The following is a 57,671-nucleotide window of genomic DNA, read 5'->3' on the forward strand; positions in this document are numbered from 1 at the left end:
CCTTGTGTGGGGTTGGGTGCTGCGGCCCACTTTTTGTTACCCACGAGTAAACAACATTCAACGACGGTTGTTGTGGTAAGGCGTGGCTCTATACCAGATACTTCTGGCGCAATTGGTTGATGTCAGCGTCGGAAAGCCCGATGCCTTGTCGGACGAAGTTGTCGAAAGTACCGTAGTTCTCTTCGATAGCGTCCCACGACATCTTGAGCCACTTTTTGTCTACCGCGTCTTCACGATTGAGGTAAGCGTTGCTGGCAAGGAAGTCCTGCTCGATTGCTTCGTAACTAACTCCCAAGATGGCCAAGAGGAACGCGGCACCGAGGCCGGTTCGGTCTTTGCCAGCACTGCAGTGGAAAACGACGGCGCCGTCTTCATATGCGAGTGCTTGGAGAAGATCCTTCCAAGCGGTTCGCGGTGCTTCTCCGGTAATCATCAATTCATAGCCGAGCAGTTGGCCGAAGTATTTCACTTCATCGTCGAAAATCTCTGCATCACGCGCTTTGATGCTGTCTCCCGCTGCTTCGTAGAACTCGGGCGCGTGGCCGTAAAGCTGCTCGCCAGTAGTTGCGACAGGACTCTTCACGAAGCCTAAGCCATTGCGAACATCGATGATGTCCGCTACCTGGTAAGTCACGCCGTCGGGCAAGACGTCTGGGCCTTCGCTGCGCTCTTTAATGTTTCGCAAATCGACGACGCGTGTCACGCCTGCCTGCGTCATGCGGGCAAGATCTTCGTCGCTTGGCTCCCGTAAGGCGTTTGACCTGTATGCGAGGCCTTGGCGGATGCGGCGACCGTCCTCGGTCGTGATTAGGTTGGCGCTACTGCCCGCTACATCGCGGAAGTTGCTGAGTGAGGATAGTGAGCCGGACTCGATAGGGGTTGGAGATCCGGTTGGTGCCGTGGCGGTAGTAGTCTGGCCGGCGTCCTGTGTTTCGGTCGCGCTAATCCCTGGTGTGACTGCATTAAACAACGCGGTGTTAGGGCTAGCTAACGCGGGTGATGGGGCAATAGTGCCGAGTGGTAGAAGAAGGGCCGCGGTTAGGGCAGAGACTTTAGCGCGATGATTCGCGCGGCTTAGGTTAGTTGGATTCACGGGTATTGAGGTTAGTGTGCTTCAGGTTTTCGGCAACTTATAAGAAAAGCTCTTTCTCGCATAGCCCCGCCGGCGCAATAAGGTCCTTTGGAACGCGGTAAGAACGTAACGGGGGTACCTGGCTGCACTACTCGGAAAATGCCCGCTACCAGCACAAATTAGCCAACGCTAAGCCAAGTTCGAAATATGCCCTAAATATTGCGTAATTTCATAACGTATTTACTTGTTAAATAGGGAACCCTAAGCTAATGTTTCACAGGTAATGATTACCTAAGTAAGTGATTGGGTAACGGCGTCTAAGTGGCGTTTGTTTAACAATCCTACTGTGACCGAAGGGATGCCTTTAAGTGGCGCGTTCTAACTCCGGCCGTATTCGCAATATCGTAGTTGCATCTGTTGCGAGCCTTGGACTTGTTCTTGGTGCTTGTTCTACTGATGCCGGTAACGAGGATAAGTATGCAGCTGCAGGCAACGAGTCTACTATTACCGTTACTGATAATCATGGTGAGCAGACCGTACCTGCCGAGATTGACTCTGTTGTGGCCACGGATAACCGTTCCTTCGAGATGCTCGATCAGTGGGGTATTAAGCTGGCTGCAGCTCCTAAACCGATTATCCCGTTCACGGTTTCCGACTACAAGGACAATCCTGACGTTCAGGACATCGGCAATCACCGCGAGCCGAATCTCGAAATTGTTGCTGCTGCTGACCCGGACCTGATTGTGAACGGTCAGCGTTTCGGCAAGTACTACGATGACCTGAAGAAGCTCGCTCCGAACTCCGCGATTGTGGAGTTTGAGCCGCGCGAGGGCAAGCCGCTGGACGAGGAGCTCAAGCGGCACGCTAAGGGCCTGGGCGCCATCTTCGGTAAGGAGAAGGAAGCCGATCAGCTCATCGCAGACTTTGACAAGGCTCTGGAGCGCGCTCGCAAGGCTTACAACCCGGACGTGAAGGTCATGGCGCTGAACTCGTCGGGCGGCACCCTCGGTTACATTGCTCCGACTGTTGGTCGTACCTTCGGCCCGCTGTTCGACCTGATTGGCATGAAGCCGGCGCTGGAGGTCGACAAGGCCAGCGATGACCACCAGGGTGATGAGATTTCCGCCGAGTCCATCGCTGAGGCAAACCCGGACTTCATCATGGTGCTTGACCGCGATGCTGGCACCTCTGTCCGCGGTACCGATGAGTACCGTTCGGCACAGTCTGTGGTCGAGGAAGCCGCTCCGCTGAAGAACGTGAAGGCAGTCAAGGAGGGCAAGATCTACTACGCCCCAGAGGACACTTACACCAACGAGTCCATCATCACGTACACGGAGATTCTGAACGGGCTTGCCGACGCCTTCGAGCAGGCCTAATAGTTCCCTGACCAGTCACAGGAGTACCTCACCAACTCTATGCAGAAGTTACTGGATTCCCGACTAGCCATCGGGATTGCCTTTGTGGCAGTCCTGGTGGCTATGTCGCTGTTTGTAGGCCAATACGACATCCTGGGCGCCGACGACGGCTGGGAGATGTTCGCCACTACGCGTATACCGCGCACCATTGCACTAGTGCTCTCGGGTGCCGCGATGGCGATGTGTGGCTTGGTCATGCAGCTACTTACGCGCAACAAGTTTGTCGAACCCACCACCACGGGAACCACGGAGTGGGCTGGTCTCGGCCTGATTTTCGTGATGTATTTCTTTCCTTCGGCCTCGATGCTTGGCCGGATGGGCGGGGCAATCATCTTCGCTTTCATCGGCACGGCAGTGTTCTTCCTGTTCTTGCGCCGTGTCGCTTTGAAGTCAAGTCTGGTTGTGCCCATCGTGGGCATCATGTTGGGTGCGGTAGTCAGTTCGATTTCGACTTTCTTTGCGTTGCAGACGGACATGCTGCAGTCGCTAGGCGTGTGGTTCGCAGGCTCTTTTACTGCCATTTATAAAGGGCAGTACGAATTCCTGTGGCTGGTCGTCATCGTGGTTGCAATCGTCTTCGTATTCAGCGATCGGTTAACGGTTGCGGGGCTTGGTGAGGACATTGCCACCAACGTCGGTCTGAACTACAAGCGAATCGTGTTCCTGGGAACGGGGCTGATCGCAATCGCAACAGGTTTGGTCACCGTCGTGGTGGGCAACCTGCCGTTCCTGGGTCTCATCGTCCCGAATATCGTCTCCATGTTCCGTGGCGATGATCTGCGCTCTAATCTGCCATGGGTGTGCCTGGTGGGAATTGGCACCGTGACGATTGCGGACCTGATTGGCCGCGTCATTATCGCCCCGTTCGAGATTCCGGTATCGGTGATTCTCGGCATCCTGGGTGCTGCCATCTTCGTCTATCTGATTGTGGAGCGGCGTCGTGCTTAATCTCAGTTCAACTCACACGGTGGCCGACCAGGCCGGGCCGCAAACGACGTCGTTTAGCACGGCCGCCGCGGCGCGCAGGTACTGGATTATCATTGCTGCGCTGGCGGGCCTGGCGGTGTTGTTTACGGCGGGCCTGCTTGCGTGGGACAACCCGTTGCCGTTCGGTACGGATGGTTTTTGGCTGATTGCGCGCCGGCGTCTTGATGCCGTAATTGCCATGATCGTGGTTGCCTGCTGCCATGCCGTCGCGACAGTGGCGTTCCAGTCGATTGCGAATAACCGAATTATTACGCCGTCGATTATGGGGTTTGAAGCGCTGTACGTGGCTATCAGTACCGCTGCGGTGTACTTCTTCGGGGCGACGGGTCTGATGAATGCCGGCTCGGTTGGGGCGTTTGTGCTGCAGCTCGTGCTGATGGTGGGGCTGTCGCTGGTGCTGTATGCGTGGCTGTTGACTGGGCAGGGCGCGGATATGCACAGCATGCTGCTGGTGGGCATTGTTATCGGTGGCGGGCTGGGCTCGGTATCGACATTTATGCAGCGCATGCTGACGCCTTCGGATTTTGACCTGCTGACGGCGCGGCTGTTCGGCTCTGTCAACAACGCGGACCCGGAGTTTTTCCCGGTGGCGATCCCGCTGGTGATCGCGGCAATCGTGGTGATTGCGCTGCATTCGCGGGCCCTCAATGTCATGTCGTTGGGGCGTGAAGTCGCGACGAATCTGGGCGTGAATTACCAGGTTCGGTCCATCACCGTGCTGGTTGCGGTGTCCGTGCTGATGGCAGTATCGACGGCTATGGTCGGCCCGATGACATTCCTCGGCTTCCTGGTCGCGACCATTGCGTACCAGGCTGCGGATACCTATGACCATCGTTTTGTGCTGCCGATGGCGGCGCTAATCGGCTACGTCACGCTGGCCAGTGCGTATTTCATCCTCAATCACGTTTTCTATGCCCAGGGCGTGGTGTCCATCATCATCGAGCTGGTTGGCGGTTCGATCTTCCTCTACGTCGTTTTGAAGAAGGGACGGCTATGATTCTCCTCGACAGTGTAAGCAAGAGCTATACCAGCGAGGTGTCAATTGGCCCCGTTGACCTGGAAATTCCAACCAACGCAATCACAGCGCTGATTGGTCCGAACGGTGCGGGCAAGTCCACGCTCTTGACTATGATTGGCCGCCTCCTTGCCGTCGATTCTGGTGACATCAACGTCGGTCCATACAACGTGGGCAAGACCAAGTCGAAGGATCTGGCGAAGGTGCTGTCGATTCTGCGCCAGGACAACCACTTCGTCACGCGTCTCACCGTGCGCCAGCTGGTCAGTTTCGGCCGCTTCCCGTACAGCCAGGGGCGCCTGACCGCTGAGGACGAGCGCATCATCTCCCAGTACATCGAGTTCCTCAATCTTGAGGCGCTCCAGGGCCGCTACCTCGACGAGCTCTCCGGTGGGCAGCGTCAGCGCGCGTATGTCGCAATGGTGCTCTGTCAGGAGACGGATTACGTGCTTCTCGACGAGCCGTTGAACAATCTGGATATTTCTCACTCGGTCGACATCATGTCGTACCTGCGCACTGCAGTGCGCGAGTTGGGTCGCACCATGGTGGTGGTGTTGCATGACATCAATTTCGCGGCTCGCTACGCCGATTACATCTGTGCGGTCAAAGACGGCCAGATTGTAGAGCACGGCCCAACCGCAGAGCTGATGCGTTCGGAGGTTCTGAGCCCGATCTTCAACACTCAGATTGACATCGTCCAGGGCCCGCACGGCCCGGTCGCCTGCTACGGCTCTTAAGGCAATTCCTGGCCGGCCCCACGCAGCCGATACAATCTAGCCTCATGACTATTACTGCTGCCGTTGACGGTTCCGCCCTGCACAACCCCGGACCTGCCGGGTGGTGCTGGTATATCGACGACAGCTGCTGGGCCGCCGGCGGATGGAAAGAGGGAACCAATAACCGCGGGGAGCTCACCGCTCTTGCCGAGCTGCTCCGCGCCACCGCGCACATCCCTGACGAGCCGCTTTTCGTACTGTGTGATTCGCAGTATGTGATTAACTCCGTCACTAAGTGGATGCCGGGATGGAAGCGCAAGGGGTGGAAGAAGTGCGACGGGAAACCTGTCCTCAACGTCGACATTTTGCAGGACATCGACCAGCTGCTCGTTGGCCGCAATATTCACCTCGAGTGGGTTAAGGGGCACTCCGGCCACGACATGAACGAGGCCGCTGATCAGCGCGCCCGCGCCGCCGCCACCGCGTATCAGAAGGGCACCGCCGTACCCGAGGGGCCAGGGTTCGCTGGCGCGGGTAGTCGCGCGCAGACGAATGCAGCGCCGACAAAAACTACGTCCGCCGCGCCTAGTTCCGAGCCCAAGACGCCCAAGGCCGCAACCTTCGAGCAGGAAGGCCTCTTTGACCTCGCCGTCGACACCACCGTGACGCCGGAGGACGCCGCCAAGGAAGCGCTCACCGTTTTCCGCCGCGCCGCACATCGCGCTGAGCAGGGTAATACCCGCGCACTCAAGGCATTGCTTAACGACGCCCTGGGCGCCAACCTCGCCGTGCCAGACGGGCTTTCGGATGCCGAGTATGAGCTCCGCGTCGAGGGAACCACCGCCACCGCGCAGTTCACCACCGACGACTGGGTTGGCCTAGCTGTCTGGGATTTGTCCCAGGCAGTGGGGAAGGCCACAGGCTCCGCACGTTTGCTGGGCTGGAATGTGGGCAGGTCTTAGCAGTAGTATGAAAGTTTGGTCTTTTAGGTAGACCACCAGGCAATCCGGGGTTACTGGTAGCCTGAAAACACATAAATTCTTTTACTCATTACATATAAGGAGCTCCGACTTCATGGCTGAGCACGAAGGTCCTCGTTCCGGCGAAGGCCGAGGAAATCGCGGAAACCGCGGGTCTAACCGTTCCCATGGTCGTGGCGAGGGCGGCTTTAACGGGCGCAACCGCAACGATCGTCGTGGACAGGGTGGTGGCCCAGGTGGTCGTGGCCGTGGTGGTCACGGTGGTCATGGCGGTAACCGCGATTCCCGTGGTTCGCGGGGCTTCCGTCGTGATGATCGCGATGATCGTGACTTTAACCGCGGCGACCACAATGAGCGCGGTGGCCGTGGCGGTCGTGGTTACAATCGCGATGACCGCAATGATCGTCGCGGCCCGGGCGGGCGCGGTGGCCAGGGAGGTCGCAACTTCGACCGTCGTGGTGGCAAGCCACGTCGCTCCAACCGTGGTGGCCGCTTCCAGGATGAGAAGCGTACGCACCGCACCGGCCCGCAGCGCCCAGGCTTCCGCGAGGAGCGCATTGAGGCCCGTAAGAACGAGCCGAAGCTGCCAGATGACATTCGCGCAGACGAGCTCGACCCGAGCGTGCGCCAGGATCTGAAGAGCCTGGCTAAGGACAACGCCGACAAGGTTGCTCGTCACATGATTATGTCCGCAATCCTGATGGCTGAAGACCCGCAGCGTGCCCTGGAGCACGCCCGCGCAGCGAAGGACCGCGCTGGTCGCGTCGGTGTCGTTCGTGAGACCGCTGGTGTTGCCGCTTACCACGCAGGTGAGTGGAAGGAAGCTTTGGCGGAGCTGCGTGCGGCTCGCCGCATCTCCGGTGGCCCGGGCATGCTCGCGGTCATGGCGGACTGTGAGCGCGGCCTCGGCCGCCCAGAGAAGGCCATCGAGCTGGCTCGCTCCGAGGAAGCCAAGCAGCTGGACAACGAGTCCAAGACTGAGCTGGCTATCGTCGCCGCCGGTGCTCGCCGAGATATGGGCCAGATCGATGAGGCTCTGGTTGAGCTGGAGACCCAGGATCTGAACCCGGACCGCGAGGACTTCGAAGCAGCTCGTCTGTTCTACGCCTACGCTGATGCGCTGGTGGAGGCCGGTCGTAAAGATGATGCCAAGGTGTGGTTTACCCGCTGCGCCAAGATCGATGTGGACCAGATGCTCGATGCTCGTGAGCGCATCGAAGAGCTGAGCAAGTAATCAGCCCAGCTGCCGGCTCGCAACATCAGCCACCGCTAACGCACCGCTGGCGCAATCGGGCTGCGCATCTACAATTCGTCGTAAAGCGTTCCTATTTCGTAAAAGGAGAAATGAACCCCCATGGCTTCTGTCGCTTCTTCCTATGATGCCGCTCTGCTGGATCTGGATGGCACGATTTACGAGGGTGGCGCGGCGATTCCGAACGCGCTGGAGGGGCTGACTGAGGCGGCGCTGCCGATGGTGTTTATTACCAACAATGCCTCGCGCGCGCCGCAGACGGTGGCGGATCAGCTCAATGGGCTGGGCTATGACGTTCACGCGGACGATGTGATGACGTCGGCGCAGGCGGCCATTGAGATGGCGGCGGAGGTCATTGAGCCGGGCTCGAACGTTTTTGTGTTGGGTGCGGAGTCGTTTAAGCAGTTGGCTCGTGAGGCGGGGTACAACCTCGTGGATTCCGCTGATGACAACCCTGCGGCGGTGTTCCAGGGGCTCAACCGTGAGATGACGTGGAAGCAGATGTCGGAGGCGGCGCTGGCGGTGTCGCGAGGTGCGCGCTTCCTGGTGTCGAATTTGGATACGACGCTGCCGTCGGAGCGCGGTTTCCTGGTTGGTAATGGTTCGGTCGCTGCGGCGATTTCTACGACCACGGGCGTGGCGCCGCTGTCGGCGGGTAAGCCGAAGCCGCCGATGTTTATTAAGGCTGCGGAGCGTATGGGCGCGAAGAGTCCGCTGGCGATTGGGGATCGTCTGGATACCGACATCGCGGGTGGAAATGCTGCGAAGATGGACACGTTTATGGTGGTCACGGGCGTTTCCACGCATATGGATGTCGTCGCAGCGCCGCCCGAGCACCGTCCGACGCTCATCGGTGCTGACATGACCGCGCTGAACCGTGAGCTGGATCAGGCACGCCCGGCTCCGCAGGCTGGTTTCACCGCGCGTTACGACGACGCGGAGGCCGGTGTCATCGTTCTTTCTGGCGGTGACACGGAGGATCCTCGGTTGGCGAACCCAGCGGAGGCCGCGGTGGCGGCTCTGCTGACGGTCGTGGATATGGTGTGGAACTCTGAGGCTGGTCGTGCTGGCACAGTCGAGGTCACGCAGGTCCGCGCAGAGGGCCCGGCTGCTGCGGCGGCGCTGGCTGCCTGGCGGATGTGATAGCCGATGAGTGAGGTCGCACCGAAGCCAGGGCAGGGGCAGGAGTCTGGTCCCGTGCCGGGGCCGAAACCCGGCCCTGTACCTAGCCCGGCGGCAATGCCCGGTGCGCGCGAGGTAACTCCGGAGGATGTCCGCGAGCAGGTTGCGGCCGCACTGTCCGCACCTGCGCCGACGCCGCAGGAGAGAGTCGCGCAGTTCGAGCGGGCGCATGAGATTTTGTATGAGGCCCTGGGCTCGTCACGCAGGGAAGGAAAGTGAACGCGGTGGCAAAGAAAGCTCCTAAGCGCAGGCTCGATGCGGAGCTGGTGCGAAGGAAGATTGCTCGCTCCCGTGAGGCGGCAGTGGACATGATTAAGGCCGGCCGAGTGGAGGTCGGTGGATTTGTCGCCTCCAAGCCTGCGACTGCGGTGACAGGCGATGTGTCCATTCGCGTCAGTGGTCTGGAAGAAGACGAGAACTGGGCTTCGCGCGGTGCACACAAGCTGCTCGGCGCGCTGGAAGCTTTCGAGCCGCAGGGCCTGGACTTGAAGGGCCGGAAGGTGCTGGATGCCGGCGCCTCCACAGGCGGTTTCACCGATGTGTGCCTGCGCCGCGATGTCGATACCGTCTACGCCGTCGATGTCGGCTACGGTCAGCTGATTTGGCGCCTGCAGGATGACCCACGGGTGGTTGTGCTCGACCGAACCAACGTCCGCACGCTGACCCCGGAGATCCTCGGGGGCACGGCCGATGTCATGGTCGGCGACCTGTCGTTTATTTCTTTGAAGCTGGTCCTGCCCGCAATTGTCTCCTGCCTCGACGAAGGCGCTGACCTGTTACCAATGGTCAAGCCGCAGTTCGAGGTTGGCAAGGAGCGCCTTGGCTCCGGTGGTGTCGTGCGCAGCGATGCGCTGCGCCAGGAAGTTGTCCAGGAAGTCGCCGAATACGCCCGCACTCTGGGGCTGTCCTTCCGTGCGGCGGTGGCCAGCCCGCTGCCGGGTCCGAGTGGCAACGTGGAGTTCTTCCTGTGGCTGGTGAAAGACGGCGGCGCCAGCGATATTGGTGATGAGGCTATGGCTGCGGCCATCGCTAAGGCTGTTGAGGAGGGACCGCACAATGACTAGCTCACGGACTAGCTCAACGACCAGCTCACCGACCAGCGCGAAGACTCACTCACGGGATAGCAAGCCCAAGACCAGCGCCGGCAAGCGCGAGATTCTGCTGGTCCCGCACACCGGCCGTAGCGCCAACCTGGAAATGGCCGCTGAGGCTGCCGAGCTGCTTGAGGCCGCGGGTATCGACATCCGCGTGCTGGCTGGTAAGAACCCGGAGGCACTGGCCGCGCACCCAACGCTCGGTAAGTACCCGCGCTACTGGCATTCCCCGCAGGCGGCGTCGGGATGCGAACTCGTCCTCGTCCTCGGCGGCGACGGTACCTTCCTGCGTGCCGCTGACATTGCGCACTCGGCTGACCTGCCGGTGCTCGGTATCAACATGGGGCACGTGGGTTTTCTCGCCGAGTGGGAACAGGAGTCGATGACGGAGGCGATTAGTCGCGTCATCAAGCGTTCCTGGCGTATCGAAGACCGCATGACCATCCGCGCCACCGTCCGTGACACCACCGGCCGCGTAATCGGCTCTGGTTGGGCGCTGAACGAAGTCAGTATCGAAAACGTCAACCGCCGTGGCGTGCTGGATGTCATCTTGGAAGTCGATGGCCGTCCGGTGAGTTCCTACGGCTGCGATGGTGTACTGATTTCCACGCCGACCGGCTCCACCGCGTACGCCTTTTCCGCAGGAGGCCCCGTACTCTGGCCAGAGCTCGACGCCATGCTGGTCGTGCCCAACAACGCCCACGCGTTGTTCTCTCGCCCGCTGGTGATCTCCCCGCATTCGACCATTGCCATTGAGACCAACCACGACACCGCCGAGGCGGTCGCGGTGCTCGACGGCTTCCGCAACATCACCATGCCGCCGGGCAGCCGCATCGAAATCGAGCGCGGCGCGCAACCGGTGCGCTGGGTGCGTCTGGACGATCAGCCGTTCGCCGATCGTCTGGTGCACAAGTTCCGCTTGCCGACGTCCGGGTGGCGCGGCCCCGCCGAAGCCCAATAGCCCCTAAACACGGCAAACGAGACCCCAACTTCCAAGGGAAGGACTGATTGCAGGCGCCATGCTGACTGAGATTTCCATCCGCGACCTCGGCGTTATCCCGGACGCGACGCTTGAATTCAGCCCAGGCCTGACCGTACTGACAGGTGAAACCGGTGCGGGTAAGACCATGGTGGTCACCAGCCTCAAGTTGCTCTGTGGTGCGCGTGCCGACGCCGGCCGCGTGCGCACCGGCGCCGACAAAGCCTTGGTGGAAGGCCGCGTTTCCACCGAACACCTCTCGGAGGAAGAGTCAGCCACCATCGATGCTGTGGTTTCTGAGCTCGGCGGCGAGCGCGATGAGAATGACGAGTACCTGCTTGCTCGACAGGTCTCCGCGAAGGGCCGCTCCCGGGCGTGGGTTGGTGGCCGGAGTGCGTCGGCTGCTGCACTGGCGGATGTCTCCACCCGCCTGATTGCCATTCATGGCCAGAACGATCAGCTGCGTCTGCAAAGCGCCGATGAGCAGCGTGCGGCCATCGACCGCATGGATGCCGACACCATCGCACCAACGCTGGAAACTTACCGTCAGCAGCGCGCTCACTGGCGCTCCCTGGTCAAAGAACTGGAAGAGAAGACCTCCAAGCGCCGTGAGTTGGCCATGCGTGCCGACCAACTCAGCTTCGCCATCGAAGAAATCGACGCAGTCTCACCCGAGCCGGACGAAGACCAAGACCTGGCCTCGCAGATCCGCCGCATGCAGGACCTGGACGGCCTCCGCGATGCAGCAGCCGTGGCGCTGGCCGCCATCGACGGTGCCGCTGCCGTGAGCACGACTGGCACGGATGCCGCCACTGAGGACTCCGGTGCAGCTGAGCTCCTCGGCGCCGCCGCGAACGAGCTCGCCGCCGCAGACGACGAGGAACTCACCGAGTTTTCCAATCAGCTCAATGAGCTGACCAGCCAGCTCTCTGAGATCTCCGCTGGTCTCGGTGCGTTTCTCTCCGGCCTGCCGGAGGAAACCGAGTCCCTGGACAAGCTCATGCAGCGCCAGCAGGAGATCAAGAACCTGACCCGCAAGTACGCCCCGGACATCGCAGGTGTCTTGGCCTGGAGGGATAAGGCGGAGCGCAAGCTCGCCACGCTGGATGTCTCCGGCGAAGCCCTGGACAAACTCACAGCGGAGATCAAAACCGCAAAGAAGAAACTCGGCACCACCGCGCGGAAGCTCTCCAAGGCTCGTGCAAAAGCCGCAAAGCACCTGGAAGAGGCCGTGACCAAGGAACTCAAGGGCTTGGCCATGCCACATACCTCGCTGGTGGTGGAGATCACCAAGGCCGACACCTTTGGCCCCGCTGGTGTGGACAACATCGAGTTCAAGCTCCGCGCCCACGAAGGTGCCGAGCCGCGTCCACTGGCTTCTTCCGCATCCGGCGGTGAGCTTTCCCGTATCATGCTGGCATTGGAAGTTGTCCTCGCCGAAGGACAGGCCGGACACACGATGGTTTTCGATGAGGTCGATGCCGGTGTTGGTGGGCGCGCGGCTGTGGAGATTGGTAAGCGCCTGAAGCAGTTGGCGGTGAATAACCAGGTGATCGTCGTCACGCACTTGCCTCAGGTGGCGGCGTTTGCGGATACCCACTTGGTGGTCAGTAAGGATGCGCGCTCGGGTGCGGTGTCGTCGAAGGTGACGAGCCTGGGGGACGAGGAGCGGATTGACGAGCTCGCGCGGATGATGGCGGGCTTGGACGATTCGGACTCCGGACGTGCGCACGCGCAAGATCTTCTGGATCAAGCTCGGCGCGCCTTCGCGGCCAAGTAGCTGCACTTATGTTTCACTAAGTGCCATGAGTCTGTTCTCTCGGAACGAAAAAGATCTTCCTGGCATTTCGGGGACCGTGCGGGACGGTTCCCGCCTGGATCGTGCGCTGAAGCGTATGGGCGAAGGTGACATCGTGGTGATCGATGCGCCGGATATCTCGCGTCCACTGGCACAGCAGTTGATTGATGCCAAGGTCGCCGCAGTGGTGAACACCGGCGCGTTTACCACGGGTTTTGTGCCGAATTACGGCCCGCAGATGATGCGCGATGCCGACATTGCGATGGTGCAGAACGCCGGCGCCGAGGTCTTCGAGAAGCTCAAGGACGGCAAGAACGCAAGGCTTCACGACGGCAAGCTCTACCACGGTGACCGCCTGATTGGACAGGGCGACGAGGTCGACCAGGACGAGCTCGAGCGCGCCTTCGACGAGGGCCGCACCAGCATGGTCGACCGCCTGGAGGCGCTCTCCGGCAACTTGGTGGAGTTCGCCAAGACCGAGTCTCCGCTCTACATCGATGGCTTGGGCATTCCGGACGAGACAGAGCCACTGCACGGCCGCAAGGTCGTTGTGGTCAGCCCCGGTGAGGGACACCGCAAGACGCTGGAAGACTTGAAGAACTTCATTCGCGAGTACGAGCCGCTGCTCATCGGCGTCGATGCAGGTGCCGACACGCTCTTCGACCTGAAGTACGAGCCGGACTACATCATCGGCGACCCGGAGAACATCAACTCCGAGGCGCTGCGGTCCGCTGGTTGCGTGATTCTGCCTGCCGACCCGGATGGTCACGCGGTAGGCCTTGAGCGCATTCAGGACCTCGGCATTGGCGCCATGACATTCCCGGCGCTGTCCGATTCCGCCACTGACTTGGCGCTGGTCTTCGCCGCGCATCACGACGCCGACATGGTCGTCTCCGTCGGCGCCCCGCAGAACATCGACAGCATTTACCACGCTGAGAATCAAAGCGGTGTGCCGTCGGCGTTGCTGTCGCGTTTGAAGGTCGGCGAGAAGCTTGTCGACGGTCGCATGGTCGCCGACCTCTACCAGGTCAATAGCCGTGGTTTCGGTGTGGCCTGGGCAATCCTCGCTATCTTTGTCGCCGTTGCGGTGATCTTTGCTATCGCTGGTACCTCCGGTGATGGCTCTGTCAGCGAGAATCTGATTGATACCTGGAACTCCATTGCACTGTGGTTCCAGGGGCTTTTTAAGTAGTTTTAGCGGTATTCGAGCACTATGAGCGCCTAAAAGTTTTCGGCTGTCAGAGCTGATTGAGGCGTCGGCGAAAGGAAAAAGGGACGGGCGATGGCGAAGAAGCGCAGGAGCGGGAAGTTTACAGCCGGTGTGACAGGCGCTGCCCTCGGTGTTGCGGCAGGTGCTGCGCTGGGTGCTTATGTGCTGAACCCCGCTGGTGCTGGTATTGATTTCGGCACCGGTGCCGCCTCTGAGCGCGATGCCGCCGTCGCGCGTGCCGATGCACAGCAAGCGCGTGCCGATGAAGCCAACCGCATCATCGAGCCCATCGTCGGGGAGATTGTCAAGGACTCTTTGAAGGATGTACCGGTCATTGTTGTCGCCACGCCGGATGCCACGGATGAGCAGCTTGCAGGGGTTTCCGAGACCCTGCGCGCTGCTGGCGCTCCCGATGCGGGCGTGCTGAAACTGACCGATAAGTTCCTCTCTTCCGCTGGTGCGGATGAGTTGAAGGACACGGTTTCTACCTCGCTGCCGGCCGATGTGCAGCTGGATGCGGAGCGCCGTGAGCCGGGCCGCCAGGCTGGTCAGGCGTTGGCTCCGGTGTTGGAGCTGGATAAGGATGGGGGAGAGCGGGCTTCCGCTGCGGACAGAAAGCTGTTGCTGGAGGCCTTGAAGGGCGGCGGCTTCGTTGAGTATGACGAGGGGACTCTGCGTCCGGCTGCTGGCATTGTGATTGTTGGTAATCACGGCACTGTGTCACGCGCTGCGATTGATAAGGGCGAGGACCCGGAGTTCGGGGCTGGCCTGGTTGCCGATCTCGCTGTGGCACTGGCTGAGGGCTTCGGTGCTGGTGACGACGTGGCCGGTCATGTCGTGGTGGGGACTGACGGCTTCGGTAAGCGGGGCATCAGTGCCTTGCCTGATGAGCGCTGGGGCGCCGACCCTGCCGTGAAGCGTGTGGACGCTGTGTCGGATGCGGCGGGGCAGGTTGGGGTTGCGAGGGATCTTAAGGGGTAGAAGGGGCATGTCGAATCGAGCGGCAAGTGGCCCTAATCGACCTGCTTCATTTAGCGGAAGCATGAAGTCGCCAGGGATAAGCTTTGGCGAAAGTCTTTCCAACCATCAGGCAAAGTACTTCGCTCACGAGTTGGAGCGGAGCTACGCCAACGACCATGTTGGTAAGCTCGCTGGTTTGCTTTTCGACGCTCAGGTGGAGCCTAAGCCCCACCAGATTGAAGCAGCGTTGTTCGCGTTGAAGGGGAACACGACAAGAGGCGTCATACTGGCTGATGAAGTCGGCCTCGGTAAGACGATCGAGGCGGGTATTGTTATTACGCAGTATTGGGCAGAGCGTAAACGCCGAATCCTTATTATCGCACCCGCGAGTCTTCGCCAACAGTGGAAACAGGAGCTTTACGAGAAGTTTCTAATCCAATCCGAGTTGCTTGACTCGAAGTCCAAGGCCTCACTTTTGGCTAACAAGGAGCCTGGTCAAGTCCTGATTGCTTCCTACGAATTTGTTCAGCAGAACAAAGCTGACCTGATGCGCACTTGGGACTTGGTGGTTGCCGACGAAGCGCATCGTCTGCGCAATTTTTATAAAGGTAAGCAGCACGCCAAAGTAGCGCATTCGGTCGGTGAGGTTTTTGATGGCGCGAGCAAAGTAGTGCTGCTCACAGCAACCCCACTGCAGAATCGTCTTGAAGAGATCTACGGCCTTGTCTCGATTTTCGATCCGGAATACTTCAGGTCCATCGATGTCTTCCGCGAACGGTATGTGAAAACCGGAAGCACCGAATTTAGCCCCGATGACTTGGCGGAGCGCGTCGGCCAGTTGACCAAGCGCACCCTGCGCCGAGATGCGGAGAAGTACATCCGGTTCACCAAGCGCGACCCATTGACGGTGAAGTTCCAGCCTTCGCAGGCGGAACTGGATCTTTACGATTTGGTCAGTTCCTACCTACAGCGCGACACCCTGTATGCGTTCAATGATTCGCAGCGTGCACTGTCCTCGCAGGTGATGCGCAAGCGACTGGGGTCCTCGACGTACGCAGTAGGGATTACTCTTCGCAGAACCGCGAACCGGTTGGCGGAGGAACTGGCAGCTGGCCAACTCCAAAGTAAACGTAGGCCGCTGTTTGATTTCGACAGCGAAATGCTTGATGAAGAACAAGCAGCATATGAGGCCTTCGGAGACCTCGTTGAGCGGAACGAGGACTGGTCGGATCCAGCGGTCCGCAAGCAAGTACAACTGGAGATTGATGAGCTCAACGAATATGCATCACTAGCAGAATCCATTCACCAGAATCAGAAGTCGCTGAAACTAGGGGAGGCCATTGAGCGTGGTTTCTCACGCCTCCGCGAAATTGGGGCACCTGAAAAAGCCATCATCTTTACTGAGTACAGCGATACCCAAAGCTTCATCGCCGAGACGCTGCGACAAGCAGGCTACGGTGACGGGCTGGTGCTGTTCAACGGCCAAAACGACTCTCCTGAGGCGACTGCGATTTATCAAGAGTGGCTTGCAAAGAATGACGGTAGCGACGTCATTACCGGCAACCCGTCAGCGGATCGTCGAAAAGCTCTTGTTGATTACTTCCGCGATTCCGGCTCAATTATGATCGCTACGGAAGCAGCATCCGAAGGTATCAACCTGCAGTTTTGCTCGATGCTGATCAACTACGATTTGCCATGGAATCCGCAGCGAGTAGAACAACGTATCGGTCGCATTCACCGTTATGGCCAAAAGCACGACGTTGTAATCGTTAACTTCTTCAATGAGGGCAATGCCGCTGAGGCGCGCATTCTGGAGCTGCTGGAAAATAAGTTCCATCTCTTCGACAGCGTCTTTGGAGCAAGTGACGAAGTGCTGGGCCGCATTGAAAGCGGGTTCGATTTCGCTCAAGAGGTTGCAAAGATCTACGACAGCTACCGCACTGCTGAAGAGATCAATCAGGCGTTCAAAGAGCTGGAAGAAAAGTATGCGGACACGGTCAGTAAGGACATGGCCGAGGCAAAAGCTAAAGTTTTCGATAACTTTGACCCATCGGTTCGCGACCGCTTGAAGTCTTACGATGAGCAATCTGGTGAGGTACTCAACAAATTTGAGCAGCTGCTCCTACTGTTGACAATCAATCGCCTGCAGGACCTGGCTGCTTTCGAAGGTGATGGTCGTAACTTTGTTCTGAGAATGGCGCCATCGGTAGGTATTGCGACTGGCCGTTACCACTTCAAGTCCTCGCCGAGCGGTAATTCTAAGCAGTATCGCTATCACAGTGACCTGGCGAAGTACGTTATTGATAGTGCTATGACGGCAGCTACCCCGCGGCAGACGCTTGTCTTCGACATCAGTAAGTCTGACCGAGTCAGCTCTCGCATGAAGGAACTAGCTGGGCAGTCCGGTTCGCTGAGCGTTCGGGGTCTGACATTCAAGATGAGAGCAAACGACAGCGATATTTCCGAGAGCTACTTGCTCGCTGCAGGAATAACTGATTCCGACGAGGTACTGAACCAAGAAGATGCAGCAGAGATGATGGATCTGCGCGTCGTCGACTCATTGAATATAGCTGAGCCGCTGAATACCGATTTGTTTGCGGCAGTGATCGAGCGGCAGCGGGAGACTCTGGAAAAGGAAGTCCAACACCGCAACTCGAGCTACTACAACCAGCAAGAGGAATTGCTTGAGAGCCAGATTCTTGACCTCGACACAGAACGCAGGAAAGCCGTTCGTGAGCTTGAAAAGAAGCGGAAGGACCTGCGCAAGAAAGCTACTCAAGCCGACGACCCGATGGAGCAACTGAGGTTCAAGAAGAAGGCCAGAAATCTTGATGACGAGATTGATTTGATCGAGGACCAATATCGAAGAGAGAAGCGAAACTTGCGCGACAATGTCGACGAGTTGCTTGTTCTAATCAGGCAGTCGCTTCAAGGTAAAAGGTCTGAAAAAGAGCTGTTCACTATCCGGTGGCAAATCAAGGCGTAAACGAAGTTAGTTAAAGGGAAAACAATGAGCGAAGAGCGAGACATGATCAACGAAGTTCCTGGCAGCACCCCAGAGTTCCGAACGGAGCTGGCGGCGCAGCTCGCCGAATTGGCTCCGGAAGCGATTGCCGACGGCAAGATTGACGTGGAGAAACTCAAGGAGCTTCTCGAGGGCGACGCCTCAGACACCAGCGAACGTTTCGGCCTGTTCTGGCCAGGTAAGAAGCGCGCTATGCGCGCAGCGCAGACGCCGACGACTGCAACGCTTCGCCCGGATAAGGAAAACTCCAAAGACTGGGACACCACAAAGAACGTGTTCATCGAGGGCGATAACCTCGAAGTGCTGAAGATCCTGCAGAAGCACTACCACGGCAAAATCAAGATGATTTACATCGATCCGCCGTACAACACTGGCAAAGACTTCGTGTACCCCGACAATTACAAGGAGGGACTCGAGTCTTACCTCGAGTGGTCCAAGCAGCTCAACGAAGGCGGTAAGAAACTGTCGTCGAACTCAGAGTCCGAGGGCAGGTACCACTCCAACTGGCTCAACATGATGTATCCGAGGTTAAAGCTTGCTCGGAACCTTTTAACGAACGATGGCGTCATCTTCATTTCAATTGATGATCACGAAGTCGCACAACTTCGAAAGCTCCTCGACGAGATTTTTGGCGAATCCAATTTCATCGAAGGCTATATATGGGAAAGCAATTTCCGACCAGATAATTCTTCTCGAATAGAACGAGAAAATGCGCAACACGTTCTTTGCTACGCGCGCAATAAAGGCCATATTCAAGCTTTAGTAGGAACTGAGAAAGCAACAGATGGTCTGCCATCGCTAACAAAAAACTCCATGAAACGCTCTACGCTTTCTTTAGAGCCAGAATGGGTGGATTTACTCATACCCGATGGCCTTTATGCGCCGGGAGAAAAAGCTGGGGGGTACGTATTAGAAGATGCCCTATCTGTACAAAACGGCATCGCACAGAGTGCCTTCCGGATTACCGGAAGAGTCATTTGGTCACAAGCCTACCTTGAAGATCAAGTCAAGGATGGAACGAGAATCGTCATTAAGAGTGACGGATTTGTGCCATACTCTAAAAAAACTAAAACCGCCAGGTTGGCTCCTAATACCTTGATACCACGAGAAATCGCTGGAGATGTTCTTGCCGGAAATGCTGAAATTAAAAAACTGTTTGGTAAACAAGTTTTCAATCACCCGAAACCCACTACCTTGCTTAAGTATTTAATCCGGTCGGTTATGATTGATGCCCCTGATGGCATCGTCCTCGACTTCTTTGCTGGCTCGGGCTCAACTGCTCACGCAACGATGTCCTTAAACTCAGATGACTCTGGAAGTCGCAGCTGCATTTCGGTACAGCTTCCTGAACCGGTTCCTAATGGGTCAATCTCTGACAAAATGGGATTCAAAACTATTTCCGAGATATCCCGTGAACGTCTAGACCGGGCAGGATCAGTAATTACCAAATCGCTTGCCGGAGATACGAACTGCAGAGAAAATCTATTAGATACCGGTTTCCGGTCCTACAAGCTCGCGGACACCAACTTCACCAAGTGGCGTACCGACTCCGATACCGATGCGACTGAGCTCGAGCAGCACCTGTTGGATCTCCGTGAGAGCGCCGACGATAACGCCACCCCTGATGATCTTCTCACCGAAATCCTGCTCAAGCAGGGACACTCGTTGGTCGAGCAGATTCGCGACCGCGATATCGACGGCCTGCCGTATAAGGCGGTGGTCCGAGTCGATGACGAAGACGGCGAAGAAGACATCCTGGTGCTCGCGTACCTTGACGAACACACCAAGCCGACTCTGGCACAGCTTCGTGTGGCTATGGAGGTCAAGCCAGCCCAGCTCATAATGCTTGAGGACGCGTTCCAAGGCGACGACGAGCTGAAAACCAACTTGGCGCAAATCTGCAAGACCAATGGCATCGAGCTCTGGACGGCGTAGGGAACAAGCATGAAATTCAAGTTTGATGCCAAGCAGGAGTACCAGGTTCAGGCGATTGAATCAGTCACCGACCTGTTCGAAGGTCAGCCGAACGACGCCGGCGACCTTCTCACAACGTTCCGCACCGAACGAGTTCTTCCAGAGACAAGCAACCAGGCGCTCGACATAGATCTGAGTGAAGAGGTTGGGGCCGTCGGCAACAACTTTGTGCTGGATGAAGAAACTGTACTCGAGAATCTCAAGGTGGTACAGAACGAGCAAGGGATTGAACCTGCGAAAGAGCTTATTGACGGCCTCCAGTTCGACATCGAGATGGAGACCGGTACTGGTAAAACCTATGTGTACCTTCGCACGATTTTTGAGCTGGCGGAAAAGTACAACTTCACCAAATTCGTCATTCTCGTGCCCAGTGTTGCGATCCGCGAAGGCGTGAAGACAAGCATTGAGCTGATGCACGACCACTTCCGCCAGTTGTACCCCGCGTCGCCGTTTGACTACATGGTCTACAGCGGTAAGAACGCTGAGGAAGTGCAGTCCTTTGCGACATCGACGAGCATTCAGATCATGATCATGACGATTGGCTCTGTGCGCGGCCGCAGGAAAAACCTGATCATGAACCAAACCCGCGACAAGCTCAACGGACTGCGGCCGATTGACTTCCTGCGTGCGACACGACCAATTCTGATCATGGACGAGCCACAGAACATGGAGTCTGAGCTGTCCAAGACGGCTTTGGCCGGCATGGCCCCAGCGTTCATCCTTCGCTACAGTGCGACGCACCGCGAGACGCGAAACGTCACCTACCGCCTGGACCCGGTTGATGCGCATGAACTGAGGCTGGTCAAACAGATTGTTGTGGCGGAAGCGACGGAACATGGCGGCGACGCCAAGCCATACATCAAGCTACTTTCAATCGACGAGAAGACATTCCAAGCGAAAATGGAGCTTTTATGTCGAAAGAAAGATGGATCATTTGACCGCCGGGTCAAGACGGTGAAGCAGAACCAAGACCTCGAGAAGGTCACTGGTAACCCTGCTTACGGCAACAACTGGCGAATTAACGAGGTTAACATTGGGGAACCCGAGTTTATCGAGCTGACTAACCACGGAATTCTTCAAGTCGGAGAATCAATCGGTGGCAATGACGAGACCGTGCACCGTGAGATGATTCGTGAAACCATCCGCGAACATTTCCGCAAAGAGTCGCTGATGCGACATCTCGGTATCAAGGTGCTGAGCCTTTTCTTCGTGGATAAAGTGGCCAGCTATCTGGGCGACGGCTCCGACAACTCCACCGCCGACGGCAAGTTTGCCCAATGGTTCGACGAGCTCTTCATTGAGGAACGAGAACGATTCCCGAATTACAAAGAGCTGCTTCCACAAGATCCGATTGAGCTGCGGCGCGCGTACTTCTCACAGGTAAAAAAAGGAGTGTTTGGAGATACAAAAGGCGATGAAGCTAAGGATGATGACTCCTACGACCTGATTATGAAGGACAAGGCCCGCCTGCTGAGCGAAGACGAACCAGTGCGGTTCATCTTCTCCCACTCCGCGCTGCGTGAAGGCTGGGACAACCCGAACGTGTTCCAGATTTGCACTCTGCGTGAAATGGGTTCCGAGACCGAGCGCCGCCAAACAATCGGTCGAGGCCTGCGACTCCCCGTGAACCAGAACGGCGAACGTGTAGTGGACCGGTCCATTGCCCAACTCACCGTCGTCGCTAATGAGTCGTACCAAGAGTTCGCCTCGCACCTCCAAAAGGAATACACGAAGGCCGGCGTAGCGATTGGGTACATTCGCAAAGGAGACTTCGCCAAATTGCCGAAACCTGGTTCCGAAGAACAGCAGAACCTGGGGTACACCGCTTCTGTTGCAATCTGGGACCACCTGAGAGAACGTGGCTACCTCAACAAAGATGGCTTCGTCACCGAATCCTTCACCCCGGACGCCGATGACTTCACCCTTGGCTTGGCAGCAGAATACAGTCCGGTGGAACAGGCGATTATCGAAGTACTGCGACGTGCGAATATTGAGCATTACGTAAAACCGAAGCGTGCTCGAACGACGCGCAAGCTGAACAAGCAGCTGTACTTCCAATCACGCGAGTTTGAAGAGTTTTGGGAGAAGATCAGCCAACGTACGACCTATAGCGTCTCAGTTGATCGCGATGTACTAATCAAGAACGCCGTACAGAAGATCAAGAAAGCTGAAGAGATCGAACCCCTTCGAATCGAAGTGAAGAAAGCCAGACTGACTGTTGCTCGCGGTGGTACCAAGGGCTCCGAGACCAGCCGCCGCACCGCCGAACTGCGAGGCGGATACAAGCTGCCGGACATCGTGTCCGAGCTCCAAGAAGCAACATCGCTGACCCGAAAAACGATCATCGATATCCTCATCCAGAGTGACCGGCTTGACGAGTTCATCGCCAACCCAAACGACTACATCAAGATGGTCAAAGGCATCATTGAGGCCGAACTCGCCGCCATTGTCACAGAGGGTGTGCAATACGAAAAGATCGGCGGCAGCGTGTACTCGCTCACCGAACTTCAGCAAGACGGCATCGAAGAAAAGCAGTACTTCCTGGACAACTTGTACAAGGTCAAAAACCGCGAGAAAACCGACTACGATTTCGTCGTCTACGACTCGGAAGCCGAGCGCCGGTTCGCCGAGCTCCTCGACGACCGCGAGGACATCAAACTGTTCCTGAAACTACCGCCGAAGTTCAAGATTGATACCCCGGTCGGGCCATACAACCCCGACTGGGCAATCGTGAAACAGGTAGACGGAAAAGACAAGCTGTACATGATCCGCGAAACAAAGAGCACGATGATCGAGCATCTCCTGCGTACAACCGAGCAAGCCAAGATTGATGCCGCTCACGAGCATTTCAAGACAATCGGTGTTGACTACGCGAAGGCGTCTCCGGCGAATTGGAACCTTGATTAACGAGGGGGCGACAGATGATGCATATGAATTCGGTTATCAGCGAAGAAGTCCACTCGGGTGATAAGAGGAAATTCCATGACTGGTAGGGGACCGAAAACGGTTGAGTCGATTTGGTTATCTCGGTTGAGCGTACGTAATTTCAGATCATGTAAAGATACTGAGGTCAAGTTTCAGCCTGGAATCACGCTGATAGTCGGCGAAAATAATGCAGGAAAGTCAAACATAATTGACGCGATACGTCTTGGACTAGATCCGCTGGGTGGACGAGCCACTCGGTATTTTGAAGCTGACGATCTCTCTGATGGGGCATCGGGCCCAATAGAGGTTGGCCTAGAATTCGCAGGGGCGACAGATTTTCAGAAGGCATTGTTTATTAACGGCCTAAACATAGAGCGGGGAACGATCCATTATCAGACTAAATTCTGGCCGCCAACGCAAGATTTGCCTCGTGGTAAACGGCTCCGGACTGCTGGTGTACCAAGCGGCATTGACTCGGATTTAGATGGACGTTCAAAAATTAATTGCGTTTATGTGGAGCCACTTCGCGATGCTAAGTTCCAACTCGATTCAGGCAATGGTCGACGACTCGGCACGATTCTCAATGCCCTTCTTGACGAGGAAGGTAAAGCAGAGTTTGAAAATCGAGCGAAAGCGGCTTTCGACAGCATCGCATCGGAAGACCCGGTCACGAAAGTCAATTCTACGATTCAAACTCATCTTGCGGCCCTAACTAATCCTATCCGGGGCCAAAAAGTCGAGGTAGGCTTCGATTCGCCAAGACTAGAGAAGCTAGCGCGTAGTCTTCGGATGAAAATGGCCGAAGAAGGGGTTAGCCCACGAGACCTGAGTTCATCAGGCCTGGGCTATGCAAACTTACTCTTCCTCTCAACAGTGCTCCTTGAGCTTTCAGTAGTACGGGATTCAGAGTTGACAGTGCTCCTTATTGAAGAGCCGGAGGCGCACCTTCATCCCCAATTACAAAGTGTTCTTCTTAACTTCTTGCGTAAGGCTGCAGAAGGTGAATTTGATGAAGCAGCCGATGTCAAGATTGGCGGTAGATTGCAAGTAATCGCGACTACTCACTCACCGTCGATTGCCAGTGCCGTTGGAGTCAAAGATATAGTTGTAGCCAGATCGGACGAGGAATCGGGTACCTACGCGCTGGATCTATGCTCAATTGATTTTGGTAAAGGAAAAGAAGGAGAAAACAACGTTCGAAAGATAAATCAATATCTCGATGTAACACGGTCTGAACTGTTGTTCGCTCGGCGAGTACTACTTGTAGAGGGGATTTCTGAAGCTGTTCTGTTGCCCGCAATCGCTGAGCGAGTTCTTAGAAATGATGTAGAGAAGCTCCAAAGATTCAAGGCTTCTAGCATTATCATTGTCGGATCGGTTGATTTTAAACCGTATATCAAGCTACTTACGCATTCTACCTCGGCTACGAAGAGGCTTGTTGAGAAAGTAGCAATATTGACAGATCAAGATCCTGATCTAGGTTCTGCGGCCAGGGGCGAATCCTTGGAGTTAGAGTCTGCAGAAGATGCGAAGGAAAATGCTCGTCGGAAAATAATTGTTACTCCGTATACATTAGAAGTGTCACTTTTGGGGGACAATAGCGAAAATCTAGATCTTCTCGAAGAAGCATATTTACGGCAGCACCCTAAGTCGAGCGATAAGTGGCAGAAAGTAAAAGATAGCGCGGATCCGCAACAAACAATGTACGAAATGATGCGTCCAGGCTTATCTTCTCGCGAATCGCTGGATATTTTGAAGGGACAGTTTGCGCATGACCTGGCGATACTCTTGCGCGAGAATGACTTCAATGAAGAGAATAAGTTTCGTTTCGCGTGCCCCAAGCATCTAGATGATTTAATCAATTTTATGACGCGTGATTGACCATGGAAGATTTTAGACCAACGCCTGATCAGAAAGCGCTGATTGAACACTCAGGGGAATCCCTATTTGCCACTGCGGTTCCTGGTGCCGGGAAAACGAGAACTATGGCGCAGCGTTTCATCCGGCTCACAAATTCTTCTGAACCTGGCGAAGATTACCGCGGAGTCGCTGCTCTTTCGTTTACAAGGGTTGCATCGGAAGAGATTGATAAGAAGGTTAATATCGATGGGGGCAACGGAGTGTCACCTAACTTCATTGGTACTATTGATAGTTTTCTTCGTCGATTTCTTGTAATTCCAATGGTTAAAGCTAAATTAGGTCTCGTTCCAGATTTTCGTGATGAGTGGACTGAATTTGGCGAGTTGAGTTATTTTGAAATCCCGAAGGGTGTGTTTAGGAACTCTTATCTAAAACGAGCTTCACTTGCGGAAGTTGATTTGGTCAATCAAAAGGTCCCTTCCGTATTGTTGAAAAAGGGTGGCTTTTATCGAGAAGGACTATCGAGGGAATATTGCCGCAAGAAAGTACTAGAGAAGGCCGACGAGCGAAGGAAAGAGCTGAATCGGCGGGGATACTTCGATGCCTTTTCAGCAAGGCGGGTTTCCAATTATATCCTTAAGAAGAATTCTTACGGTCTCATCGATATAATTGCAGCTCGATTCCGTGAGATAATTTTGGATGAGGCTCAGGATTGCAATTCGACCGACTTGTTACTACTCAAGAGTCTGCACGACCGAGGTGTGAGGCTCACGCTGATTGGTGATCTCAATCAAGACATTTACAAATTCAGGGGCTCTGATGCCCAAAAAGTCCGTGAATTCTGTCTGCAACGTCAGTTTAAAGAGATAACGATGAAAGCCAATTTTCGTAGTACTCCCGAAATTTGTGATTTGGTAAGCTACCTCCGCTACGGTGACTCCGTCGTGGACGCTCCTGAAAGGCCAGGTGAAGGGAACCTTATCAAGGTATTTGGGTACGACGATTTATCCAAGGTGGCTGATTTATGCGATGAAATTGACGCTTTTGACAACGGCAGGGCAACATCGACAATCTTAGCCGCAACCCATGAACTAGTTGCCGAGGCGAGTAGAAGTAAAAGCAAGAAGCCCGTAACTGTAATCTCCAAGACAAAAAGAATCTTGGTGGGTATACTTCTGTTGCTAGATGCTTTTGGCTCTCCATCCCAAAGAATGAGGGGTATTAGGCTTATTGAAACTGGAATTATAGAAAATTGTGAATTCATCGACGGGACTGAGATTTCTGGTCGCGCCCTCTTCGAGGAGAAGGCTCTACTACATGGGGGAACAACAGCTTTGATAGCGCTCCACGTGGCCTTCGGGGTGAAGAAGTGCCTGCAAGATGGTGGCCGACGGAAAGCGGTCTTGAATCAACTTATTGGCATATTAAACGAATGGGGGATTCGCCCTAAGAAAGCTGCGCGGTTACTGCCAAGTGGCCAGAGCTGGGACGAAGTTCTATCAAGTGCTGACCGTACTTCACTTAACGTTGACGCTCAGACAATTCACGCTAGCAAAGGTGCTGAGTATGACCGTGTTGTCCTAGTCCTGAATAAAAGGAGTTCCCACAGTAGGTACGAATCTAAGGCAGAGAAGTTGCTCAATTTGCTTAGTGAAAACGAGGACGATGAGGCTCGACGCTTGTTCTATGTTGGCGCATCTCGAGCGCGTAACGAGTTAATTCTTGCAGTTGATAAACAACTACAGAGTGAACTTGAAAGACTCTTAATGATGAACTCGATAAGATTCGAGAGGATTAATTTATCACATCGATAGCGCGTCATTCTATTTTTTGAAGGGGCAAAGCTCCAACTATTTTAATAATGGTTCTCGATAGGGAATATTTAGGTAAAGTAAGGTTTGCGATTCTGTAAAACTTCCTCCGCCGAATGTGAGCGGTTATTATTTCGTGATTTATGAAGTTTTATCGATAATCAAATTATCTAGGAAAATGAGTGGGTCATAATATGGATGATTCCTCCTATTCGTTTTCGCTCGAAATAAGTTCGGGGAGGGTGATGCCGCCGTATTGCAGCATAAGCTCTAGTGGAATGGTACTTTTCAGTCGGTTTATTTCCCTTTCTAGCCAGTTACTTTCTGCGTATCGATGAACCTAATCATCGTGTTACAGGAACAATTTCTTTTTAGGATGCCAAATGGTCACATCAGGAAAGCAGGATCCGTCGCCGATGGAAATCAGAACTCTCGTTTTGCGGCCGTGGTGCTGGTCTTGGGGTGCTTGATTGAAGGTCTAGGTGGCAGGGAATCATCCATTATGTTGTTCGACTTGGCTGGCGATAGTACCGCTTTGGGGCTTCAGCGTTTGAGCATTGGCTGCCAGCTGGGGCAGGGATGAAGAAATCGGCTGCGTCGGGCTCGAAGAAAGTATCGGTTTGCACTGCTAGTAACGCGGGGATGTTGTCTACCGGTGATGCGGCTTCGTGAGGGGGCGTATAGTCACGGCATAGCCCGAGTACGGTGAATATGTGTTCTAAGGGGCTGTACATAGGATTCGGTATGCAAGATGCGGCATCCTAGTATCTTTGCACTGTGGACTTTGAGGGATTCTTGAGTCGCAGTGCGGCGTTAGACTCGATAATAAATCGTGTTGACGTTGAGCGCAGATTAATGATGAGTGTCGTTCTGATATCGCTGTGAGTCTAGTTGTCTAGTTAATCTTGACATAGCGTGGCTCTCAAAAAACGCCCCAATCGTGGACTCCACCTCCGCAGGCACATCCTCCAGCGCAATTGGCTCCGACACAACGGTGTCCCAATCAATCTGGGATTCAGCAAGGAACTCCACAGCCTGTTCCAGATGCCGCGGTTCATAGTTATGGACACCGGTGATGGTGCGCCAGCCACGAACGAGCCACTCCGGATCGAGGGCATAGCTCGGGGAAGTTGCCACACTGCCTGCGAGGACGGCGCGGCCACCGATGTCGAGGCTGCCGATGCAGGTAGTGACTCCAATCTCACTGCCGGAGAACTCGAGGCTGACATCGAAAGGTGCTGGTTCGGCATCGTCACCAGCAGCTGACGGGGCGGGCACAACCGCGCCCAACTCTCGTGCCCACATCAGCCGCGTCACATCGCGGTCAATGGCCACAACCTCAGCAGCGCCTCCGCGAACAGCTGCCTCAACTGCAATGAGTCCGAGCATGCCAATGCCCATGACCAGGACGCGCTTTCCGGACACCGAGCCAGCCTGCTCCATACAAGCCATCACTGTGGCACCGGCGCAGGTGGCGATGGAGGCGGCGACATCGGGAACCGAGTCGGGGACTACTACCACCGGCTGATGGTTGCGCAGCACAATGTGGGAAGCATAGGTTCCCGAAAGAGACCAGTCGCTATCGAAAGCCTCGTGACCAGTCTTTTTCAAGTTCCGGCATTTAGCAGTCATGCCGCGTTCACAGCGGTCGCACTCCATGCATGGCGCGGTGACAGAGAACACGACGCGCTGGCCAACCTGCAAATCTGGGTTACGGGTGGCGCGGACGACTCCGACTCCCTCATGGCCAAGGACGCTGGGGCAAGGCGCGCTGCGGCGACCGAGCACGGTGTGACGGTCAGAGCCGCAAATCGTCGCAGTGGTGATTTCAACTAAGGTTTCGCCTTCTTGCAAAGCAGGGATGGCAACCTCTTGCATGCGAAAGTCGCTACCGCCGTGCCAGACAAGCGCCTGGGCCTTTTCCACCGGTGCCGTCGAAGTGGAAGATGCTGAGGGAGTCGGAGTTGTCATTAGCGTTGTGTGCTTACGTGGTCAGATTTAGAGTGCAGATCCTATTTTCCAACAATGTCCAGCAGGTTCGCGGAGGAATCCAGAATGTGGTCAGCGCCGAGAGACTTGAACTGTTCGCGGGTCAGGTGGCCGGTAAGAACGCCAACGCTGGTGACGCCAGCAGCCTGCGCGGAGCGGACATCGGCCTCGGTGTCACCGGAGCTGATGACAACCGACTTGTCGGTGATGCCGAGCTTCTCCATAACGGCCAGGATCTGGTCGGGCTTGGGGCGACCGTGCTCGACTTCGTCACCGGCGACAACTGTGTCGATAATTCCGTTGTCCCAGCCCATGGAGGAGACAATGATATCGACGATTTCGCGCGCAAAGCCCGTCGTCAAGCCAACTTTGATGCCCTTTTCGTGCAGTGCCTTCAGCATGTCTTCGACGCCTGGCAGTGGGGTTGGAGGGTTGTCCTTGTAGGTGCGAGCAAGTTCGGCGCGGAAGAACTCCCAGGCGTGGTTGTGGACCTCTGGCGTCGGTTCGATGCCGCCTTCACGGAGCAGATTGCCGATCGCCCAGAACTTTTCGGTACCCATGTAACGTTGGAAAGTCTCGTCGGAGTAGCGGGCACCTTCGCGTACGGTGGCTTCGCGGAGGACGCGGTAGACCTCATCACGGTCGTCGATGGTGGTGCCAGCCATGTCGAAGATAGCGAGCTGGTAAGTCATGGAGTTTTCCTTTTCAGTAGAAGGGGGCGGGGACTAAGGAGGGGATTAGCGGGCGGCGGCACGCAGCCACATGGACAGCGCCTCGACGACGAGGACGACAGCGACCATGAGAATGAGGATGTAGGTGACGACGTCGAACTGGTTGACTCGAGAGGTATTGAGCAGCTGGAAGCCAATGCCAGCTGTGCCGACGACACCCAGCAGCGTGGCCGAACGGATGTTGGTGTCCAACAGGTAGAGGCAGTGGGCAATGAACGACGGGATCGTCTGGTGAACGGTGGCGGGTACCTCCGTACTCAGGTTCCGGCTTGTGGATGCGGAGCCAGCTATGGTCGAGAGGCTGAATTACCCTCTGGACGTCGGCAAGCACATTCTGACCTTTGATACTGATTCGGGTTCCATCTACCGGCACCTGCTGGATAGTGGTGTGGACATTGCGTATTCGACGCACACCATTGATGCGGTTCCGGCCAATGAAGAGGATGCTGCACTGCTGAAGATTCAGATGGGGGCGCCTTTGCTGCGAGTCCGGCGCCGTGCATTCACGCTGGCCTGAGTGCCGATTGAGGCCTCCGATGACCGCTACCTGGCGAGTAAGGCGAACTTCTCGGTGACGACGGCACGGGGCAATGCGTCACCAATCTCGCTGCAGGCTGGGGAGGGCGTGCGGTAGGGGATTGTGGGGATTTTTTTTGGGGGGGGGTGGCGATGAATTGAATTGGCGTAGCTGTCGCTGCGAATGTTTCTTGTTGAAGGCGGCAGCGGCTTCTTAATTCAACATCGCTCGGCACTCTTCCTCAGAATGGCCAGAGTTTAGGCAGTCAGCCCAGTCGATTTGGCCTTGAACCCAAGGGGATGGCTCGTTGTTCTGAGGTTCCGGGGCGGTGTTCGTGGAAGGGCCGTCATAGAAATTGTTGGCGCAATACTGTGTCCAGCCGGAGGTGCCGTCGGTAAACCAGGTGGTGCCCTGCTCGTAGAGTCCCTGCGAGGATTTCGCGCAATGCGAAATCGTTTTGTTTATAGCTGTCGGTTCGCCGTTGGGTGCGCCGGTGTAACCGGTGGGTCTCGAGCTTTCTGTCGTCCGGGTCGGGGGTGTTGACGGGTTAGGGGTCTTGGTGGTGGATTGCGTCGTCGATTCTGTGCTGCTTTCTGGGCTGGTGACAGTTTTTGTAACGGTAGTCGGTTCCGGTGCTTTTTCTGGTTCTCTGTTGGAGCAAGCCGAAAGGCACAGTACTGGAATAGTCAGTGAGAGGACGAAAACGTATCGTTTGTGCATATGAAATACCATACTGTACGGGCAGGTGAGAGGGTGTTCTCTAAGTTCTGCTATTGGTGACTCAGTTTCCTCGCTGACGATATCAAGCGTCCGCATCACTGGTTGTTTGAAATATTCGTGGAGCAGGCGCTTATCCTTAATGGCGATGTCAGTATCAGCGATGCTCCTGTGGTGCTGCGAGGGGGTCTCGCCTCGTTTCGCGCTGTGGTCGATATCACTTTAAAAGCTTGCAGGCCTGTAAATGAATAGCGTTATAGTTATATTTAGTTCACTTTCTATTCACCCTTTTGAGGGGCTTTCATTGATTTCCTTTCAGAGTACGATAACGATTCGTAGCCTGATTTTTGCTCTTGCCCATGCCGTAGTTCTTATTGGAAGCGTTTTACTATTCACTGTTCTAGGCAAGGAGTAATCATGGGCACTCATCGAGCATTTGCAAAGCTGGCACGGTCAGCCACAGCACTGTTGGCTGCGGCTGGTGTCGCTCTGGCGGCGGCTCCTATCGCGGCCGCTGCACCGGCTGCGGCAACAGGTAATAATCAGGTCCTGTCCTGGACCGAAATGGGCGAGTGGGGGCCAAAGGCAAATGATTTCCCCACCGTCATGGTCAATCAGGGGATGACGGAGAACATCAGCCCAGAGGGCACAAATGTGCAGTGTGTTCCCGCTCCTGGTGAGAATCCAGTGGTCATGATCCACGGAATGAACTCGAACTCGTACCAGACCTATGCCCGCATGGCACCGGAGCTAAAGGCAATGGGGAAGTGCCTGTACGCATTTAACGTTGGCAAGCTAGGCCCTGACGAGTTTTCGGTGCTGGGCTCTATTCCAACCATGCGTAACATGACCCCGTTGGATACCGCTTTGGCTGAGCTGACTGCGAAGATTGACACTCTCAAGGCGGAAACTGGTGCTACCGCCGTCGATATTGTTGGACACTCTGCCGGTGGCGCCTTGGCTGCCGCCTACGCCAAGCAGGAGCAGGGCCGGGGGATTGGCACCGTCGTTTCCCTGGCGGGCGTGCTGCATGGCACAACCCTGCTCGGCGCTTCCTACGGCTTGGAACAGCTCAACCAGTTCGACAATGCCGGTGACAAGGCTGCGGGTTTCATTGTCAGCCCGAGCCTGGTGGATCTGATGCAGCACGGCCAGTTCATGGCCAAGATCAATGAAGGCGGCTTGGAGCAGCCGGGCGTCAACTACGTTGCGATCTCGACTCAGGTTGATGAAGCCGTCACGCCAATGGCTGCAAGCCAGTGGAACGCACCGACTTCCAACAACATCCTCCTACAGGATGGTTGCTCTGCGGACCTGTCGGGCCATATTGGGCTGACTTTCTCGCCGCGAGCAATCGCGCTGGTAGCGAATGCGCTTGGACGTAATGTTGAGGTTCCGTGCGTGCCGGTAACCGCCGTTTTTGAAGGCGGCATCAACGACAACGCTAATGTTCGCCCAGAACACGTCAATGCCGTCTCTGACGGAATCACGGAAATCGACGGACGCATCGCTCAGGCTGCCGGGTCGCGGTAGCGATAGTCGCGAGCAGTAGCTCTTGATAAAAGGCGCGAGCCGACAGCGAAATCAGCTAGTCGGATTGCGCCTTTTTCGCCATCAAATCCAGGGCAATGGCGGCACCAATGATCGACGCGCGCAATTGTGGTGGCAAATCATCCTTGAGCTGCAGCACATAGCGTTCATTGCCGGATAGGAGATTCGCAAACCCCGACCACTTGCGTGACATCTGTGCGACTCTGACGTCGTTGATCATAAAAGTGGCGTCGTAATGCCAGACGTCGCCGTCGACCTCGCAATTGGCAAAACCGGGGATGGAAATCTCCAGCCGCCGCTTAAAGAACGCAAACTTCTGCTGAATAGTGGCCAGAAGGTGCGATGACTCTGCTCCACCTTGCTGCTTGCCTTCGGTATCAGTCGCATGCGGGTCGGGGTAGTAGACCTCGTAACGGTCAAGGGCAAGATCGGTCGGATCGGTAATAACGAATACCGGAGTGCCGTCTGGCTCGGAAACTGTCAGGCGACGAGAGCCCATAAACATGCGGCTCAGCGTGCCACCGGTAGTTTCGATCTTTCCGATGCAATTGCCCTCGGTATCCAGGATGTCGAAATCATCCGCCATGAAGTTTCGAATCTGCTGGATAACGATGCTGTTGTGCGAGAGCAATCCCTGATAGCGCCCTTGCTGTGGCGGAAGCTGCTGCGGTGCGGGAGGCTGCTCGGGCGCGGAAAGTTGCTCAGGCGCGGCAGGCTGTGTGGCCGCGGAAGGTTGCTCCGGTGCGGGAGGCTGCTGCCCGGAAGCATCTTCCTGATCGTGCTGTGGAATCTGATCCCACAGCGACTTTGGGTTATCCCAATATGAAGTCATGGCAACAGCCGTCCTTTGGTGGTGCTAAAAGCTGAGTGGCTTAGAAGTTCTCTACGAGTGCCTTGTTGAAAGCCTCAAGGTCGGCCGGGGTGCGGGAGGAAATCAGGTTGCCGTCAACGACAACTTCCTCATCGACCCAGTTGGCTCCAGCGTTAATCAGGTCAGTCTTGACGCTGATGTAGGAGGTAATAGTGCGGCCCTTCAGCACATCCGCATCGGTGAGAATCCAACCGCCGTGGCAAATCACGCCGATTGGCTTGTTGGCTGCGGCGAATCCCTTCACCAAAGCCACGGCATCCTTATCGATGCGAATCTGGTCGGCATTCACGGTGCCGCCCGGCAGAATCAGGGCATCGTAATCATCAGCAGAAACGCTGCTGGTCAGCTTATCGACGTCCACCTTCGTGCCGTTCTTGCCCTCAATGGAGCCTTCCTCCGTGGAGATAACGTGCACGGTCGCACCGGCATTCTTCACGGCCTCAGCCGGGCTCGTCAGCTCGGAGTCCTCAAATCCATCGGTGGCCAAAACTGCAATGGTCTTATTCGTTAAATCAGGCATAGCCCCGAGGGTAACGACGTGATCGCGTTTATGCATCCGCCCGAGTATTGTTTTGCGTGCAATATTGAAAAATACTTTAACGGAGGGCGGAAAATGCCTCATTATGAAGTTCTTCAGGTGGTTCTGAAGGAAAAGTTCATCGGTACCGGCTCAGCTAATCTGACAGAGCTTGAGAGGGTAATCAACGACAAGGCTTCGCAGGGGTTTCGGCTGCACACGATTACTACTGCCTCTTCGGGCAGTAAGGGGCTGATGGGCGGGGACCGCATCCAGGCGACCACTCTCTTCGAGAGTATCGCGTAGTTCGCATTTGTCGCTGCGTTCCTGCTGGCGGATGGGGCGCAACTCCGAAAAAGTTACCCAAATATGAAGAAATTATCCGCCATTATGAAAAGGCGCTTGCGCTTGCACCTGCGCAAGCGATATTCTGAAGTCCCGTGGTTACGAAATACATCATCGTTACGGGAGGCGTAGCCTCCTCCCTCGGCAAAGGCTTAACCGCGGCTTCGCTCGGCCGCCTGCTTACCTCGCGTGGTCTGAAAGTGACTATGCAGAAGCTCGATCCCTACCTCAACGTGGATCCGGGCACCATGAACCCCTTTCAGCACGGCGAGGTCTTCGTCACCGAAGACGGCGCCGAAACCGACCTGGACCTCGGTCACTACGAGCGCTTCCTCGACCGCAATCTCTCCGCCGGCGGCAACGTCACCACCGGCAAGGTCTATTCCTCGGTCATCGCTAAGGAGCGCCGCGGCGAATTCCTCGGCCAGACCGTCCAGGTCATCCCGCACATCACCGACGAGATCAAATCCCGCATCGTCGCCATGGGGAACGCGGACGCGAACGGCGAAAAGCCCGACGTGGTCATCACCGAAATCGGCGGCACCGTCGGCGATATCGAATCGCAGCCCTTCCTGGAAGCCGCGCGTCAAGTGCGTCACGACGTCGGCCGCGAAAACGTCTTCTACCTGCACGTGTCGCTGGTTCCGTACCTCGGCCCTTCCAAGGAACTGAAGACCAAGCCCACCCAGCACTCGGTGGCTGAGCTTCGCTCGATTGGTCTGGTTCCCGATGCCGTCGTTTTGCGATGCGACCGCGACATCCCCGACTCCCTCAAAAACAAGATTGCGCTGATGTGCGACATCGACCGCGAGGGCGTGGTGTCCTGCCCGGATGCGCCGAGTATCTACGACATCCCGAAGGTCCTCTACGACGAGCACCTGGACACCTTCATCATTCGCCGCCTGAACCTGCCGTTCCGCGACATGGATTGGGTCGTGTGGGGCGACCTGCTCGAGCGTGTCCACAACCCGAAGGGCGAGGTCACGGTGGCGCTCGTCGGTAAGTACATCGATCTGCCGGATGCCTACCTATCCGTCGCGGAAGCCGTGCGTGCCGCCGGTTTCGCCCACCGCGTGAAGGCGAACATCCGCTGGGTTGCCTCCGATGACTGCGAAACCCCCGAGGGGCTGAAGCAAAACATGGCCAGCGTGGACGCGATCGTCATCCCCGGCGGCTTCGGCGGTCGTGGCATCGAAGGCAAGATCGCGACCATCCGCTACGCCAAGGAAACCGGCACGCCACTGCTGGGAATCTGCCTGGGTATGCAGTGCGTTGTCATCGAGGCGGCGCGCACCGCAGGCGTTGAAGGTGCGTCCTCGACCGAGTTCGACGAGAACGCGGCCGAGCCGGTCATCGCCACGATGGAGGAACAGCTCCAGGCCGTCTCTGGAGAGGCTGACCTGGGCGGATCCATGCGCCTGGGCTCCTACCCGGCGAAGCTTGCCGAAGACTCCGTTGTCGCCGGCCTCTACGGCACCACCGATGTCACCGAGCGCCACCGCCACCGCTACGAGGTCAACAACGCCTACCGCGCGCAGCTCGAAGAGGCAGGCCTGGTCATCTCGGGTACCTCGCCGGACGGCAAACTCGTCGAATTCGTCGAATACCCCACGGACGTGCACCCATACCTCGTGGCCACCCAGGCGCACCCGGAGCTGAAGTCACGCCCCACCAACGCCCATCCGCTTTTCGACGGCCTCATCGCCGCAGCCCTCAAGCGCAACTAGCCCTGACTCCGCGAGGGCCAATCCGGCCTACCTATTAGAGTGAAGCTCATGGCGCACCAATTTGACGTTGTTGATTCCGAGATTGTTCTCGAGGCACCTATCATCGCGGTCCGCCGCGACCAGGTGCGAATGCCAGGCGGGAATGTGTCGGCCCGCGAGATTGTGGAGCATTTCGGCGCTGTTGCAGTCGTTGCCGCAGATGAGGATAACCGCCTCTACCTGCTGAATCAGTGGCGGCAGGCGGCAGGGAAGCGCCTGGTGGAGTTACCGGCCGGGCTTCTCGACGTCGCGGACGAAGACCCACTGGAGGCCGCCAAGCGGGAGCTGGTTGAGGAAGCCGGGCTGGAGGCCGAGTCCTGGTCCCTGCTTACCGATATGTTCAGCTCGCCCGGCTTCGCAGAGGAAGCGGTTCGGATTTATCTGGCCCGGGGTCTCCGTGCCGTCGATAAGCCGGAAGCTCACGATGAGGAAGCGGACATGACTGCGTCATGGGTTCCGGTCGAGGATGCGGTGGCGATGGCGCTGCGCGGAGAGATTCTCAACGGCATCGCGCTGTCTGGCATTCTGCTGGCGGCGGAGGTGTTGCTGAGGGGTGCCACGCCGCGCTCGGTCGCGGAGCCGTTCGACATTCGACCGACGACTCTGGCTCAGCGTCGGACGGAGCAGCTCGGCGCCGGCGCGGACCTGAAACGCATCCGATGAGTTCGATCGATCCGCTTGTCGACGCCTTCGTCACCTACCTCGCGGTGGAAAAGGGCCTGTCGGCGAATACGCTCGCCAGTTATAAGCGCGACTTGGAGAAGTACCGCACCTACCTGCGGGAGATTGGGCGTACGCGATTGGAGCAGGTTACCGAGCAGGATGTGTCAGAGTTTCTGGCGTATCTCGCGCGGGGAGACAAGTCGGCGGGCAGGCCGGCGCTGGCCCCGACCTCGGTGACGCGGTCGCTCTCCGCGGTGCGGAGTTTCCACAAGTTCGCGGTGGGTGAGGGCGCGTTGGATGTGGATGTCGCCAAGCGGGTGGCGCCGCCGAAGCAGCCCTCGCGGTATCCGAAGGCGCTCAGCATTGATGAGGTCACCCGGCTAATCGAGTCCATCCCCAACGACGACACCGCTGACGTGACGGATTTGCGCAACCGTGCACTGGTGGAGTTTCTGTACTCGACAGGTGCGCGCGTTTCCGAGGTCACCGGCCTGGATATCGACGACGTGGACCGCGAAACCAACCTCGTGCTGCTGCGTGGCAAGGGCGGCAAGGAGCGCATCGTGCCCGTGGGATCGCCAGCCATGGCGGCGCTGGATGCGTGGCTGACACGCGGGCGGCCAAGCTGGGTGCGGGCAAACTCTGGGCCGGCGCTGTTTATCAACTCGCTGGGGCGCAGGCTGTCTCGGCAGTCGGCGGGAAATACGCTGGCGGAGCTGGGTGAGCGCGCCGGGCTGTGCGTGAAAATTTCCCCGCACACCCTGCGCCACAGTTTCGGCACACACCTCATCGAGGGCGGTGCCGATGTGCGCGTGGTCCAAGAGCTGCTGGGGCACGCCTCGGTGACGACGACCCAGATTTACACCATGATTACCGCGGAGAATATGCGACGAGTCTGGGCGGGGGCTCACCCACGGGCTGAATACTCGCGGTAATATGTGGCGGTAATATATCGCGCAGTAGAATTGATGAGAAATCTTCAAGGAAGAGGGATTGACTGTGGCTGAAGAAGGGTTGTTTGAGGCCGATCGAGTTGAACTCGGTCTCACCGGTCGTCCGGCACGTGAGCTGCCGGAACCCGCACCCCTGAACAGTCATGGCCCCGCAGTCATCCTGGCAATGTGTAACCAGAAGGGCGGCGTGGGGAAGACCACCTCGACCATTAACCTGGGTGCGGCGCTGGCAGAGTTCGGTCGTAAAGTCCTGCTCGTTGACTTGGACCCGCAAGGCGCACTATCGGCCGGTCTCGGGGTCCCGCATGAGGAACTCGACCTGACGGTCTACAACCTCATCGTCGACGACACCACCGATGTCCGCGATGCCATTCATCACACCAAGGTCTCCGGCCTGGACCTCGTTCCGGCCAACATCGACCTGTCGGCTGCGGAGATTCAGCTTGTCAACGAAGTCGGCCGCGAGCAGGCCCTCGGACGCGCGCTGCGCCCAGTGATGAATGACTACGACTTCATCATCATTGACTGCCAGCCGTCGCTGGGCCTGTTGACTGTCAATGCGCTGACTATCTCCGAGGGCGTCATCATCCCAATGGTGGCAGAGTACTTCTCCCTGCGCGGTCTGGCACTGCTCACCGACACGGTGGCCAAAGTCCGCGACCGCCTGAACTTCAACCTGGAAGTCTCCGGCATCCTGGTCACTATGTTCGACCGCCGCACGCGCCACGCCAAGGAAGTCATGGAACGCCTCATCGAGGTCTTCGGTGACAAGGTCTTCGACACGGTCATCACCCGAACCGTCCGCTTCCCGGAAACCTCCGTCGCTGGCGAGCCCATCACCACCTGGGCACCGAACACCCCAGCTGCGGCACAGTACCGCAACCTGGCCCGCGAGGTCATCGAGCGCAAAGGCCGCAAATAATAGGTGACTTCCCCGGATAGTTACACTCCCGAACCGTCGTCAAGCGAGGGCGTGCAGGAAGAGATCACCGGCTTCCGCGTCGCGCTCGCGAACTTCAACGGGCCTTTCGACCTGCTGCTGCAGCTCATCAGCAGCAAAAAGATGGACGTCACCGAGGTCGCGCTGGCGGCGGTGACGGACGAGTTCATCTCGTACACGCGCAGCCTCGACGCAGTCAGCGATCTCGACGAAATCACCGAATTCCTCGTCGTGGCAGCGACGCTGCTCGACCTCAAGACCGCACGACTTCTGCCGCGTGGCGACGTCGACAGCGAAGAAGACCTCGAACTGCTAGAAGCACGCGACCTGCTGTTCGCCCGACTGCTGCAATACCAGGCGTATGGCAAGGTAGCCGACCAATTCGAGGAGTGGCAGAAGACCGCGCCGCGGCGCTATCCGCGAGCTGTGGGGCCGGACAAGCAGTTCGAGGAGCTGCTGCCGCCCGTGCGCCTGGGCATGACGCTCGGGGAGTTTGCCGAGTTTGCGGCCGTCGTGATGCGGCCGAAGCCGCCGGAGGAAGTTGGCGTCGGACACATCCACGGTGTGCCCGTGTCCGTGCCTGAGCAGGCGGGCAAGATTCTGGACTCGCTGCGGCTGGCAGGCGAGGGGACCTGGCTGACGTTTACGCAGCTGACCTCGGAGTGCCGCGTGTCCATGGAAGTTGTCGGACGGTTCCTGGCGCTGCTGGAGCTCTACCGAGCCAAGGCGATCGGTGTGGAGCAGGAGGAGGCGCTGGAGGAAATCCACGTGGCCTGGACCGGGCTGGACGTGGACCCGGCCGTCGTGGCGGCGGCGAACTGGGAGTAGGTGACTGGGGCTGGCTGTTGGGGCTTGGCTGTTGGGCGTGGGCTTGGTTGGGCTGGTGCTAACAGCTGATTAGCGCCCGGCCAATTAGCGCCCGGCGCGGGAGGTTGCGTAATCTGACGCGCATGAGCGAAACCAGTTCCGCACCATCCGAGCAGGCCGTGGAGCCCGCGTCTGCTTCTTCGGCTCAGTTGCCGCCCATTGACCCGTTGCGAGCAGGCGTTGAGTCGATTCTGCTGGTAGTCGATACGCCGGTGGCGGCGGAGGATATGGCGCGGGCGCTGGATGTTTCCGCAAGTGATGTCCGTGACGTGCTTCGCGAAATCGAGTACGAATACCGTGCACGTCGCAGCGGCATTGAGCTACGCGAAACGGATGAGGGCTGGCGGTTTTACACAGCTCCCGCCCACGCCAGCGCGGTCGAGCGATTCTTGCTGGATGGCTCGCAGTCGAAGCTCTCACGTGCAGCTATGGAGACGCTGGCAGTAGTGGCTTACCGACAGCCGGCCACGCGTGCGCAGGTCTCCGGTGTGCGTGGTGTCAATGTCGATGGGGTGATGCGCACGCTGGTCGCGCGCGGTCTGATTGCGGAATCCGGAGAGGACCCGGCAACCGGCGCGCATTTGTACGTTACGACGACGCTGTTCCTGGAGCTTTTGGGGATTGATTCGCTGGACCAGCTGCCTGATTTGGCTCCGCTGCTGCCTGAGGTCGACTTGATCGACGAGCCGTTGGACTAGGTGGGGTTCACTCTATTGAACGACCCACTTCACGGTTTTCGATTCGCCTGACGGTCATCGATCCACTTCACGACACGGGTGTCACCTCATGCCACCTCCACAGCTGCCACGAGGTGACGTGGGTGTCGTGAAGTCGCATTCCGGGCTGGGTATGCTGCTCGCTACAGCTCACTGCGAGCCTTTGCACCCACCACACCCACACCGCACACCACACCCACCACACGCATTGTGGATAACTCCCGAAAACTGCAAACTATCCACAGTCGATGCCAAATCGATGCCTCCTGAGTCTCCGTGTGAGCCCAAAAATGAGAACGTAGCACTCACCAACACTCGCAAACACTCACAAACACACAAACCCACAAACACTCACACCCCGCCACCCACCCACCAGCAGTTGCCTGGACCTCAGGAGCGCAATCCGATGCCGCAGTGGAACTACGACGCCGACGACATCATCCGTACCGGCCAGCAGCGCGAATGCGCCCGCCCCAGCACATTCGCAATCTCCCGAATCGGCCAGCACTCCGACCGAGATCTCCTCCGGCGGGCCAAAAGCGGCAGCCTCCTGTGGCTCGCACACGGCGCGTACGTGCCTGTCGACAGGTGGCTCACCCTAAACAGCACCGAACGCTACGTCCTGGAAATCAAAGCGCTCGTCCATCGCGACACCGCCACCGTAGTCACCCGCGATGCCGCCGCTGCTCTCCACGGTTTACCTCTGCTCACACACAACACTCCCATCGCGATAGCCAACTCCGGCCGCACGCGCGGGCAATCGCGAAGCACGCCGAATGGCCCGTACCAGCCGCACAAACGCCTCATCCGCGTCTCCGGCCGGATTCTCCCCGAGGACATCGTAGAAATCGATGGCCGCCTCGTCACCGATGTCCCAAAGTCCGTCATCGACGTCTGCCGTTCCCGCACCCCGCACAATGCACTAGTGCTTGCCGACGCCGCCCTCCAGCGCCACACCGACACCGAGGAACTGTCGGCTACGTTGGCTGCATATCCGCGTGCTCCGGGAAATGCACAGGCCAGGAGATTGTTGGGGCAAGCGACAGCGTCGTCGGAAAGCATTGGGGAATCGCTCACTAAAGAAGCAATTGTCCAGGCGGGGCTAGCTGCTGTCGACGATTCTCGGGCTCCGTTGCTTCAGCAGGTTTCCTTTCGGGATGATCGTGGCTTCATCGCACGCGTGGACTTCTACCTGCCCGAACTTGGGCTGGTCGTCGAGTTCGACGGCCGTATGAAATACACCGATGGCGGGGTCGCGGACACGCAGGTGGCAATCGCAAAGGAGCTGGAGCGCGAAAAGCGCCTGAAGAATCTTGGACTGAATGTCATCCGGATCGTCTGGTCACAGCTTTTCGACGGCACCGCCGTAGCCACCTTGCGGCAAGCGGCCGCAGAAATCCGACGTCACCTGGCAAATGGTGGCAGTTGCTATCGCGGAAACTACGCCTTCGCGCGGCAGCCCATCACAATCACAGGTAAGGCGGCCGAGTTGGCCATGCGTCGCCGACGAGTGTGGAGCCAGGCGGGGCGGCTGTACTAGCTGGCTGGCTCATCGGGCCACCCCAACCTCACTTCACGACACAGGTGTCACCTCATGCCACCTCCACAGCTGCCACGAGGTGACATGGGTGTCGTAAAGTCGCTGAGACTGTCTGTAATCCTTGCGAGAAGCTCCACCACCAACCCCGAACGGCGTTCAAGTCTGGCGCTGTACAGGTATTATGCTTGAGTATCATGACAGCCTCGGAAACCGCCCAGCCGCACACCCCGCCGCCCGCCCAACCACCCGCCCAACCACACACCCGGCCAGCCATCGCCGACCTCGCCCAATTCGACGCCGACCACATCTGGCACCCATACGGCCCCATCCCGTCGCCGGTTGCGCCCAAGCTGGTCGAGTCCGCCGAGGGTGTGAACCTCCACCTCGCCGACGGCCGCACCCTCATCGACGGCATGAGCAGCTGGTGGGCCGCCTGTCACGGCCACTCGCACCCGAAGCTGGTCGCAGCCGCGAAGAAGCAGGTCACCACGATGTCGCATGTCATGTTCGGCGGACTCACACACCGTCCGGCCATTGAGCTGGCGGAAAAGCTCCTAAAGCTCGCGGGCCCCGGCTTCGATGCCATCTTCTACTCGGACTCTGGCTCGGTTTCCGTCGAGGTTGCTATCAAAATGGCGCTGCAGTACCAGCAGGCCAAAGGCCATCCCGAGCGCACCCGCCTGGCCACTTGGCGCGGCGGCTATCACGGCGACACTCGCGCGCCCATGACCGTCTGCGACCCCGAGGGCGGCATGCATTCGCTGTGGACGGGGCAGTGGACTCCGCAGGTCTTCGCCGACAAACCACCCGCCCGCGGCGCAACCGAGGAGGAGCGCGCACGCTATCTCGCGCACTTCGATTCGCTTATCGACGACTCCGTCGCCGGCATCATTATTGAACCGGTGGTCCAAGGCGCTGGTGGCATGCGGTTCCATGACCACGAGCTGCTTGTGGGGCTCCGGAAGCTGTGTGACAAGCACGGGATTCTGCTCATCGCGGATGAGATCGCCACCGGCTTCGGCCGGGCCGGTGACCTGTTCACGACGCAGGCGGCCGGGATTGTGCCGGATATTATGTGTGTCGGCAAGGCGCTGACCGGCGGCTTTATGAGCTTCGCAGCCACCCTCACCACCGCCGACGTGGCTCGCACCATTTCCAGTGGCGCAGGCGGAGGCATCATGCACGGCCCGACCTTCATGGGCAACCCGTTGGCCTGTGCCGTGGCCTGCGCGCAGCTCGACCTGATTGCAGAAGGGCAGTGGCGTGAGGATGTCCCGCGCATCGAATCCCGACTTCGCAACCAGCTCCAGCCCTTAGCCAGCAGCGATGCCGTGGCCGATGTGCGGGTTCTTGGCGCAATCGGGGTCGTGGAGATGCAGCGCCCGGTGGACATGGGCTTGGCCACGGCAGCGGCTGTCGATGCCGGGGTGTGGCTGCGGCCATTCGGCAAATTGGTGTACACCATGCCGCCGTACATCAGCACCAATGACGAGGTCGACCGTATCTGCGAGGCCATCGCCGCCATCGTCGCCGCCGAGGAAGAACGCAAGTAGCGCAACCAAAAGGAGCACCAACCACCATGAGCATCGTCCTTGTCACAGGCACCGGTACCGATATTGGAAAGACCATCGGCACGGCAGCACTGGCGGCGGCACTTCGCGAGGAGGGTAAGGAGGTGCACGTCGTCAAGCCAATTCAGACCGGTTTTCCGGGCCCAAATGGCGGTGATTTGGACACTGTCGCGGAGCTGACGGGGATCGACAACCTGCATGGCTTCGAGCGTTACCCCGAGCCGATGGCGCCGGTGGCGGCGGCTCAGCGCGCGGGCATGCGCCTGCCGAACGCCACGGAGATCGCGGAGAAGATTAAGCTTATCGACGGTCCGAACCGCGTTGTCCTCGTGGAGGGCGCGGGCGGACTGCTGGTGCGACTCGGCGAGGACTGGGCGCTGCCGGAGCTGGCGGGGTTGTTGCCGGGTAGTCAGATGGTGGTCGTGACGCGGTTGGACCTGGGTTGCCTGAACGAGGCGGAGCTCACCGTCGAGGTGGCGCGGGGCCGCGGAGTCAATGTCACGGCGCTGGTCGGCGGTTCGTTGCCAGCGGAGGTCGACCCGATCATTGAGACGAACCTGGACGAACTGCCGCGCATCACCGGGGTGCCGCTGCTGGGGTCGGTGCAGGCGGGAGCGGGCGCGCTGGACCGGCAGGAGTTTGTGGCGAAAGCTACGCAGTGGCTGCCGGGCGTGCGAGAGTGGGCCGCAGCGCTGTAAAAGACGTTGTAGGTGGAGGCCGCGCGGGACGTCGTTAAGCTGGCGTTTTGCGAAAAACGTGCTAAGGTGGCTACACGACAAGGCGCGAGGCTTTCTCTGTAATTCTCTTTATTAACCTGCTTCCACCGGCCATTTTGGGCCCACGGGGGAGAGAACAGCGTCGCCTGGCGCTGACGTTCTAACAAACAGAACATTCTCCAACGCTTGAAAAGGATGTAGGTCAAGTGGCTAAACCCGCTCGCCGAGAAGGCACACCGGCACACAAGAACCGTAAGAATCAATCCAACCGCGGCTCCACTAACGCCCAGCGCAACCGCAGCCGTCGCGACAGCGGCGCGAAGATGGAGACCTCCAACGTCCACGCGAAGGACATCTACGTATCCAACGCTCGCCCGGCGCGCCACCAGCACGTGGACTCCGACCGCCGCGGCTCGGGCAAGCGCGTGCACAGCGAAGCAGGTGAAGGCGTACGTCTGCAGAAGGTCCTGGCACAGGCAGGCGTGGCGTCGCGTCGTATGGCGGAAAAGCTTATCGACGAAGGCCGCGTCGAGGTCGACGGCAAGATTGTGACGCGGCAGGGCGTGCGGGTGGACCCGAACACGTCTGTGATTCGCGTTGATGGTTCCCGCGTCATCGTCAATGAGGACATGCAGTACTTCGTCCTGAACAAGCCGCGTGGCGTGCAGTCGACCATGCACGATGACATGGGCCGCCCGTGTGTGGGCGACATCATCGGTGAGAAGATCAGCGCTGGTCAGCGACTCTTCCACGTGGGGCGCCTGGATGCGCCCACCGAGGGTCTGCTGCTGCTCACCAACGATGGTGAGCTGGCCAACCGCCTGATGCACCCGAGTTACGAGGTCACCAAGACCTACATGGCCACCGTTGTCGGTGAGGTCGATGCCAAGGTCATGCGTGAGCTGGAAAAGGGCATTGAGCTCGATGATGGCATCGCTAAGGCGGACATGGCGCAGATTATTGACATCTGGCAGGGCCGCTCTATCGTCCGCATCGAGCTGCATGAGGGCCGCAAGCACATCGTGCGCCGAATGCTCAAGACTGCGGGCTTCCCGGTCGAGCGCCTGGTGCGCACTAAGATTCACACTGTCCAGCTGGGCGAGCAGACCCCGGGCGCTCTCCGCGCACTCAACCGCGCTGAGCTGACCTCCCTCTACAACGCGGTGGGGCTGTAAATGGCACTAGTGAAGAAGAACGAAGAAAACCAAGGAGCTGAAGGAGCCCACATGAGCGAGCAGAACACTGACGACATGCTGTTGGTTGCCATCGACGGCCCTTCCGGCACTGGCAAGTCGACTGTCTCCCGGATGGTCGCAACCGAGCTGGGTGCAAAGTACCTGGACACCGGCGCTATGTACCGCGTTGCCACCCTGTGGGTGCTGCGCCAGGGCATCGACCCGACCGACGAGGAAGCCGTGGCCAAGGCGACGGCCGCCCTGCCGCTGGAAGTCTCCGATGACCCGAACTCCACCGCCGTCCTCCTCGACGGCGAGGATGTTTCCGGCGAGATTCGCGGCCCGGAGGTCACCCGCAACGTGTCGGCGGTCTCCGCGATTCCGGCTGTGCGCACCAACCTGGTCGCACTCCAGCGTTCGCTGGCCGCATCGGCGGTGCGTTGTGTGGTGGAAGGCCGCGACATCGGCACGGTCGTTCTCCCGGACGTTCCGGCGAAAATCTTCATGACCGCATCCGCAGAGGTCCGCGCTCGCCGCCGCTACGACCAGGACATCGCTGCTGGTCGTGAGGCTGACTTCGACACCGTGCTTGCCGACGTCATCCGCCGCGACGAACTCGACAGCAACCGTGCGACCTCTCCGCTGAAGCCAGCCGAGGACGCGTTCATTCTGGACACCTCCGAGATGGACATTGAAGAGGTCGTGGAAAACGTCCTCGATGTCGTTGAGGCCGGCTACCCGGGGTCCACCATGGACTGGGACGATGTCGACAACGAGGAGTTCGAGGGCTCCTTCGAGGACTCCGACGACTCCGAGGACGACACCGCCGGACACCTGGTCGCAAACGTGGAGAGCGAAAACGCGCCGGGCACCGCAGGCAGCCACACCAGCGCAGACGAGTTCATCGACCGCACGATTGCCGACCACGAGACGATCATCTCCGAAGCCATCGAGCGCGCCGAAACCGGCCAGATTGACGACGATGCCGACTGGGAAGAACTGGAAAACGCCTTCGCAGCGCTTGGCGTGAGCGACGAGGAGGAAGAAGCTCTTCCGACCGTGGCCATTGTGGGACGACCGAATGTTGGTAAGTCCACCATGGTTAACAGATTCATTGGCCGTCGTGAAGCAGTTGTCGAAGACTTCCCGGGCGTGACCCGCGACCGTATCTCCTACCTGGGTGAATGGGGCGGTCGTCGTTTCTGGGTGCAGGACACCGGCGGCTGGGATCCGGATGCCAAGGGTATGCATGCGGCGATTGCTCGTCAGGCGGAGACCGCCATGGAGACCGCCGATGTGATTGTTATGGTCGTCGACACCACGGTCGGCATCACCGCCACGGAAGAGGTCATGGCCCGCCGCCTGCAGCGCGCGGAGCAGCCGGTTATTCTCGCCGCCAACAAGTTTGAGTCGGATTCGCAGCTCGGCGACGTCGCGGAGTTCTGGGCCCTCGGGCTCGGCGAGCCGCACCCAACCTCGGCCCTCCACGGTCGTGGCAATGCCGACGTAATGGACGAAGTGGTGTCCTCCTTCCCGGAGGTGCCGCGTGCGAAGTCGCTGCCGACCGGGCCGCGCCGCGTGGCGCTGGTGGGCAAGCCGAATGTGGGCAAGTCTTCGCTGCTGAACAAGCTCTCCGGTGAAGATCGCGCAGTGGTCAGCGACGTGGCCGGTACCACGGTTGACCCGGTGGACTCGCTGGTGCAGATGGACGAGGCGCTGTGGCGCTTCGTCGATACCGCTGGTATTCGCAAGAAGACCAAGACCGCCAAGGGCCACGAGTTCTACGCCTCGCTGCGTACTCGTTCGACGATTGACAACGCCGAGGTCGTGATTTTCCTGGTCGATGCCTCCGAGCAGATTACCGAGCAGGACCAGCGCGTGCTGCGCATGATTCTCGACTCTGGTCGCGCACTTGTGGTCGCCTACAACAAGTGGGACCTCATGGATGAGGACCGCCGCGATCTGCTCGAGCGCGAAATTGAAGAGCAGCTAGCACACGTGCCGTGGGCTCGTCGGGTGAACATCTCCGCCAAGACTGGTCGCGCTGTGCAGAAGCTGGAACCGGCAATGTTGGAGGCCGTGGAGTCGTGGGATAAGCGCATCTCTACTGGTCGCCTGAACACTTGGTTGCGTGCGATCATGCAGCAGAACCCGCCACCGCTGCGTGGTGGCCGCCAGCCGCGCGTGCTGTTTGCCACCCAGGCATCCTCGCGCCCGCCGGTAATTGTGCTGTTCACAACTGGGTTCCTGGAGCATGGCTACCGTCGCTTCCTGGAGCGCAAGCTGCGTGAAGAGTTCGGTTTCGAGGGGTCGCCGGTGCGCATCGCGGTGCGTGTCCGCGAGAAGAAGAAGCGCCGCTAGGAAGCTCCGCCAGTTGCGCGTGGCGAGCTGAGAAAAGCCCAAAATGTGATTTAGGCAATTGCATTTTGGGCTTTTCGTTGGCATTTTGGAGTTTTAGGAAATTAGCGATAAGGAGAACTGACAATGGTCAGGCGCGGCAATAACCGTGACGGCTCTCAGCACGATGGCCGAGACAACAGCTACGGACGCGATTCCTCAAGCTCATACGGCGATGACTCCGCGACTCGCTACATTCCGCGGGACGAGGGATACCGCGGATACAACCCGGATGCCGACTTCGCGGGTGAGCAGCCGACCGAATACTTCGGCGGCGACTCCTCTGAGACGCAGTTCTTACAGCGCGGCGATGAAACACGTTTTGAGAACTCGCGAGGTGCCGGTGCAGGAGCCGGTGCCGGAGCGCAAGGCGGTGGCGCGCAGGGGAGCGGCCAGTACTGGGCTCCGCTTTCTGAAGAAGAACGCGGCTATGGTCAGGCGGGCCAGCAGGCAGGCGCAACCCAGCAGTACGCCGCAGGTGGCGCAGGCGGTTACGGTGACATGAACAACGGCAACAACCGCGGTAATAACCGTGGCAACAGTGGCAATGATGACTCTAAGAAGGGCTGGGGCAAGCCTGTCGCCATTGTGGCCATCGCCGCCATGGTGGCCGTAGTCGCGCTGGTAGCCCTGGTCTTGTCCTTTACTTCCGGAACCGAGGACAAAAACGACAATACGGCGGAGCCGACGCAGGAGACGTCGTCAAGCCCGACGCCGACGACAACCTCGCCGGAAGAAACCACGACAAGCCCAACCGATCGTTTGGACCCGTCGGGCACGATTAACGACACCCGTGAGCGCCTCGAGCAGGAGCTGGACCAACTTCGCGAGTCGCCGCCAGCTATCCCTGGCCCCGGTGAGCGCAGCAGCGGTTGGGGCACCATCCCGCAGGGCGTGGTGGGCAAGAGTCCGGCATCGGTCGAGGTGGAATTGCGTACCAACGGCTACCAGAATGTGACCGTCGTCGACGCCGAGGGCAATCCGACCAACTCTGTGGCTGCGATTATGGGCAAGGTCGCCTCGATCGATCCGCCGGAGGGACAGATGGCGGAGACATCCACTCCAGTGACCATCTACCTGCAGTAATGCGGTAGGCAGGGCAGGGGTCTGGGGCGATTTCCGCCAGCAAACACCAATGATGTAACCTATAGCTCGTTGCACTTTCGTGCACGCGGGCTGTAGCGCAGTTTGGTAGCGCACCTCACTGGGGGTGAGGGGGTCGTCGGTTCAAATCCGGTCAGCCCGACAAAAATAGCCGCCGTCTTCTGGAAGATTCCGGGAGGCGGCGGCTTTGTTTACGGCTATTGCTTGCGGTTTTGTCTGCCGTCTAGCGCACAAGCGCACTAGCGCACGACAATACCGTCGGAGTCAGCGTAGAGCGTCTCGCCCGGAACGAAGTCAATGCCGCCGAAGGAGACAACGACGTCGCGCTCGCCCTCGCCGGTCTTGGTGGACTTGCGCGGGTTGGTGCCAAGCGCCTTGCAGCCGAAGTCCATCTCGCCAATCAGCTTGGAGTCGCGAATCGCGCCGTTGACGACCACACCAGCCCAGCCATTGTCCTTGCCGAGCCCCGCAATAACGTCACCGACCAGCGCCGTGTGCACAGAAGCGTCACCGTCGATGACAAGCACGCCACCCTCCGACGGTTCGGAGAGGACCTTCTTCAGCAGCGCGTTGTCCTGGAAACACTTGACCGTGGAGATCTTGCCGCAGAACTCCACGCGACCGCCGAGGTTACGCATCTGGGTATCGCAGGAACGCACGTCCGGGCCGATCTCGTCAACCAGGTCAGCGGTGGGGATGAATTCGATTGCCATAGGGGATTCAAGTCCTTCCGAAAATTCTCGCATCAAGTGTTAAACCCATTGTTTCAAACTCAAGATGTGACTAAAGACATATGGTGCAAATTCGCTGGCGGCGATTGACACTCCGAAGGCCGGCCCAGATTGATTACTCTGGTGAGTCAGAACGCGCCGACAACCACACGCGCGCAGGAAGGGTAGAAGATGGCTGGGTTTAATTGGTTTTGGAAGGCTCTTAGCGGCAAGCAGGGGCGCAACCAAAAACGCAGCGTAGGGCTGGTGGCACGCGCCGCTGAGCTCGAGCCGCAGGTACAGGCGCTTTCCGACGCCGACCTCGCCGACTTCACCCGCCAACACGCCACCGACGCACCGGAGCTTTTAGCCGCGCTCCGCGAAGTCTCCCAGCGCACCCTGTCCATGCGTCCCTTCGATGTGCAGCTGCAAGGCGCACTGGCGCTCATGGAGGGAGACGTCGTCCAGATGGCCACTGGTGAGGGCAAGACCCTCTCCGGCGCCCTGGCTGCAGCAGGGTTCGCGCTGCGTGGCCACCGCGTGCATTCCGTGACCGTCAACGACTACCTCGCAGGCCGCGACGCGCAGTGGATGCAACCGCTGTTCGGGTTCCTAGGGCTCTCGGTGGCGGCTATTTCGCCGCAGGAGGGACCGGGGGAGCGTCGTAAAGCATATGCGGCAGACATCGTCTACGCCGCCGTCAACGAACTCGGCTTCGACGTTCTGCGCGACCGCTGCGCGCCGGCCATCGAAGACCGCGTGCAGTCGCCCGCTGATGTCGCGATCATCGACGAGGCCGACTCCGTGTTGGTGGATGAAGCGCTGGTCCCGCTTGTGCTTGCCGGCAGTGAGCCGGGCACCGCACCGACCGGTCAGATCACCGACGTGGTGCGCCGCCTGCAGCTCGGCGACGACTACACCGTCGACGAAGGCCGCCGCAACGTCTTCCTCACCGATACCGGCGCCGCACGCGTCGAACGCCTGCTTGGCATCGGCTCGCTGTACGACGCCGAACATGTCGGCACCACTCTGGTTCAGGTCAACGTTGCACTGCACGCCCACGAGTTGCTGCAGCGCGATGTCGACTACATCGTGCGCGACGGCAAGGTACAGCTCATCGATGCCTCGAAGGGACGCGTGGCGGAGTTGCAGCGCTGGCCGGACGGTCTGCAGGCGGCGGTAGAGGCCAAGGAGGGCCTGCAGGTCTCTGAGGGCGGCCGCATCCTCGACTCCATGACCATCCAGCAACTCGTCGGCCGCTACGACATCACCTGTGGCATGACCGGCACCGCCACCTCCGCAGGAGACCAGTTCCGCGAGTTCTATGGACTCCACGTCTCCGTCATCGAACCCAACGTCCCATGCATTCGTGACGACGATCCCGACCGCATCTACGCCACCACCGACGACGCGTTCGCCGCGCTTGTCGACGAGGTCGTGGAACTCAACGGCACTGGTCGACCAATACTCGTAGGCACCCGTGACGTGGCCGAATCGGAACGACTGGCCGATGCGCTGGTCCTGCGCGGCATCGAGTCCTCGGTGCTGAACGCAAAAAATGACGAGCTGGAGGCCCAGGTCATCGCCAATGCTGGCGATATTGGCCGTGTTACGGTGTCCACCCAGATGGCCGGACGAGGAACCGACATCCGCCTCGGCGGGGTAGATGAATCCAACCGCGATGCGGTCGTTGAGCGCGGTGGACTATGCGTCATTGGCCTGGGCAAGCACCGCACTGACCGACTGGACAATCAGCTGCGTGGCCGCGCCGGGCGCCAGGGCGATCCGGGCTCGTCGGTGTTCTTTGTCTCCCTGGATGATCCGGTAATTTCCGAAGGCGCTGCTGGCGAGACGCTGAGCGTGCTGCCCGAGGACGATGGCCGCGTTCGCGATAAGAGGGCCTACCAGTTCATTGACCGCGCACAGCGAGTGACAGAGGCGACCATGCTGTCGATTCATGCGACGACGTGGAAGTACAACAAGCTCATCGGTGACCAGCGCGAGATTCTGGATGAGCGCAGGGAGAAACTGCTGACTACTAATGCTGCCTGGGAAGAACTGTCCAAGTTGGCATCGGCGCGGGCGAAGGAAGTCGAAGCCGCAGTCGGGCGCGATGTAGCCGAGGACGCTGCCCGGGAAATTATGCTGAGCCACCTGGATCGCGGATGGTCGGACCACCTGGCAGATCTGGATGACCTGCGGGAGTCGATTCACCTGCGCGCGCTGGCTAAGGAAAGCCCCATTGATGAGTTCCACCGCGCCGCCATCGGCGCCTTTAAGAACCTGGTGAACAATGCCGTTACCGAGTCGGTGCAGACCTTCCAAGAGGTCGAAATCGACAGCGAAGGCGCACATCTAGAGGACACGGGTCTTGCTCGCCCGAGCTCGACGTGGACGTACATGGTCAACGACAACCCATTGAGCAATGGTGGCGGCTCGGTCGTCGGCTCAATTGCAGCGATGTTTAGGTAAGCCGTAACCACAGGTTTGGTAACAATTTGAAAATATTTCTCCGGTGACCGGCCTAGGTACACCCACAGAGAAAGCTCTCAGATGTCGGTATTTACGCATATCAATCATGTTGTACATACCCTGCTGGTGAGCTGCGTCACAACATGGTTGGGATTAGATAACAACACGAAAGCGGTTGGGGCGCTATTATCTAAAAAGTAACGAGTAAATCGCCCAAGGTTATCCCGGAGGGAAAGATATGACTAGCAATAGCGGCCAGCCAGAGGCATCGGTCGAGACCACCTCGGTCTTCCGTGCAGATTTGCTGAAGGAAATGGAGTCCGGCTCTAACACGGACTCCACGGTCTCCGGTGTTGAAGGACTTCCGGCGGGCTCGGCACTCTTGGTTGTCAAGCGGGGGCCAAACGCAGGTTCGCGTTTCCTGCTCGATCAGGCAGTCACCACCGCTGGTCGTCACCCGGACAGCGACATCTTCCTCGATGATGTGACTGTTTCCCGTCGTCACGCAGAGTTCCGCAAGAACGGTGACTCCTACGAGGTCGTCGACGTGGGATCGCTGAACGGTACCTACGTTAACCGCGAGCCGAAGAACTCCGCGGTTCTGGCTAATGGTGACGAGGTTCAGGTCGGTAAGTTCCGCCTCGTCTTCCTGATCGGTAACTAATTCGACATCGGTTAATGTCGACGCCTGTCGGCATTAACCCCTTATTTTTGTAAAGGCTCGGAAAAGACCAGTGGCAGCAGTACGCAAATCAGCAGTTTCGCAGCCGACTTCGTCGGAAAGCACTGCGAAGCAAGCACGCTCGGTGGGCAAGAAGAAGACCATCGGTGCTGTGCTGAAGGAAGTCAAGGTTGAGTTCCCTGATGTAACGCTGTCCAAGATTCGTTTTCTCGAGTCGGAGGGGCTGCTGTGCCCGTCGCGTAGCTCCTCGGGTTATCGTCGCTACAGCCAGGCGGACATTGACCGCCTGCGCTACATTCTCACCGTTCAGCGTGATAACTACTTGCCGCTGAAAGTTATTAAAGAGCAGCTCGACGAAATTGATGCGGGCAACGCTGGCGGCGACGGGCTGGCATCGGTCACTCCACTGGTGACGGCGGATCAGTTCCGCGAAGCCGCAGTGGTCTCGCTGACGCAGGCGGAGCTGGCAGAGCGCACCGGCGCTAGCGAGAAGTTCATCACTGAACTGGTTCGAGTCGGTCTGATTACTCCGGACACGCTGAACATGTTCGATGGCGATGACCTGCTCATCACTGAGACGGCAGTTAAGCTGGCTGAGTTTGGTCTGGATGCCCGCCACCTCAAAACTGTGCGTACCGCTGCGGCCCGTGAGGCAGATTTGGTGTCGCTCGCTGCTAGTCCGCTGAGTAAGTCGCGTGCGGCTAGCGGCAAGCAGAAGGCTGTGGAGATGGGCCGTGAGATGACTGCGCTGATGGTCACGCTGCACGGCACTTTGGTCAAGCGCCAGGTCAACAAGGACCTGGGGAAGTAGTCGGTAGTCCCGCGTAAATAGCGGCTCGCTACAATTATCGCTGTTATGGACGAAAAACTCGTAGAAGTCAAGTTTCTAGACTGGATGGCGCATCCTCCTGAGGACGATCCAGTGCTGCTCCTGCATGCCGAAGAGACCAATCGGATTATCCCGATTTGGATTGATTTGGCGACGGCGACGGAATACTCCGCCCGTGAGACCGGCGCTACGCAGCGTCGCCCGGGCATGCATGAGGTCTTCGTCGATACGCTGGACATGGTGGGGCAGAGCGCCCTGCGCGGCCAGATTACGGGCGTGCATGAGGGCGTTTTCATCGCCAGCCTGGTGCTCGAAGGTGGCGCAGAGATTGATATGCGGCCCTCCGACCTCATCCTTATCGCTAGCGAGCTTGAGGTTCCGCTGTATGTCGCGCGTGATGTGCTCGACGCCACGTCGGTAGCGGCGCGTCTCGTCGCAACCAATGGCGGTTCGCTTGCCGACGAGTCGGAGACCGACTCCGTCGAGGCATCGGTGTCGGAGTTTGCGGAATTCCTCGACAGTATTGATGCTGACTACTTCGCCGAGCCGCAAGGTGATGCGGAGGACAAGAAGTCTGATGGTGAAGCCGACGGTGGCGCCGATTCAGCTTCCGATGGCGACCGTTAAACGTGTGACTGGAGTGAATAACTGGCTACTTTTGAGGTAGTTGTGACGCTTATTTCCTCCGTCGTGTCGCTGAATGACCCCATAAAAGGGGTAACTTTTCGTAAGTTATAGTTTCATCCCGTCCTGCGGTTTTGCTCCCGGGTTGTGCTTGAGCTGGGGAAACTGTGGCTCCAAACTCTAAACCTTAACTTTAGGTTTAGAGATTCGGCGTGTCGTCCTGTGATGTATTGACAGCCGATTAACCTTGGCGAAAGATAAATAACGGCAGTGAAACTACCTCGGGAGAATTTATATGGTCGACGACAACAGCGGTTCGCTCTTTGGCGACAATGAGCTCCGTGCGTCGGACTCGCAAGAGCCACGCGCGGTTCAGGAATCCCTGTTCGACATGGGACCGGACGAGCAGGTTGGCTACCGCGTTCCTATCGCATGTCAGGTAGCGGGCATTTCTTACCGCCAGCTGGACTACTGGGCACGCACCAAGCTGGTGGAGCCTTCTATCCGTACCGCCAAGGGGTCAGGTACCCAGCGTCTGTACTCCTTCCGCGACATCCTCGTTTTGAAGATTGTCCGCGGTCTGCTGGACACCGGTATTTCCCTGCAGAACATCCGTCTGGCTGTCGATCGCCTGCGTGACCTCGGCGTCGATGACCTGGCTACCATCACGCTGGTTTCCGACGGTCGCACCGTCTACCAGTGCCGCTCCAATGAAGAGGTCATCGACCTGCTCAACGGTGGCCAGGGAGTGTTTGGCATTGCTGTCCCGGGCATTATGAAGGAACTGACTGGCACCATCGCCTCCTTCCCGTCTGAGCGTATCGACGGTACTCAGGAGAACCCAGGTACTGGCATCGACGAGCTGGCTGAGCGTCGTCGCCGCCGCATCTCCTAACCGCCAACAGATACGGTAACCGCCAACGATACGGCTGGACAGCGGCGTCGCTGCTATGGCCGCCGCTCAAATAGCCGAAACAAACTAAACGAAAACCGCCTTCCACAACTGGTTCCGTTTTTCCTCTCCCGAGGTTGGACCAGATGGAGGCGGTTTTTGCTACTTACTCCGTACCGATAGCCGCAGCCAACTGAGAGGCCAGGCCATCGCCGTAGTCGGCCGCAATGCGCAGAGAGCCAGTAGTCATATTTGCCACTTCCTGCAGCTCGGGGCTGGAGCTGTCGCCGTCGGGAAGCACGATGACCTCAATCGTTACCGGGCGGTCTGGGCTAATGAGTTCCTTGATCCTCTCGACGGACTCGGCGGCATCGGCGCCCGAGGCATCGCGACCTGAAGTGAGCACGACGAGACGGTTGGGCTTGTCCGGGGAGTAGGTGTCGCGGGCGGCCTGGTAGGCATCGATAAGCGCTGGCCAGAACTGTGCCTCACCACCGGCCGGAAGTTCGGCCAGCGAACCCTTTACGGCGTCCGCGCCATTGTTGGCCTCGTCGTCGGGCGCGGGAAGTTCCGCGAGGCGGTTCACCTCAGGTGCGAATGTCCACAGGCCGTAGCGGCCACCAGGTGCCGCATCGATAGCGCCGGAAAGTGCCGTAGACAGCGCCCCAACATCGACGCCCTCGGAGGTGTCAGCGAGCAGGAGCGCCGAACCCACCGCAGTTGCGGGCTGTTGCGCGTCCGGCTGCTCCAGTGCTGGCGGCAGCGCAAAAGAATCCGTCTGAATCTGCGAGAGCACTCCAAAGTTCTCTGCTACTTCAGGGCTGAAAGTGCTCTCAGCAGCTTCGCCGTCGGCGCCGTGATCTGCTGCGAAGTTTCGGAAGTCCTCGGCCGCACGAGCCGTGTTCTCGTCGATCTTGCCGCCGGAGCCAAAGGTGACAACTGGCGCGTGCAACTGGGGTGCATCCGCAGGGGAGACCAGCTTCAGCCCCTCGCCGGCCATCTGCAGCATGGGCTGGGTCGCGGCTACGCCGTCGAAGTCAGCGACACTCTGGCTGAGCATGGTCAGCAGAGTATTGGAGGTGTAGACCTCACCCAAGCCCGCGCGTTCGCGAGCGACGTCCGGGCCACCGCCAAGTCGAGCACTAATCACGGCAGACAGTGCCGCGTCGGAGCCACCGGGGGCGGCTACGCGCAATCCTGCAAGCTCTTCCCAGGTGGCGTTGTTCAGCTGGTCAGCACGATTGGTTGTGAAGGCCACGCCGCTGGCAATCGGCGGCAACCACGTCTTGGGGTTGTTGACCTTGACCTTGTCTGAGTTCTTCGCCCGGTCTACGAAAGAGATATCGGCGGGAATCCAGACTCCCGGAGTCATAATTCCAGTACCGGCTTCACCCGCAGCGGGGTCCTCCGGAGCTCCCTCACCAGCTTCAGTGCCACCAGCCTTAGTCAGGGCGTTCACAACCTCCTGCGAGCCCGCCACCGTAATCTGTGGCCGCACACAGAAGTCCCTCACCACGGGATTCGACTCGCCGTAGTCCTGCACAAGCTTCTGTGCCGAGCCCACCGCAGCAGGATCGGCGGTCACCACCAGCGTCAGGTCACCCTTCGTGCACCGTGCACGGTCAGCATCAATCGACGAATCGTTGCTCTTGCGCAGATTAACCCAGGCAAAAACCGCAGCGACCAGAACAATTACGACCAAGACGGCAATAAAAGGCCCCTTAGCCACTCGATAGTTGTTCTCACCCGAGGCGTGTCGTCCCATGTCGTTCTAGCCCTTTCTATGCTGAGTGTGCTCGGCACTGTCGACTCGCAGCAGACCTCGTCGTAAAGCACAAACGCGCACGTAACTCCTGTCAACTTTACTGCGTGGACAAGGCGACATCTACCACTTCGAGAAGACGGCCGCGCAGAACATCGGCACGCGCGCTGAGCTCACGCTGGCGGCGGACGTACTCGGCCTTGCCTTCGGGCGTTTCGATGCGAATGGGCGCAAAACCCCAATCCCGCAGATCGTAGGGAGCGGCGCGCATATCCAACTCACGGGCACTGCACGCGAGCTCGAAAGTATCCAGCCACAGGTCGCCGGGGACCGCCTCGCCGAGCTTGGTCGCCCATTTATACAAGTCCATGTTGGCGTGCAGACACCCCATCTGCTCACAGTGCGGCTGTGTCTCGCGCGTCGGGGCAAACTCGTTGAGCGGCACGGCGTCGGGCGTGAAGAAACGGAAGGCGTCGAAGTGCGTACATCGAACCGTGTGGGCCTCGACGACCTCGTCCGTGTCTGCCTGACCCAGCCGCAGGGGCTCCGGGTGACGATGCTCGGGCTGGCGATACACCATCGCCCATTCATGCAGGCCAAAGCAGTCAAAGTGCGCCGGATTCGCGCGCGTCGAACGCAACAGATTGCCGATGTACGCCACCGTCGTACCTCGCTTATCGACGTACGCCGAAACATCCATGCGCGCCGTCCCAGAGGCGGTATCGGTAGGCTCCTTGCGGGCAGGGCTATCGGTAGTGTCGTCCGTGTCGAGGGTAAAGAACTTCAGGTGACTGATGTCTTTGGCCGTCGCACCGGGAAGATCTACGCCGATGCCCGGTGACCAGCGGCGGAGTTGGCCGGGTTTAACGGGGTAGTACTCGAAGATGAAGTCCCAGACCGGGTGGCGCTGGCCGCGACTGCGACGGGACAGGCGGTCGCGGGTCAGGACATCGACGCGGGCGATATGCCTTGCTTTGGCTTCACGCCAATCGAAAGACGAATCGGGCGTAGGCGTCACGGCTGGCGCCCCTGCGTGCTGCCCGGTCGGGTCCGGGGCTGGTTCACGGTCGAGTGCTGCTTTGGCGCACCGCTGCGACGCGGGGAGACCTCGTGGGTCCAGTCGCGCACGACACCGACCTGCTCCTCGATGAGGTCCTCCAGAGCCACGATGCCGATCTGCTCCGCGCCGGAGAAAGCACCAGTCTTCGGAGCGATGCTTGCCGGGGCGTTTGCGCGCAGGTGCGGCTTTGGCATGCGAGCGCGTACAGCCACTGCCATGTGGGCGCTGTAGCGGCGCATGATGCGCAATCCCTCATCCAGCGTGGCATCGATCGGAATCTCAATCATCGGGCGAATCTCGTCATCGGGGATGGCTGTCTCTGGGCCGGAGGCAGGATCCATGACGCGGTCGAGGACATCTTTCACGTGAACATAGCCGCGGTACTCGTTGGGTTCATTGTTGGCTGCAGCGACGGGGAACCGGGAGAATCCAGTTTCGGTGACCGCCGTCTCTAGGTCGCCCACAGTCGGTGCGGTGGGGAGGCGCCGAATTTGCTCGTGCGGAATCAGTACCTCCTCAATGGTGCGCGTGGCCGAAGCCAGTGTGCGACGAAGGCGGACGTGCTCCTCGCTGTCAAGGAGCCCCTCTTGACGAGACTCCGCAATCATCGATGCCAACTCAGTGGAATCGACAGTGGTGTCGAGCTCATCGCGCTGCTCAATGCCGAACAGCTTAAGCGTATGGCGAGCCATCCAGTTAAACAGCAGCAACAGCGGCTTGGTCAAGCGGTAGAAGACCA

General features: G+C 58.5%; 48 protein-coding genes and 1 tRNA gene (1 of these 49 running past the window's edge). 39 read left to right on the forward strand and 10 right to left on the reverse strand.

The annotated features are described in order from the left end of the window. Positions 1-88: 88 nt before the first annotated feature. The gene (locus HMPREF2920_RS04610; RefSeq protein WP_168157917.1) at positions 89-970 is read right to left on the reverse strand and encodes a tyrosine-protein phosphatase; all 882 of its coding nucleotides are present in this window, start codon (positions 968-970) and stop codon (positions 89-91) included. 470 nt (positions 971-1,440) lie between these two features. On the opposite strand from HMPREF2920_RS04610, the gene HMPREF2920_RS04615 reads away from it, so the two are divergent. The 18 genes from HMPREF2920_RS04615 to HMPREF2920_RS04700 all read left to right on the forward strand — a co-directional run bounded on the left by HMPREF2920_RS04615 (position 1,441) and on the right by HMPREF2920_RS04700 (position 26,258). Further along, on the forward strand, positions 1,441-2,448 hold the full coding sequence (locus HMPREF2920_RS04615) for a siderophore ABC transporter substrate-binding protein (RefSeq protein ID WP_070601401.1): 1,008 nt from the start codon (positions 1,441-1,443) through the stop codon (positions 2,446-2,448). Positions 2,449-2,487: 39 nt separating this feature from the next. Then, a complete protein-coding gene (locus HMPREF2920_RS04620; RefSeq protein WP_070437363.1) occupies positions 2,488-3,435 on the forward strand; it encodes an ABC transporter permease in 948 nt (315 codons plus the stop codon). Further along, positions 3,428-4,471: an iron chelate uptake ABC transporter family permease subunit gene (locus HMPREF2920_RS04625; protein WP_053087318.1), complete on the forward strand. Its 1,044-nt coding sequence runs from the start codon at positions 3,428-3,430 to the stop codon at positions 4,469-4,471. Before HMPREF2920_RS04620 ends, HMPREF2920_RS04625 begins: the two co-directional genes overlap by 8 nt. Beyond that, complete coding sequence (locus HMPREF2920_RS04630) at positions 4,468-5,226, forward strand: iron ABC transporter ATP-binding protein (protein WP_070601403.1); 759 nt, start codon at positions 4,468-4,470, stop codon at positions 5,224-5,226. The genes HMPREF2920_RS04625 and HMPREF2920_RS04630 overlap by 4 nt, the downstream gene beginning before the upstream one ends. 44 nt (positions 5,227-5,270) lie before the next feature. Continuing rightward, the gene (locus HMPREF2920_RS04635; protein WP_070854051.1) at positions 5,271-6,167 is read left to right on the forward strand and encodes an RNase H family protein; all 897 of its coding nucleotides are present in this window, start codon (positions 5,271-5,273) and stop codon (positions 6,165-6,167) included. 94 nt (positions 6,168-6,261) lie between these two features. Continuing rightward, the gene (locus HMPREF2920_RS04640) at positions 6,262-7,419 is read left to right on the forward strand and encodes a hypothetical protein (RefSeq protein ID WP_370548640.1); all 1,158 of its coding nucleotides are present in this window, start codon (positions 6,262-6,264) and stop codon (positions 7,417-7,419) included. Positions 7,420-7,539: 120 nt separating this feature from the next. Beyond that, positions 7,540-8,580, forward strand: coding sequence for an HAD-IIA family hydrolase (locus HMPREF2920_RS04645; protein WP_070601405.1), 1,041 nt, complete (start codon positions 7,540-7,542; stop codon positions 8,578-8,580). A 6-nt stretch (positions 8,581-8,586) separates the two neighbouring features. After that, a complete protein-coding gene (locus HMPREF2920_RS04650) occupies positions 8,587-8,838 on the forward strand; it encodes a hypothetical protein (protein ID WP_070601406.1) in 252 nt (83 codons plus the stop codon). Between the two features lie 5 nt (positions 8,839-8,843). Further along, positions 8,844-9,683: a TlyA family RNA methyltransferase gene (locus tag HMPREF2920_RS04655; protein WP_070601574.1), complete on the forward strand. Its 840-nt coding sequence runs from the start codon at positions 8,844-8,846 to the stop codon at positions 9,681-9,683. Then, entirely contained in the window at positions 9,676-10,674 is a 999-nt protein-coding gene (locus HMPREF2920_RS04660) for an NAD kinase (protein ID WP_141764315.1), read from the forward strand. Before HMPREF2920_RS04655 ends, HMPREF2920_RS04660 begins: the two co-directional genes overlap by 8 nt. Before the next feature lie 58 nt (positions 10,675-10,732). Further along, positions 10,733-12,472 (forward strand): DNA repair protein RecN, encoded by a 1,740-nt coding sequence (gene recN / locus HMPREF2920_RS04665; RefSeq protein ID WP_070854052.1) that lies wholly within the window; start codon positions 10,733-10,735, stop codon positions 12,470-12,472. A gap of 25 nt (positions 12,473-12,497) precedes the next feature. After that, positions 12,498-13,682, forward strand: a complete 1,185-nt coding sequence (gene steA, locus HMPREF2920_RS04670) for a putative cytokinetic ring protein SteA (protein ID WP_070854053.1) — start codon at positions 12,498-12,500, stop codon at positions 13,680-13,682. Between the two features lie 90 nt (positions 13,683-13,772). Next, on the forward strand, positions 13,773-14,681 hold the full coding sequence (locus tag HMPREF2920_RS04675; RefSeq protein WP_049171632.1) for a copper transporter: 909 nt from the start codon (positions 13,773-13,775) through the stop codon (positions 14,679-14,681). A gap of 7 nt (positions 14,682-14,688) precedes the next feature. Next, positions 14,689-17,646 (forward strand): SNF2-related protein, encoded by a 2,958-nt coding sequence (locus tag HMPREF2920_RS04680; RefSeq protein ID WP_083301587.1) that lies wholly within the window; start codon positions 14,689-14,691, stop codon positions 17,644-17,646. A gap of 24 nt (positions 17,647-17,670) precedes the next feature. Next, a complete protein-coding gene (locus HMPREF2920_RS04685; protein ID WP_049171627.1) occupies positions 17,671-19,620 on the forward strand; it encodes a site-specific DNA-methyltransferase in 1,950 nt (649 codons plus the stop codon). 9 nt (positions 19,621-19,629) lie between these two features. Continuing rightward, positions 19,630-22,566 carry a restriction endonuclease gene (locus HMPREF2920_RS04690; RefSeq protein ID WP_049171624.1) on the forward strand — a complete coding sequence of 979 codons (2,937 nt, stop codon included), beginning with the start codon at positions 19,630-19,632 and terminating at the stop codon, positions 22,564-22,566. A gap of 75 nt (positions 22,567-22,641) precedes the next feature. Then, positions 22,642-24,465: an ATP-dependent nuclease gene (locus HMPREF2920_RS04695; protein ID WP_053087317.1), complete on the forward strand. Its 1,824-nt coding sequence runs from the start codon at positions 22,642-22,644 to the stop codon at positions 24,463-24,465. 2 nt (positions 24,466-24,467) lie between these two features. After that, positions 24,468-26,258, forward strand: coding sequence for a UvrD-helicase domain-containing protein (locus HMPREF2920_RS04700; RefSeq protein ID WP_049171622.1), 1,791 nt, complete (start codon positions 24,468-24,470; stop codon positions 26,256-26,258). A gap of 849 nt (positions 26,259-27,107) precedes the next feature. Here the strand turns inward: HMPREF2920_RS04700 and HMPREF2920_RS04710 are convergent. Genes HMPREF2920_RS04710 through HMPREF2920_RS04720 form a run of 3 tightly spaced genes read right to left on the reverse strand, consistent with a single transcriptional unit; the run spans position 27,108 to position 29,167 of the window. Further along, positions 27,108-28,226 carry an alcohol dehydrogenase catalytic domain-containing protein gene (locus tag HMPREF2920_RS04710; protein WP_080971490.1) on the reverse strand — a complete coding sequence of 373 codons (1,119 nt, stop codon included), beginning with the start codon at positions 28,224-28,226 and terminating at the stop codon, positions 27,108-27,110. Positions 28,227-28,267: 41 nt separating this feature from the next. Continuing rightward, positions 28,268-28,936, reverse strand: a complete 669-nt coding sequence (locus tag HMPREF2920_RS04715; RefSeq protein WP_049171618.1) for an HAD hydrolase-like protein — start codon at positions 28,934-28,936, stop codon at positions 28,268-28,270. A 45-nt stretch (positions 28,937-28,981) separates the two neighbouring features. Beyond that, positions 28,982-29,167: an ABC transporter permease family protein gene (locus HMPREF2920_RS04720; protein ID WP_049171615.1), complete on the reverse strand. Its 186-nt coding sequence runs from the start codon at positions 29,165-29,167 to the stop codon at positions 28,982-28,984. A gap of 46 nt (positions 29,168-29,213) precedes the next feature. On the opposite strand from HMPREF2920_RS04720, the gene HMPREF2920_RS10915 reads away from it, so the two are divergent. Both HMPREF2920_RS10915 and HMPREF2920_RS04730 read left to right on the forward strand, forming a co-directional pair. Next, positions 29,214-29,492: a UTRA domain-containing protein gene (locus tag HMPREF2920_RS10915; protein WP_224783809.1), complete on the forward strand. Its 279-nt coding sequence runs from the start codon at positions 29,214-29,216 to the stop codon at positions 29,490-29,492. Between the two features lie 1,134 nt (positions 29,493-30,626). Continuing rightward, entirely contained in the window at positions 30,627-31,742 is a 1,116-nt protein-coding gene (locus HMPREF2920_RS04730; protein ID WP_049170434.1) for a lipase family alpha/beta hydrolase, read from the forward strand. Positions 31,743-31,797: 55 nt separating this feature from the next. Here HMPREF2920_RS04730 and HMPREF2920_RS04735 read toward each other — a convergent pair whose 3' ends face one another. Both HMPREF2920_RS04735 and HMPREF2920_RS04740 read right to left on the reverse strand, forming a co-directional pair. Continuing rightward, complete coding sequence (locus tag HMPREF2920_RS04735; protein WP_049170437.1) at positions 31,798-32,592, reverse strand: LURP-one-related/scramblase family protein; 795 nt, start codon at positions 32,590-32,592, stop codon at positions 31,798-31,800. A gap of 40 nt (positions 32,593-32,632) precedes the next feature. Further along, positions 32,633-33,151 (reverse strand): type 1 glutamine amidotransferase domain-containing protein, encoded by a 519-nt coding sequence (locus HMPREF2920_RS04740; protein ID WP_049170438.1) that lies wholly within the window; start codon positions 33,149-33,151, stop codon positions 32,633-32,635. Between the two features lie 18 nt (positions 33,152-33,169). Here HMPREF2920_RS04740 and HMPREF2920_RS04745 point away from each other — a divergent pair, with 18 nt between their 5' ends. From HMPREF2920_RS04745 to HMPREF2920_RS04810, 14 genes are all read left to right on the forward strand, one after another. Continuing rightward, positions 33,170-33,454: a DUF4177 domain-containing protein gene (locus HMPREF2920_RS04745; RefSeq protein ID WP_224783820.1), complete on the forward strand. Its 285-nt coding sequence runs from the start codon at positions 33,170-33,172 to the stop codon at positions 33,452-33,454. A gap of 134 nt (positions 33,455-33,588) precedes the next feature. Continuing rightward, positions 33,589-35,220: a CTP synthase gene (locus HMPREF2920_RS04750; RefSeq protein ID WP_016422857.1), complete on the forward strand. Its 1,632-nt coding sequence runs from the start codon at positions 33,589-33,591 to the stop codon at positions 35,218-35,220. 48 nt (positions 35,221-35,268) lie between these two features. After that, complete coding sequence (locus HMPREF2920_RS04755; protein WP_070854057.1) at positions 35,269-35,922, forward strand: NUDIX domain-containing protein; 654 nt, start codon at positions 35,269-35,271, stop codon at positions 35,920-35,922. Further along, positions 35,919-36,857, forward strand: a complete 939-nt coding sequence (locus tag HMPREF2920_RS04760; protein WP_070854058.1) for a site-specific tyrosine recombinase XerD — start codon at positions 35,919-35,921, stop codon at positions 36,855-36,857. Before HMPREF2920_RS04755 ends, HMPREF2920_RS04760 begins: the two co-directional genes overlap by 4 nt. Positions 36,858-36,921: 64 nt before the next feature. After that, entirely contained in the window at positions 36,922-37,797 is an 876-nt protein-coding gene (locus HMPREF2920_RS04765) for a ParA family protein (protein ID WP_049189940.1), read from the forward strand. Positions 37,798-37,800: 3 nt separating this feature from the next. Further along, entirely contained in the window at positions 37,801-38,643 is an 843-nt protein-coding gene (locus HMPREF2920_RS04770; protein ID WP_172954612.1) for a segregation and condensation protein A, read from the forward strand. 122 nt (positions 38,644-38,765) lie between these two features. Beyond that, entirely contained in the window at positions 38,766-39,380 is a 615-nt protein-coding gene (gene scpB / locus HMPREF2920_RS04775; RefSeq protein WP_005511298.1) for an SMC-Scp complex subunit ScpB, read from the forward strand. Positions 39,381-39,777: 397 nt separating this feature from the next. Further along, on the forward strand, positions 39,778-40,938 hold the full coding sequence (locus HMPREF2920_RS04780) for a PDDEXK family nuclease (RefSeq protein WP_141750512.1): 1,161 nt from the start codon (positions 39,778-39,780) through the stop codon (positions 40,936-40,938). A 194-nt stretch (positions 40,939-41,132) separates the two neighbouring features. Then, positions 41,133-42,491, forward strand: a complete 1,359-nt coding sequence (locus HMPREF2920_RS04785; protein WP_246816299.1) for an adenosylmethionine--8-amino-7-oxononanoate transaminase — start codon at positions 41,133-41,135, stop codon at positions 42,489-42,491. Between the two features lie 26 nt (positions 42,492-42,517). Further along, on the forward strand, positions 42,518-43,207 hold the full coding sequence (bioD, locus tag HMPREF2920_RS04790) for a dethiobiotin synthase (protein WP_070549844.1): 690 nt from the start codon (positions 42,518-42,520) through the stop codon (positions 43,205-43,207). A gap of 341 nt (positions 43,208-43,548) precedes the next feature. Next, complete coding sequence (locus HMPREF2920_RS04795; RefSeq protein ID WP_049189972.1) at positions 43,549-44,400, forward strand: pseudouridine synthase; 852 nt, start codon at positions 43,549-43,551, stop codon at positions 44,398-44,400. Positions 44,401-44,451: 51 nt separating this feature from the next. Beyond that, on the forward strand, positions 44,452-46,761 hold the full coding sequence (der, locus tag HMPREF2920_RS04800; protein WP_070854085.1) for a bifunctional cytidylate kinase/GTPase Der: 2,310 nt from the start codon (positions 44,452-44,454) through the stop codon (positions 46,759-46,761). Positions 46,762-46,884: 123 nt separating this feature from the next. After that, positions 46,885-47,883, forward strand: coding sequence for a PASTA domain-containing protein (locus HMPREF2920_RS04805; RefSeq protein WP_048734008.1), 999 nt, complete (start codon positions 46,885-46,887; stop codon positions 47,881-47,883). An 86-nt stretch (positions 47,884-47,969) separates the two neighbouring features. Further along, positions 47,970-48,043: transfer RNA gene (locus HMPREF2920_RS04810), tRNA-Pro, on the forward strand. A 97-nt stretch (positions 48,044-48,140) separates the two neighbouring features. On the opposite strand, the gene rraA is transcribed toward HMPREF2920_RS04810, so the two are convergent. After that, positions 48,141-48,614: a ribonuclease E activity regulator RraA gene (gene rraA, locus HMPREF2920_RS04815; RefSeq protein ID WP_016422839.1), complete on the reverse strand. Its 474-nt coding sequence runs from the start codon at positions 48,612-48,614 to the stop codon at positions 48,141-48,143. A 189-nt stretch (positions 48,615-48,803) separates the two neighbouring features. On the opposite strand from rraA, the gene secA2 reads away from it, so the two are divergent. From secA2 to HMPREF2920_RS04840, 5 genes are all read left to right on the forward strand, one after another. After that, a complete protein-coding gene (gene secA2, locus HMPREF2920_RS04820) occupies positions 48,804-51,083 on the forward strand; it encodes an accessory Sec system translocase SecA2 (protein WP_070437412.1) in 2,280 nt (759 codons plus the stop codon). A 238-nt stretch (positions 51,084-51,321) separates the two neighbouring features. Continuing rightward, positions 51,322-51,747 carry an oxoglutarate dehydrogenase inhibitor Odhl gene (odhI, locus tag HMPREF2920_RS04825; RefSeq protein WP_016422837.1) on the forward strand — a complete coding sequence of 142 codons (426 nt, stop codon included), beginning with the start codon at positions 51,322-51,324 and terminating at the stop codon, positions 51,745-51,747. A gap of 70 nt (positions 51,748-51,817) precedes the next feature. Beyond that, the gene (locus tag HMPREF2920_RS04830; RefSeq protein WP_016422836.1) at positions 51,818-52,576 is read left to right on the forward strand and encodes a transcriptional regulator FtsR; all 759 of its coding nucleotides are present in this window, start codon (positions 51,818-51,820) and stop codon (positions 52,574-52,576) included. 45 nt (positions 52,577-52,621) lie between these two features. Continuing rightward, on the forward strand, positions 52,622-53,221 hold the full coding sequence (locus tag HMPREF2920_RS04835) for a bifunctional nuclease family protein (RefSeq protein WP_070854059.1): 600 nt from the start codon (positions 52,622-52,624) through the stop codon (positions 53,219-53,221). Between the two features lie 388 nt (positions 53,222-53,609). Continuing rightward, positions 53,610-54,113 carry a MerR family transcriptional regulator gene (locus HMPREF2920_RS04840; RefSeq protein WP_172620271.1) on the forward strand — a complete coding sequence of 168 codons (504 nt, stop codon included), beginning with the start codon at positions 53,610-53,612 and terminating at the stop codon, positions 54,111-54,113. Positions 54,114-54,276: 163 nt separating this feature from the next. Here the strand turns inward: HMPREF2920_RS04840 and HMPREF2920_RS04845 are convergent, their stop codons facing one another. From HMPREF2920_RS04845 to HMPREF2920_RS04855, 3 genes are all read right to left on the reverse strand, one after another. Next, a complete protein-coding gene (locus HMPREF2920_RS04845) occupies positions 54,277-55,875 on the reverse strand; it encodes a vWA domain-containing protein (protein ID WP_049193551.1) in 1,599 nt (532 codons plus the stop codon). Between the two features lie 97 nt (positions 55,876-55,972). Further along, the gene (locus HMPREF2920_RS04850; RefSeq protein WP_070854060.1) at positions 55,973-56,890 is read right to left on the reverse strand and encodes a 3-methyladenine DNA glycosylase; all 918 of its coding nucleotides are present in this window, start codon (positions 56,888-56,890) and stop codon (positions 55,973-55,975) included. Next, a protein-coding gene (locus HMPREF2920_RS04855; protein ID WP_048734025.1) for a hemolysin family protein crosses the window boundary here: on the reverse strand, positions 56,887-57,671 show its 3' portion. It continues 430 nt past the right edge of the window; the window shows 785 of its 1,215 coding nt (coding positions 431-1,215); the start codon falls outside the window, past its right edge; it ends in the stop codon at positions 56,887-56,889. Before HMPREF2920_RS04855 ends, HMPREF2920_RS04850 begins: the two co-directional genes overlap by 4 nt.

The organism is Corynebacterium sp. HMSC075F02, from assembly GCF_001838335.1.
Lineage (GTDB): Bacteria > Actinomycetota > Actinomycetes > Mycobacteriales > Mycobacteriaceae > Corynebacterium > Corynebacterium jeikeium_D.

Coding starts and splice junctions, on each gene's coding strand:
- HMPREF2920_RS04760 (WP_070854058.1), top strand. CDS start 35,919: ATGAGTTCGATCGATCCGCTTGTCGACGCCTTCGTCACCTACCTCGCG.
- HMPREF2920_RS04635 (WP_070854051.1), top strand. CDS start 5,271: ATGACTATTACTGCTGCCGTTGACGGTTCCGCCCTGCACAACCCCGGA.
- HMPREF2920_RS04660 (WP_141764315.1), top strand. CDS start 9,676: ATGACTAGCTCACGGACTAGCTCAACGACCAGCTCACCGACCAGCGCG.
- HMPREF2920_RS04735 (WP_049170437.1), bottom strand. CDS start 32,592: ATGACTTCATATTGGGATAACCCAAAGTCGCTGTGGGATCAGATTCCA.
- HMPREF2920_RS04840 (WP_172620271.1), top strand. CDS start 53,610: ATGGGACCGGACGAGCAGGTTGGCTACCGCGTTCCTATCGCATGTCAG.
- HMPREF2920_RS04710 (WP_080971490.1), bottom strand. CDS start 28,226: ATGACAACTCCGACTCCCTCAGCATCTTCCACTTCGACGGCACCGGTG.
- HMPREF2920_RS04685 (WP_049171627.1), top strand. CDS start 17,671: ATGAGCGAAGAGCGAGACATGATCAACGAAGTTCCTGGCAGCACCCCA.
- HMPREF2920_RS04695 (WP_053087317.1), top strand. CDS start 22,642: ATGACTGGTAGGGGACCGAAAACGGTTGAGTCGATTTGGTTATCTCGG.
- HMPREF2920_RS04680 (WP_083301587.1), top strand. CDS start 14,689: ATGTCGAATCGAGCGGCAAGTGGCCCTAATCGACCTGCTTCATTTAGC.
- HMPREF2920_RS04740 (WP_049170438.1), bottom strand. CDS start 33,151: ATGCCTGATTTAACGAATAAGACCATTGCAGTTTTGGCCACCGATGGA.
- HMPREF2920_RS04715 (WP_049171618.1), bottom strand. CDS start 28,936: ATGACTTACCAGCTCGCTATCTTCGACATGGCTGGCACCACCATCGAC.
- HMPREF2920_RS04845 (WP_049193551.1), bottom strand. CDS start 55,875: ATGGGACGACACGCCTCGGGTGAGAACAACTATCGAGTGGCTAAGGGG.
- HMPREF2920_RS04755 (WP_070854057.1), top strand. CDS start 35,269: ATGGCGCACCAATTTGACGTTGTTGATTCCGAGATTGTTCTCGAGGCA.
- HMPREF2920_RS04675 (WP_049171632.1), top strand. CDS start 13,773: ATGGCGAAGAAGCGCAGGAGCGGGAAGTTTACAGCCGGTGTGACAGGC.
- HMPREF2920_RS04700 (WP_049171622.1), top strand. CDS start 24,468: ATGGAAGATTTTAGACCAACGCCTGATCAGAAAGCGCTGATTGAACAC.
- HMPREF2920_RS04620 (WP_070437363.1), top strand. CDS start 2,488: ATGCAGAAGTTACTGGATTCCCGACTAGCCATCGGGATTGCCTTTGTG.
- recN (WP_070854052.1), top strand. CDS start 10,733: ATGCTGACTGAGATTTCCATCCGCGACCTCGGCGTTATCCCGGACGCG.
- HMPREF2920_RS04730 (WP_049170434.1), top strand. CDS start 30,627: ATGGGCACTCATCGAGCATTTGCAAAGCTGGCACGGTCAGCCACAGCA.
- HMPREF2920_RS04645 (WP_070601405.1), top strand. CDS start 7,540: ATGGCTTCTGTCGCTTCTTCCTATGATGCCGCTCTGCTGGATCTGGAT.
- HMPREF2920_RS04690 (WP_049171624.1), top strand. CDS start 19,630: ATGAAATTCAAGTTTGATGCCAAGCAGGAGTACCAGGTTCAGGCGATT.
- HMPREF2920_RS04650 (WP_070601406.1), top strand. CDS start 8,587: ATGAGTGAGGTCGCACCGAAGCCAGGGCAGGGGCAGGAGTCTGGTCCC.
- bioD (WP_070549844.1), top strand. CDS start 42,518: ATGAGCATCGTCCTTGTCACAGGCACCGGTACCGATATTGGAAAGACC.
- HMPREF2920_RS04795 (WP_049189972.1), top strand. CDS start 43,549: ATGGAGACCTCCAACGTCCACGCGAAGGACATCTACGTATCCAACGCT.
- der (WP_070854085.1), top strand. CDS start 44,452: ATGAGCGAGCAGAACACTGACGACATGCTGTTGGTTGCCATCGACGGC.
- HMPREF2920_RS04835 (WP_070854059.1), top strand. CDS start 52,622: ATGGACGAAAAACTCGTAGAAGTCAAGTTTCTAGACTGGATGGCGCAT.
- HMPREF2920_RS04785 (WP_246816299.1), top strand. CDS start 41,133: ATGACAGCCTCGGAAACCGCCCAGCCGCACACCCCGCCGCCCGCCCAA.
- odhI (WP_016422837.1), top strand. CDS start 51,322: ATGACTAGCAATAGCGGCCAGCCAGAGGCATCGGTCGAGACCACCTCG.
- secA2 (WP_070437412.1), top strand. CDS start 48,804: ATGGCTGGGTTTAATTGGTTTTGGAAGGCTCTTAGCGGCAAGCAGGGG.
- steA (WP_070854053.1), top strand. CDS start 12,498: ATGAGTCTGTTCTCTCGGAACGAAAAAGATCTTCCTGGCATTTCGGGG.
- HMPREF2920_RS04805 (WP_048734008.1), top strand. CDS start 46,885: ATGGTCAGGCGCGGCAATAACCGTGACGGCTCTCAGCACGATGGCCGA.
- scpB (WP_005511298.1), top strand. CDS start 38,766: ATGAGCGAAACCAGTTCCGCACCATCCGAGCAGGCCGTGGAGCCCGCG.
- HMPREF2920_RS04630 (WP_070601403.1), top strand. CDS start 4,468: ATGATTCTCCTCGACAGTGTAAGCAAGAGCTATACCAGCGAGGTGTCA.
- rraA (WP_016422839.1), bottom strand. CDS start 48,614: ATGGCAATCGAATTCATCCCCACCGCTGACCTGGTTGACGAGATCGGC.